At 63.1% G+C, this 57,252-nt stretch carries 47 protein-coding genes, 1 pseudogene and 1 riboswitch (2 of these 49 only partly in view); of the genes and pseudogenes, 26 read left to right on the top strand and 22 right to left on the bottom strand.

Features of this window, described 5'->3' with window-relative positions; genetic code table 11:
- Together DEM27_RS17550 and DEM27_RS17545 are read left to right on the top strand one after the other, a co-directional pair.
- Positions 1 to 323: the 3' portion of a TetR family transcriptional regulator C-terminal domain-containing protein gene (locus DEM27_RS17550; RefSeq protein ID WP_109459530.1), read on the top strand. It extends 325 nt beyond the left edge of the window; only the last 323 of its 648 coding nucleotides appear in the window; the start codon falls outside the window, past its left edge; its stop codon occupies positions 321 to 323.
- 5 nt (positions 324 to 328) lie between these two features.
- Complete coding sequence (locus DEM27_RS17545) at positions 329 to 1,534, top strand: pyridoxal phosphate-dependent aminotransferase (RefSeq protein ID WP_109459529.1); 1,206 nt, start codon at positions 329 to 331, stop codon at positions 1,532 to 1,534.
- Between the two features lie 6 nt (positions 1,535 to 1,540).
- Here the strand turns inward: DEM27_RS17545 and DEM27_RS17540 are convergent, their stop codons facing one another.
- From DEM27_RS17540 to DEM27_RS17525, 4 genes are read right to left on the bottom strand one after another with little or no spacing between them, the layout of a single operon-like run.
- Complete coding sequence (locus tag DEM27_RS17540; protein WP_109459528.1) at positions 1,541 to 1,798, bottom strand: hypothetical protein; 258 nt, start codon at positions 1,796 to 1,798, stop codon at positions 1,541 to 1,543.
- Positions 1,798 to 3,018 carry an aminomethyl transferase family protein gene (locus DEM27_RS17535; protein ID WP_109459527.1) on the bottom strand — a complete coding sequence of 407 codons (1,221 nt, stop codon included), beginning with the start codon at positions 3,016 to 3,018 and terminating at the stop codon, positions 1,798 to 1,800. The genes DEM27_RS17540 and DEM27_RS17535 overlap by 1 nt, the downstream gene beginning before the upstream one ends.
- Entirely contained in the window at positions 3,015 to 4,586 is a 1,572-nt protein-coding gene (locus DEM27_RS17530) for a phytoene desaturase family protein (protein WP_109459526.1), read from the bottom strand. Before DEM27_RS17530 ends, DEM27_RS17535 begins: the two co-directional genes overlap by 4 nt.
- Positions 4,573 to 6,192 carry a phytoene desaturase family protein gene (locus tag DEM27_RS17525; protein ID WP_109459525.1) on the bottom strand — a complete coding sequence of 540 codons (1,620 nt, stop codon included), beginning with the start codon at positions 6,190 to 6,192 and terminating at the stop codon, positions 4,573 to 4,575. Before DEM27_RS17525 ends, DEM27_RS17530 begins: the two co-directional genes overlap by 14 nt.
- A gap of 164 nt (positions 6,193 to 6,356) precedes the next feature.
- Here DEM27_RS17525 and DEM27_RS17520 point away from each other — a divergent pair, with 164 nt between their 5' ends.
- The 3 genes from DEM27_RS17520 to DEM27_RS17510 are packed head-to-tail and all read left to right on the top strand — an operon-like array spanning position 6,357 to position 8,968.
- Positions 6,357 to 7,157, top strand: coding sequence for a class I SAM-dependent methyltransferase (locus DEM27_RS17520; RefSeq protein WP_109459524.1), 801 nt, complete (start codon positions 6,357 to 6,359; stop codon positions 7,155 to 7,157).
- 41 nt (positions 7,158 to 7,198) lie between these two features.
- On the top strand, positions 7,199 to 7,870 hold the full coding sequence (locus tag DEM27_RS17515; RefSeq protein ID WP_109459577.1) for a TetR family transcriptional regulator C-terminal domain-containing protein: 672 nt from the start codon (positions 7,199 to 7,201) through the stop codon (positions 7,868 to 7,870).
- A 15-nt stretch (positions 7,871 to 7,885) separates the two neighbouring features.
- Positions 7,886 to 8,968, top strand: a complete 1,083-nt coding sequence (locus DEM27_RS17510) for an extracellular solute-binding protein (RefSeq protein ID WP_109459523.1) — start codon at positions 7,886 to 7,888, stop codon at positions 8,966 to 8,968.
- Here DEM27_RS17510 and DEM27_RS17505 read toward each other — a convergent pair.
- From DEM27_RS17505 to DEM27_RS17495, 3 genes and pseudogenes are all read right to left on the bottom strand, one after another.
- Positions 8,969 to 9,967 (bottom strand): annotated as a pseudogene (locus DEM27_RS17505) (ABC transporter ATP-binding protein); the annotation flags it as partial.
- Between the two features lie 82 nt (positions 9,968 to 10,049).
- Positions 10,050 to 10,859, bottom strand: a complete 810-nt coding sequence (locus tag DEM27_RS17500) for an ABC transporter permease (RefSeq protein ID WP_109459522.1) — start codon at positions 10,857 to 10,859, stop codon at positions 10,050 to 10,052.
- Positions 10,856 to 11,761: an ABC transporter permease gene (locus tag DEM27_RS17495; RefSeq protein WP_109459575.1), complete on the bottom strand. Its 906-nt coding sequence runs from the start codon at positions 11,759 to 11,761 to the stop codon at positions 10,856 to 10,858. Before DEM27_RS17495 ends, DEM27_RS17500 begins: the two co-directional genes overlap by 4 nt.
- Positions 11,762 to 12,070: 309 nt before the next feature.
- On the opposite strand from DEM27_RS17495, the gene DEM27_RS17490 reads away from it, so the two are divergent.
- Positions 12,071 to 13,429 (top strand): aminotransferase, encoded by a 1,359-nt coding sequence (locus tag DEM27_RS17490; protein ID WP_109459574.1) that lies wholly within the window; start codon positions 12,071 to 12,073, stop codon positions 13,427 to 13,429.
- On the opposite strand, the gene DEM27_RS17485 is transcribed toward DEM27_RS17490, so the two are convergent.
- Positions 13,430 to 14,848 (bottom strand): aminotransferase-like domain-containing protein, encoded by a 1,419-nt coding sequence (locus DEM27_RS17485; RefSeq protein WP_245445899.1) that lies wholly within the window; start codon positions 14,846 to 14,848, stop codon positions 13,430 to 13,432.
- A gap of 151 nt (positions 14,849 to 14,999) precedes the next feature.
- Between DEM27_RS17485 and DEM27_RS17480 the strand changes: the two genes are divergently transcribed.
- Complete coding sequence (locus tag DEM27_RS17480; RefSeq protein WP_109459572.1) at positions 15,000 to 15,416, top strand: DUF983 domain-containing protein; 417 nt, start codon at positions 15,000 to 15,002, stop codon at positions 15,414 to 15,416.
- Positions 15,417 to 15,419: 3 nt separating this feature from the next.
- On the opposite strand, the gene DEM27_RS17475 is transcribed toward DEM27_RS17480, so the two are convergent.
- Positions 15,420 to 16,619, bottom strand: coding sequence for an aromatic ring-hydroxylating oxygenase subunit alpha (locus tag DEM27_RS17475; RefSeq protein WP_109459571.1), 1,200 nt, complete (start codon positions 16,617 to 16,619; stop codon positions 15,420 to 15,422).
- 102 nt (positions 16,620 to 16,721) lie between these two features.
- On the opposite strand from DEM27_RS17475, the gene DEM27_RS17470 reads away from it, so the two are divergent.
- The 4 genes from DEM27_RS17470 (at position 16,722) to DEM27_RS17455 (ending at position 26,910) form a co-directional block, all read left to right on the top strand.
- The gene (locus tag DEM27_RS17470) at positions 16,722 to 16,922 is read left to right on the top strand and encodes a hypothetical protein (RefSeq protein ID WP_109459521.1); all 201 of its coding nucleotides are present in this window, start codon (positions 16,722 to 16,724) and stop codon (positions 16,920 to 16,922) included.
- Positions 16,923 to 17,043: 121 nt separating this feature from the next.
- The gene (locus DEM27_RS17465) at positions 17,044 to 17,208 is read left to right on the top strand and encodes a DUF1328 domain-containing protein (protein ID WP_109459520.1); all 165 of its coding nucleotides are present in this window, start codon (positions 17,044 to 17,046) and stop codon (positions 17,206 to 17,208) included.
- A 91-nt stretch (positions 17,209 to 17,299) separates the two neighbouring features.
- Positions 17,300 to 17,992, top strand: coding sequence for a helix-turn-helix domain-containing protein (locus tag DEM27_RS17460; RefSeq protein WP_165823467.1), 693 nt, complete (start codon positions 17,300 to 17,302; stop codon positions 17,990 to 17,992).
- Between the two features lie 410 nt (positions 17,993 to 18,402).
- On the top strand, positions 18,403 to 26,910 hold the full coding sequence (locus tag DEM27_RS17455; RefSeq protein ID WP_109459518.1) for a glycoside hydrolase family 94 protein: 8,508 nt from the start codon (positions 18,403 to 18,405) through the stop codon (positions 26,908 to 26,910).
- Between the two features lie 481 nt (positions 26,911 to 27,391).
- On the opposite strand, the gene DEM27_RS17450 is transcribed toward DEM27_RS17455, so the two are convergent.
- Positions 27,392 to 29,164, bottom strand: a complete 1,773-nt coding sequence (locus DEM27_RS17450) for a glucan ABC transporter ATP-binding protein/ permease (protein WP_109459517.1) — start codon at positions 29,162 to 29,164, stop codon at positions 27,392 to 27,394.
- A 315-nt stretch (positions 29,165 to 29,479) separates the two neighbouring features.
- Here DEM27_RS17450 and DEM27_RS17445 point away from each other — a divergent pair, with 315 nt between their 5' ends.
- Together DEM27_RS17445 and pyc are read left to right on the top strand one after the other, a co-directional pair.
- Positions 29,480 to 30,220, top strand: a complete 741-nt coding sequence (locus DEM27_RS17445) for a LuxR family transcriptional regulator (RefSeq protein ID WP_109459516.1) — start codon at positions 29,480 to 29,482, stop codon at positions 30,218 to 30,220.
- Between the two features lie 119 nt (positions 30,221 to 30,339).
- Positions 30,340 to 33,804: a pyruvate carboxylase gene (pyc, locus tag DEM27_RS17440; protein WP_109459515.1), complete on the top strand. Its 3,465-nt coding sequence runs from the start codon at positions 30,340 to 30,342 to the stop codon at positions 33,802 to 33,804.
- A gap of 45 nt (positions 33,805 to 33,849) precedes the next feature.
- Here pyc and DEM27_RS17435 read toward each other — a convergent pair whose 3' ends face one another.
- Positions 33,850 to 34,719, bottom strand: coding sequence for a DMT family transporter (locus tag DEM27_RS17435; protein WP_109459570.1), 870 nt, complete (start codon positions 34,717 to 34,719; stop codon positions 33,850 to 33,852).
- A 283-nt stretch (positions 34,720 to 35,002) separates the two neighbouring features.
- Here DEM27_RS17435 and DEM27_RS17430 point away from each other — a divergent pair, with 283 nt between their 5' ends.
- Positions 35,003 to 36,187, top strand: coding sequence for an MFS transporter (locus tag DEM27_RS17430; protein ID WP_109459514.1), 1,185 nt, complete (start codon positions 35,003 to 35,005; stop codon positions 36,185 to 36,187).
- A gap of 93 nt (positions 36,188 to 36,280) precedes the next feature.
- The gene (gene ispG, locus DEM27_RS17425) at positions 36,281 to 37,531 is read left to right on the top strand and encodes a flavodoxin-dependent (E)-4-hydroxy-3-methylbut-2-enyl-diphosphate synthase (RefSeq protein ID WP_109459513.1); all 1,251 of its coding nucleotides are present in this window, start codon (positions 36,281 to 36,283) and stop codon (positions 37,529 to 37,531) included.
- 42 nt (positions 37,532 to 37,573) lie between these two features.
- Here the strand turns inward: ispG and DEM27_RS17420 are convergent, their stop codons facing one another.
- Entirely contained in the window at positions 37,574 to 38,224 is a 651-nt protein-coding gene (locus DEM27_RS17420) for a hypothetical protein (protein ID WP_109459512.1), read from the bottom strand.
- Between the two features lie 95 nt (positions 38,225 to 38,319).
- On the bottom strand, positions 38,320 to 39,234 hold the full coding sequence (locus tag DEM27_RS17415) for a polyprenyl synthetase family protein (protein WP_109459511.1): 915 nt from the start codon (positions 39,232 to 39,234) through the stop codon (positions 38,320 to 38,322).
- Between the two features lie 120 nt (positions 39,235 to 39,354).
- Between DEM27_RS17415 and mtgA the strand changes: the two genes are divergently transcribed.
- The 4 genes from mtgA to DEM27_RS17395 all read left to right on the top strand — a co-directional run bounded on the left by mtgA (position 39,355) and on the right by DEM27_RS17395 (position 41,750).
- Entirely contained in the window at positions 39,355 to 40,122 is a 768-nt protein-coding gene (gene mtgA / locus DEM27_RS17410) for a monofunctional biosynthetic peptidoglycan transglycosylase (RefSeq protein WP_109459510.1), read from the top strand.
- Positions 40,123 to 40,198: 76 nt separating this feature from the next.
- On the top strand, positions 40,199 to 40,846 hold the full coding sequence (locus DEM27_RS17405) for a glutathione S-transferase family protein (RefSeq protein ID WP_109459509.1): 648 nt from the start codon (positions 40,199 to 40,201) through the stop codon (positions 40,844 to 40,846).
- Positions 40,847 to 41,014: 168 nt separating this feature from the next.
- Positions 41,015 to 41,200, top strand: coding sequence for a 50S ribosomal protein L32 (gene rpmF / locus DEM27_RS17400; protein ID WP_109459508.1), 186 nt, complete (start codon positions 41,015 to 41,017; stop codon positions 41,198 to 41,200).
- Positions 41,201 to 41,342: 142 nt separating this feature from the next.
- Positions 41,343 to 41,750, top strand: a complete 408-nt coding sequence (locus tag DEM27_RS17395; RefSeq protein ID WP_109459507.1) for a hypothetical protein — start codon at positions 41,343 to 41,345, stop codon at positions 41,748 to 41,750.
- 56 nt (positions 41,751 to 41,806) lie between these two features.
- Here the strand turns inward: DEM27_RS17395 and phaR are convergent, their stop codons facing one another.
- Together phaR and DEM27_RS33615 are read right to left on the bottom strand one after the other, a co-directional pair.
- Positions 41,807 to 42,379: a polyhydroxyalkanoate synthesis repressor PhaR gene (phaR, locus tag DEM27_RS17390; protein ID WP_109459506.1), complete on the bottom strand. Its 573-nt coding sequence runs from the start codon at positions 42,377 to 42,379 to the stop codon at positions 41,807 to 41,809.
- A 22-nt stretch (positions 42,380 to 42,401) separates the two neighbouring features.
- The gene (locus DEM27_RS33615; protein ID WP_128755523.1) at positions 42,402 to 42,620 is read right to left on the bottom strand and encodes a hypothetical protein; all 219 of its coding nucleotides are present in this window, start codon (positions 42,618 to 42,620) and stop codon (positions 42,402 to 42,404) included.
- Here DEM27_RS33615 and DEM27_RS17385 point away from each other — a divergent pair.
- Positions 42,619 to 43,800: an acetyl-CoA C-acetyltransferase gene (locus DEM27_RS17385; protein ID WP_109459505.1), complete on the top strand. Its 1,182-nt coding sequence runs from the start codon at positions 42,619 to 42,621 to the stop codon at positions 43,798 to 43,800. The genes DEM27_RS33615 and DEM27_RS17385 overlap by 2 nt on opposite strands.
- Before the next feature lie 91 nt (positions 43,801 to 43,891).
- Entirely contained in the window at positions 43,892 to 44,617 is a 726-nt protein-coding gene (phbB, locus tag DEM27_RS17380) for a beta-ketoacyl-ACP reductase (RefSeq protein ID WP_109459504.1), read from the top strand.
- Positions 44,618 to 44,685: 68 nt separating this feature from the next.
- On the opposite strand, the gene DEM27_RS17375 is transcribed toward phbB, so the two are convergent.
- Complete coding sequence (locus DEM27_RS17375; protein WP_109459503.1) at positions 44,686 to 44,937, bottom strand: YMGG-like glycine zipper-containing protein; 252 nt, start codon at positions 44,935 to 44,937, stop codon at positions 44,686 to 44,688.
- A gap of 20 nt (positions 44,938 to 44,957) precedes the next feature.
- Positions 44,958 to 45,113: a DUF3309 family protein gene (locus DEM27_RS17370; protein WP_109459502.1), complete on the bottom strand. Its 156-nt coding sequence runs from the start codon at positions 45,111 to 45,113 to the stop codon at positions 44,958 to 44,960.
- A 392-nt stretch (positions 45,114 to 45,505) separates the two neighbouring features.
- Between DEM27_RS17370 and DEM27_RS17365 the strand changes: the two genes are divergently transcribed.
- The 5 genes from DEM27_RS17365 to DEM27_RS17345 all read left to right on the top strand — a co-directional run bounded on the left by DEM27_RS17365 (position 45,506) and on the right by DEM27_RS17345 (position 51,651).
- Positions 45,506 to 48,637, top strand: a complete 3,132-nt coding sequence (locus DEM27_RS17365; RefSeq protein WP_205908913.1) for a helicase-related protein — start codon at positions 45,506 to 45,508, stop codon at positions 48,635 to 48,637.
- Between the two features lie 4 nt (positions 48,638 to 48,641).
- Complete coding sequence (locus tag DEM27_RS17360) at positions 48,642 to 49,046, top strand: RNA-binding S4 domain-containing protein (protein ID WP_109459500.1); 405 nt, start codon at positions 48,642 to 48,644, stop codon at positions 49,044 to 49,046.
- A 223-nt stretch (positions 49,047 to 49,269) separates the two neighbouring features.
- Positions 49,270 to 49,608 (top strand): ferredoxin FdxA, encoded by a 339-nt coding sequence (gene fdxA / locus DEM27_RS17355; RefSeq protein ID WP_109459499.1) that lies wholly within the window; start codon positions 49,270 to 49,272, stop codon positions 49,606 to 49,608.
- 396 nt (positions 49,609 to 50,004) lie between these two features.
- Positions 50,005 to 50,574 carry a CarD family transcriptional regulator gene (locus DEM27_RS17350; RefSeq protein ID WP_109459498.1) on the top strand — a complete coding sequence of 190 codons (570 nt, stop codon included), beginning with the start codon at positions 50,005 to 50,007 and terminating at the stop codon, positions 50,572 to 50,574.
- Between the two features lie 213 nt (positions 50,575 to 50,787).
- Positions 50,788 to 51,651, top strand: coding sequence for an RNA polymerase factor sigma-32 (locus DEM27_RS17345; protein ID WP_109459497.1), 864 nt, complete (start codon positions 50,788 to 50,790; stop codon positions 51,649 to 51,651).
- A 91-nt stretch (positions 51,652 to 51,742) separates the two neighbouring features.
- Here the strand turns inward: DEM27_RS17345 and DEM27_RS17340 are convergent, their stop codons facing one another.
- The 5 genes from DEM27_RS17340 to DEM27_RS17320 form a co-directional block, all read right to left on the bottom strand.
- Positions 51,743 to 53,260: a M48 family metalloprotease gene (locus tag DEM27_RS17340; protein ID WP_109459496.1), complete on the bottom strand. Its 1,518-nt coding sequence runs from the start codon at positions 53,258 to 53,260 to the stop codon at positions 51,743 to 51,745.
- Positions 53,261 to 53,547: 287 nt separating this feature from the next.
- Positions 53,548 to 54,282, bottom strand: coding sequence for a thiamine ABC transporter ATP-binding protein (locus tag DEM27_RS17335; RefSeq protein ID WP_109459495.1), 735 nt, complete (start codon positions 54,280 to 54,282; stop codon positions 53,548 to 53,550).
- Complete coding sequence (thiP, locus tag DEM27_RS17330) at positions 54,272 to 55,906, bottom strand: thiamine/thiamine pyrophosphate ABC transporter permease ThiP (protein WP_205908912.1); 1,635 nt, start codon at positions 55,904 to 55,906, stop codon at positions 54,272 to 54,274. The genes DEM27_RS17335 and thiP overlap by 11 nt, the downstream gene beginning before the upstream one ends.
- 2 nt (positions 55,907 to 55,908) lie before the next feature.
- On the bottom strand, positions 55,909 to 56,937 hold the full coding sequence (gene thiB / locus DEM27_RS17325) for a thiamine ABC transporter substrate binding subunit (RefSeq protein WP_109459494.1): 1,029 nt from the start codon (positions 56,935 to 56,937) through the stop codon (positions 55,909 to 55,911).
- 50 nt (positions 56,938 to 56,987) lie between these two features.
- Positions 56,988 to 57,106: riboswitch (TPP riboswitch) on the bottom strand.
- Positions 57,107 to 57,161: 55 nt separating this feature from the next.
- Positions 57,162 to 57,252: the 3' portion of an MDR family MFS transporter gene (locus tag DEM27_RS17320; RefSeq protein WP_109459493.1), read on the bottom strand. 1,412 nt of this gene lie beyond the right edge of the window; 91 of the gene's 1,503 nt are visible here — the last part of the coding sequence; its start codon lies beyond the right edge, outside the window; the stop codon is at positions 57,162 to 57,164.

Below are 57,252 nucleotides of genomic sequence, written 5' to 3'. Positions count from 1 at the left end.
TGTCGCTGTGGGCCGGTTTCATCGGCCATGTCAGGCTCGATCCGGTGTTCGGCGCGATCCATAAGGAAAACTACCTGGTTTTCCGCCAGGCGCTCGAAACGTTGCTCGCCGATTTCCTCAAGGAGATGGGGCGGGTGCCGAGTGCGGCGGAATGCCGGGCGCAATCGATCGCCATCAACGGCCTGATCGACGGGCTCTGGATCGAGGGCTCGCTGGCTGCCGACATGTTCGATGAGACCGAATTGGCGCAGGTGGCGCTGCGTTCGGTGGAAGCCATGCTCGGCCTGCCCACGGGCGGCCTCGAGGACACCAACAAAGGATAGACGTCATGCGTTACGCATCGATCACCAACCGGCTCGAACATCTGGGGTCCGGCAAATGGGCCGTGCATCTGGAGGCCCGGCGCATGGCCACGGCCGGCGCCGATATCATCGAACTGACCATCGGCGAGCCGGATATCGCACCCGATCCGGCGCTTCTCGACGAATGCAGCCGCGCCATGCATGCCGGCCGCACGCGCTATTCCAACGGCCGCGGCGAACCGGGCGTCGTTGCCGCGCTGGTGCAGAAATACGGCAAGCGGCGCGCCGGCGTCACCGAACGCAACATCCTGTGTTTCCCCGGCACGCAGACGGCACTGTTTGCCGTCATGCTCGGCCTCGTCGAGGCCGGCGACGGCGTGCTGGTCGGCGATCCGCTGTATGCCACCTATGAAGGCGTCATCGCCTCCACCGGCGCGCACATGATCCCCGTGCCGCTCCGGCCGGAGAAGAATTTCCACATGCAGCCGGAAGACCTGGAAAAGGCGATCACGCCGAATGCCCGGGTTCTGCTGCTCAACACGCCGCACAATCCGACCGGCGCCGTCCTGAGCCGCGAAGAAATCGCCGCCCTCGGCGATATCTGCCGCCGCCACGATCTCTGGCTCGTCTGCGATGAGGTCTATGAAGAGCTGGTGCTGGATAAGGCCTTCGCTTCACCTTTCGACATTCCGTCGCTTGCCGAACGTACCATCGTCGTTTCGTCCATCTCCAAGTCGCATGCAGCCCCCGGCTTCCGCAGCGGCTGGGCGGCCGGCCCGGAGGAATTCTGTGACCGGCTGCTGCCGGTGTCGGAAACCATGCTGTTCGGCGTACAGCCCTTCATCGCCGACATGACGGCGATGGCGATCTCTCAGCCGTTCGAAACCGCCTCGATCATGCGCGAAAACTACCGCCGCCGCGCCAATGTGGTGAAGACGGCGCTGTCGGGCTCGAACGTGCTGCGGCCGGTGATGCCGGAAGGCGGCATGTTCATCGTCATCGACATCACTGCCACCGGCCTCAGCGGTGACGCCTTCGCCTGGGAGCTTCTCAAGACGGAAAAAGTGGCTGTCATGCCCGGCAGTTCGTTCGGCGAGCAGGCGGAAGGGTTCGTGCGCGTGTCGCTGACGGTGGCCGACGAAAAACTCGCCACCGCGATGGAGCGCATGGCAAAGCTTGCAGGCGAACTCGCCGCCAATCGCAATCCGCAGCAACGCAGCCTGTCGGCCTGATCCGTTTCAGCGTGTCGGCTCGTCCGCGGAAAGCCGGGCGAGCCAGTCGGCGCCGACCTTCCAGCGGCGCAGCACGTCGAGCGGGTTCTCGTTATCGAGCCGGCAACAGATGCGGTAGATTTCGAGCGTTTCGGCGCTCATCTCGCCACGCTGGTAAAATTCCATGGCGGCGGCATACCGGGCGCGGCCGGACCAGGCTTGCCCGACGGGCGTCCTGACCTGCGCCCAGAGGTCCTCGTCGCCTTCCTCCCCTGGCCCTGCCATCAAAACAGGCCCGGCGGATTGGCGCTGCGGCGGGCAAGCGTCACGAAGGGCCGCGGTACGATGCGGGCACGTTTCATCAGCTTTTGATATTGCAGCTCGCGCAGGGCGTAGATTTCCACCCAGAGGCCGTCCTGGATGCGTTCGCCATAGGGGCGTTCAAGGCTGGCGATGGCGATATTGCGCTTGGCGAGCGGCGACCAGATGGCGGCTGTGACGATGCCCACCTCGCGGCGTTTGTTGTGATAGACCAGCGCATGCTCCGGCGGCACGTTGCCGTCGATTTCCATGCCGACGAGGATGTGCTTGAGCGTCTTCCCGGCGCGTGCCGCCATGATGGCGCGGCGGCCGTTGAAATTCGGCTTTTCCAGGTCGATCATCCAGTCGAGGCCGATTTCGTCCGGCAGGCGCAGGCGGTTGCCGCGCAAGGCCGTTTCCGCGGTCATGAAATCGGCGTTGGCGACGATGAAGCCGGCTTCGATGCGGGCGCGGTTGAGCGCGGTGTAGCCGATGGCGCGGATGCCCAAAAATTTTCCCGCTTCGAAAAGCCGGTCCCAGAGCGACAGGGCCAGCGCGCGGGGAACGAAGAGTTCGTAGCCGAGATCGCCGGTAAAGCCGGTGCGCGAGATGGTGACGGTGCAGCCCTCATGGGCAAAACCGCCGATCTGGAAGGGTTTCAGTGCCTCGACGCCGGCAAAGCCCGCCTCCTTCAGGATGGCGTAGGATGTCGGCCCCTGCAGCGCCAGCCCGGCGACCTCGCCGGTCTCTTCGCGGATATCGACCGCAAAACCCTCGGCGCTGTCGAGAAGCCAGGGCAGATGGCGTTCCTGGCAGCAGAGCCGGAACTCGCTCTCGCCGAGCCGGAACAGCGTGCCGTCGTCGAGCACATGGCCGTGATCGTCGCACCAGGCGGTGTAATGCACGCGGTTGATACCGAGTTTTGCGACGTTGCGCACCGTCAGCCGGTCGAGGAAGGCGACGGCGCCGGGGCCGGTGATGCGATATTTCGTCATCGGCGAGATATCGAAGACGGCGGCGGTGGAGCGGATGGCGAAATATTCCAACTCCTCGTCGTCGAGCGCATGCGGCGCTTTGTGGCCGGCCCAGCCGTACCAGTCGTTGGTCTTGTCGAGCGCGGCAAGCCGCTCGTGGAACGGCGATTCGAGCAGCAGCGTATGGAAATGCGGCTGCGCGGCCTTGCGGGTGGCGAGATCGAGGGTCATCGGCGGCTCCTTGCCTTCGACGCGGCGATGATGTGGCGGGCGGCATTCATGCCCGGCACGCCGGAGAGGCCGCCGCCCGGATGCGAGCCGGCGCTGCAGAGGTAAAGACCCTCCACCGGCGTTTCGTAGCCGGATAAGGCGAAGGTCGGCCGGTTGATGAGGAGTTGGTCGGCCTGAAGCTCTCCATGGTGCCAGTGTCCGCCCGGCAAACGGTAACGCGCCTCGATGTCCGGCGGCACCAGAAGTTCGGCGGCGACGATCGAGCTGCGGATATCTGGCGCGTAACGCTCGATGGTCGAAAGGATCGTTTCGAGGAAACGCGGCTTGCCGTTTTCCCAGCCTTCCTTCAGATCGTAGGGGGCATATTGCACCAGTGCCGAGAGCACGCAGGCGCCCGGTGGGGCCAGGCTGAGATCGCCCATGCTCGGCAGGGTGATTTCCATCACCGGATCGGCGGAGAATGCGCCATATTTCGCCGGGTTGAAGGCATTTTCCACGTGATCGACCGAAGGCGCGATCACCAGCCTGCCGCGCTGATCCTTCAGCGACACGCCGGTAAAGACCGGCACGCGATCGAGCGCCAGATGCAGCTTGGCGACATTGCCCTTGCTGCGGATATGCCGGAGGCTGCGGGAAAGGCCCGTATCGATCTCGCCTGCCGGCAGGAATGTCTGCAACGTCGTCACCGGATGGATGGCCGACACCACCTCCGTAGCGCGCAGTTCTTCACCATTCTTCAGGACGACGCCGATCGCACTGCCCTTTTCCGTCAAGATTTGCGCGACGGGTGACGAGAAGCGGAGACGGGCGCCGGCGGCGATGGCGGCCGTTTCGAGTGCCCGCGCCAGCGTGCCCATGCCGCCTTTCGGCAGGTATTGGCCGCCGGCCTGACCCAGAACCTCGCCGGTCAGGCGATAGAAGAGGCCGAGCAGCGATGTCGGCGAGCGCGGCCCGAGATGGATGCCGAGCGTCGCATCGAAGGCGATCAGACCTTTCAGGCGATCATCGGTGAGATATTCGTCGGCGATATCGGCGACGTTCATCAGCAGCATGCGGGCGAAATCGCGGGCCTCCTGCCGGCCGTGGCGCAGCAGGCTGAGGCCGGTGAGGCCGAGTTGCAAGGCGTCGCCCAAGCCGATGTCTCCCGGCCGCGGCGGCTTGCGTGTCAGGAAGGATTTCAGCACGCCCGCCTGCAGCAGCAGCTTTTTGCGCATGGCGGCGAAGGCTCCGGCTTCCGTTTCGCTCACCCCTTCCAGCGTCTCGCCATAACCGCCGTGCAGCACGGCGGGGCCGCGCTGCGCATCGAGCGCCAGTGTCGGCACCGCTTCGCCTTCGAACAATGTCCGGTCGAGCTTGAGGCTGGACATGACCTGCGGATGCAGCCGGTTGACCACATGCGCCAGACCGCTCGCCCGGAACCCCGGCGCGAATTCGACGGTGCGGGCGCCGCCGCCGGCGGTGTCCGCCGCTTCCAGCACCAGAACCTTGCGGCCGCTCTTTGCCAGGAAGCCGGCGGCAACGACACCGTTGTGCCCGGCGCCGATGATGATGGTGTCAAAGGACGTCATGGGCGGCACTCATATGCGAACGGGACCTGTCGAGGTCGCGGAGGATTTCGGCGGCGGCATTGCGGCCCGGCGCCCCCATGACGCCGCCGCCCGGATGGGTGGAGGAGCCGCAGATATAGAGACCCTGGATCGGGCTGCGATATTGCGCGTAACCCGGCACCGGCCGGTTGAACAGAAGCTGGTCGAAGGTCAGTTCGCCCTGGAAGATATTGCCTTCGGTGAGGCCGACTTCCTGCTCGATCTCGCGCGGCGTACGCACTTCCATATGGATAATGCGGTCGCGAAAGCCGGGCGAATAATCGGAGATCTGCTTGATGACGGTTTCGGCGAAGGCATCCCGGTCGGCATCCGTCCAGTCGCGGCCTTCCACCTTGGGCGGACAATATTGCACGAAACAGCTCATGAAATGTTTGCCTGCTGGCGCCATGGTCGGGTCGAGCGTCGTGGGGATCATCATGTCGAGGAAAGGATCGGCGGACCAGCGGCCGGCCTTCCAGTCGTCGTAGGCGCGTTCCATGCGCTCGATGGAATCGGTGAAATGCATGTCGCCGCGCATGCATTGCGACCCTTCCGGCAAGGCGGGAAATTCCGGCAGGCTGTCGAGCGCGATGTTCACCTTGCCGGAGGAGCCGCGCATCTTGAAATGCTTGACCCGGTGCAGGAAGGGTTCCGGCAGTTCCTTCGGCTCGACCAGCTTCAGGAAGGTGCGCTTGACGTCGGCATTGGAGACCACCATGCGGGCGCGCACCTCGTCGCCATTGGCGAGCGCGATGCCAACGGCACGGCCGCCCTCGACGATGACCTTGTCGACCTCCGACCCGGTGCGGATCACACCGCCCGCCGCCAGGAAGGACGAGGCAAGCGCCTTCGTCACCGCCCCCATGCCGCCGCGGGCATAACCCCAGGCGCCGACCGAGCCGTCGACCTCGCCCATGTAATGGTGCAGCAGCACGTAGGCCGTGCCCGGCGACATCGGCCCTAGCGCCGTTCCGATGATGCCGGACAGTGCCAGATAGGCCTTGATGACATCGGTCTCGAAATATTCGTCGAGGAAGTCGGCGATCGACATGGTCCAGAACCGCAGCGTCGCCGCCATCTCGGCCGGGCTGAATTCACCGAATTTCTTAGCCAGGTAAAGAAGCTCGCCGATATCGCGCGGCTTGCACGAGAAGGGATCGGGCGCGGTGCGCATCAACAGCGGCTGGATGAAGCGGCACTGGCGGGTAACGTCGCGGGCGTAACGCTCGTAGCTTTCCGCGTCGCGGGCCGAATAGCGGGCGAATTCCCGCCGGTGGGCGTCGTGGTCGCGGTAGGAGGCAAGATAATCGCCGTCGCGGGTGAAGACGGCGCCGCCTTCGTAAGAAATGATCTGCAGCCCGTGTTTCGGCAACTCCAGATCACGCATGATCTCCGGGCGGAAAAGGCTGCAGACATAAGAACAGTTGGAATAGAGGAAACCCGGCGTCAGCTCCCGGCTGGTGGCTGCGCCGCCGACCCAGGGATTCTTTTCGACGACCACGGTTTCCAGTCCCGCCCGCTGCAGGTACCCGGCTGTCACCAGACCGTTATGGCCTCCGCCGATGATGATGGCATCGTAGATCTTCATCCGTCACCCCAACGCTCTATCGTTAAAAATTTGCATGGAAAGCAGATGCTTGTCCAGAGATATTGAATGAGTATTCAGCAAGTCTCTTGCAATCGGCTGATTCTGCGATAGGATTTTCGCCGGATGAGCGAGAGGATGATGCGGCAAGGCTAGAAGAGGCGCGCATGGCAGGGGCCGAAAATCACGAGCCGGAATATGACGAAACCCATATCCGCTTTCTCGAGCTGGTCTGGGGCGAGGGCTATCTCTCTCCCGGTGGACCCGAGGAGGTCAGGCGCGTGCTCGAAGGCATCGACCTCGCCGGGAAAACGGTTCTCGACTTCGGTTGCGGCTCCGGCGGCATCAGCCTGTTTCTGGCCCGGCATTTCCAGCCGGCATCGGTGACCGGTTACGATGTCGAGATGCCGGTTATCCGCAAGGCGCGGGCGGAGGCTGCGGCAGCGGGGCTCGACGATCGTGTACGGTTCGTCCAGTCGCCGCCGGGTTCGCTGCCTTTTGCCGATGCTACCTTCGACCTCGTCTTTTCCAAGGATGCCATCGTCCATGTTCCCGACAAGGAATGGCTGTTCCGCGAGTTCTTCCGGGTGATGAAACCCGGCGGTATCTTTGCGGCCTCGGACTGGCTGATTTCCCACGACGGTCCGCCTTCGCCCGACATGGCCGACTATCTCGATGCCGAAGGCCTGAGTTTCGGCATGGCGCCGCCTCGGCGTTACCGGAGCGCGATGGAGGCAGCCGGTTTCGCCGATGTCGCTACCGTCAGCCGTAACGGCTGGTACAGGATAGAAGCGGCGCAGGAGCTTTATCGCCTGCAGCACGAGCTTTACGACAGCGCGGTCGAAGCGGTCGGAAAAGCCTTTGTCGACAAGAACATCCGCACCTGGGCGGCGATGCAGAAGGTTCTTGACAGCGGGGAGCATTGTCCCACTCATCTGCGGGCTCGAAAACCAGGGGCGGAGCAATGACGGTCGTTCTCCGCCGGAATGAAAAGGAAGTGGCGGTTCGCATGAGCGCATCCCAGCAGGCGGCGGAATTGGACAAGAAGGGCCGCAAGGCTTCGAAGGAAACACGGCAGCAGCAGCTCATCGAAGCGACGATCGATTCTCTTGCCAAACGCGGTTATGCCGAAACGACGCTCGCCGACGTGGCCGATGGCGCCGGCCTGTCGCGCGGCATCGTCAACTTCCATTTCGAGAGCAAGGAAAAGCTGCTCGTCGCGACGCTGCAATATATGGCGGAGGAATATTCGCAGCACTGGCACCAGGCGCTGGAGCGGGCCGGCGAGAGTGCGGCCGCCCGCCTCTGGTCGTTGGTCGCCGCCGATTTCGACCGCAAGATCTGCACCAAGCGCAAGCTCGCAGCCTGGTGCGCCTTCTGGGGCGAGGCGAAATCGCGGCCGACCTACCAGGTGCTGTGCGGCGCCAACGACAAGCACTACCAGGAGATTTTTATCGGCCTCTGCCGCGAGCTGAAGGAGGAGGGCCGCTACGGCTTCGATCCCGATGCCATGGCCCTTTGCCTCTGCGCCATGCTGGAAGGCCTGTGGCTGCGGCTGATGATGGGCGAGGGTCTGACCCGCGAAAAGGCGCTAGCCGCTTCGATCGATTTTATCGTTTCCGTCTTTCCTGCGCATTTCAACCACTCCGGACCGAGGGAGAATGGATCCGGAGGCCGATAAGAAGAGGAGAATGGCATGGCATTGCACGCAACGGCGGTTCGACAGGCAGGTGCCTGTCTGGCGCTCGCCCTTTCACTCTCTGTCTCGACTGTGGCGCTGGCCGCCGACAGCCTGACGGTCTTCGACTGGTCAGGATACGAAGATCCTGCCTTCCATCCGAAATATACCGAAAAATATGGCAGCGAACCGGATTTCAGCTTCTTCGGCGACGAGGAGGAGGCCTTCCAGAAGCTGCGTTCGGGTTTCAAGACCGATCTCGCCCATCCCTGTTCGCAAAGCGTGGTGAAATGGCGCGACGCCGGGCTGCTCGAACCGCTCGATACCGGCAAGTTGGCAAACTGGGACTCGATCCTGCCCGGCATCAAGGGCATGAAGGACCTGATGACCACGGCGGACGGCAAGGCGTGGTTCCTGCCCTTCGAATGGGGCAACACGGTCACCACCTATCGTGCCGACAAGATCAAGCCGGAGGAAATCCAGTCGCTAAAAGCCTTTGCCGATCCGAAATTCAAGGATCGCGTCTCGATCGGCAACAATGTCGACGATGCCTATGCGCTGGCGAGCCTCGCCATCGGCGTCAAGGACTGGACGACGTTGACCGACGAACAGTTCAAGCAGGCGTCCGATTTCTTGCGCGCGGTGCACAAGAACGTCCGTCTCTACTGGACCGACAACACCGAAATCAGCCAGGCGATGGCCAGCGGCGAGGTCGATCTCGCCTGGGCCTGGAACGAAACCGCGACGACCCTCAAGAAGGACGGCGTGCCGGCCGAGATGAAGAAGGATACGGACGAAGGGCTGTCCACCTGGGTCTGCGGTTACGTCCGGGTCAAGGGCGCGGAAGGCAGCGTCGACAAGGCTTATGACTTCCTCAATGCCGTCACCGATCCCGGCATCGCCGCCTATCTCGTCGATTCCTGGGGTTACGGGTCGGGCAATGCCAAGGGCATGGCGACAGTCGACCCGGCGGTGCTGGAGCGCACGGGATATGCCGACGTCGAAAAATTCACCGCCAACACGCTGTTCCAGTCGCCGGTGCCGTCGGAACTGAAGCAGAAGATGATCGCCGAATTCGAGAAGATCAAATCCGGCTACTGATCATTCAGCAAGCAGCACAAGGGCGTCCGGATCGTAAGCCAGCCGGACGCCCGCACCGATCGGCAGGTCGTCGGCGCCGTAATTGTTGGTCTCGATGATCGACAGCGGCGCCGAAAGCCCGTCGACGGCAATCGACAGATGGGTCGTCTCGCCGAAATAATGGCGGTTGCTCACCGTGCCACGGATTTCTTTCGCTGCGGTTTCGCCCTCCCACAGCAGGCGCAGGCGCTCCGGCCGCATGCCGAGCGTCACCTTGCCCTCGACTACGGTAAAACCCGGCGGTTTTTCGAGCACGACGTCGCCGAAGATGTCCGTCCGCGCCGCGACCTTGCCGTTGGTATCGCCGGTCACCGTAGCGCTCAGGAAATTCATGCCGCCGAGGAAATCGGCCACCTGGCGGTTGACCGGGCGCTGGTAGATCTCCTTCGGTGTCGCCACCTGCGCCAGCTTGCCGGCAAACATCACCGCGATGCGGTCCGACATGGCCAGCGCCTCGTATTGGTCGTGGGTGACGAGGATGAAGGTGATGCCGACGGCCTGCTGCAGGCTGCGCAGCTCCACCTGCATCTGTTCGCGCAGCTTCTTGTCGAGTGCCGACAGCGGTTCGTCGAGCAGCAGCACCTTGGGGCGCATGACCAGCGCCCGGGCAAGCGCGACGCGCTGGCGCTGGCCGCCGGAGAGTTCGTGGGCCTTGCGGCTGCCGAGCGTCGAAAGCCGCACCTGCTCCAGGGCTTCGCCGATGCGGCGTTTTTCTTCCGTCTTGTCGAGGCGCAGCCGTTTCAGGCCGTAGCCGACATTTTCCTCGACGTTGAGATGCGGGAAGATGGCGTAGTTCTGGAAGACCATGTTGGTGGGGCGGCGGTTCGGCGGCGTGCCGGTGACGTCCTGCCCGTCGATGCGGATCGATCCGTCGGTCGGCTCGACGAAGCCGGCGATCATCCGCAGAAGCGTGGTCTTGCCGCAGCCGGAGGGGCCGAGCAGCGAGAAGAATTCGCCGCCGCCGATCTCCAGCGACAGGCTGCTGACCGCCGGATAGGGGCCGTAATATTTCGAAATACCGTGGATGGAGATCATCGAACGGTCAGCCATGGGGGACCTCCTGCAGGATTTTCCGGTTCTCGGCGCGGCGGCGGAAGATTTCGGCAAGCGTCAGAAGAAACACGGAGGCAAGCAGCATCAGCGATCCGAGCGCCAGCACCGAGGGCAGCTTGGCGGCAAACCGCAACTGACCCCAGATATAGACCGGCAGCGTCTGCTGCGTGCCGGTGAGGAAGAAAGCGAGGATGAATTCATCGAGCGAGATGGTGAAGGCGACGAGCAGGCTGGAGAGGATAGCGGGCGCCACCACCGGCAAGGTTACCCGGCGAAAGGTGCCGAAGGCGGTTTCGCCGAGATCCTGCGAGGCTTCCTCCAGGCTGCGGTCGAACCCCTCGAAACCCGAGACAAGCACGGCCATGGAGTAGGGAATGCAGAACACCGTCTGGCCGAGGATGACGGTGAGCAGCGACAGTTCCGCCCCCATCGCCAGCACGATCATCAGGAGCGAGATGGCGACGATGATTTCCGGCAGGAAGAGCGGCGCCATGATCAGGCCCGAGGTCAGGCGCTTGCCGCGGAAATCGTAGCGGGTGATGGCGCGGGCGGCGCAGATACCGAACAGCGTCGCCAGAATGGACACCGAGACGCCGACGATCAGGCTGTTGCGCGCCGCATCCAGCATCACCGTATTGCCGGCCAACGTAACGTACCATTTCCAGGTGAAGCCGGCGAGCGGGAAGGTGGTGGAGGCGGCGTTGTTGAAGGAGAAGATCGGGATCAGCAGGATCGGCGCATACAGAAACAGCAGGTAGGCGGCGACGAAGACCGGCAGGAGGCGCAGGCGTCCGCTCATCGGATCCCCCTGACGATCAGTCGCAGCCCGAGCACGATGGCGCCGGCCAGCAGCGTGACGATCACCATTGTGGTGACGGAAAGTGCTGCACCCAGCGGCCAGTTGGCGGCCTTGCCGAAACTCGCCTGGATGGCGCTGGCGATCATCACCCCTTCCTTGCCGCCGACGAGCTGCGGCGTAACGTAATCGCCGACTGTCGGGATCATGACGATCAGGAAGGCGGAGATGACGCCGGGCATGGAGAGCGGCAGCACGATGCGGAAGAAACGCCGGATCGGCCCGTCGCCGAGGTCGGCGGCGGCCTCGATCAGCGAACGGTCGATCTTTTCCAGCGAGATGAAGATCGGCAGGATGGCGAAGGCCGCCCAGCTGTGCACCAGCGTGATGATGACGGCATTGGCGTTGTAGAGCAGCGAGGTCAGCGGCTGCTCGATGATGCCGAGTTTCATCAGCCCGGTGTTCATCACCCCCTGGTAGCCGAGGATCACCTTCCACGACATCACCCGCAGCAGGTAACTGGTCCAGCAGGGAATGGTGATGACGAACAGCCAGAAATTCTTGTTCAGCCCGCCATGGAAGGAGATGAACCAGGCGATCGGATAGGACAGGACGACGGTGATGACGGAAACGGTGAGCGAGATGTAGAGCGAGCGGGCCAGAAGGTCCTGGTAGATCGGCTCGCCGAGCGCCTGGCGGTAGTTTTTCAGCGTGAACGTCCGGTCGATCGTCAGATAGTCCTGCGTCCAGAAACTGTAGAGAAAAACGATCAGCACCGGCAGGAAAAGCAGCGCCAGCGCATACAGGAAAGTCGGAGAGATGAGGGCGAGGCCACGGGCCTCTTCGGATCGGCGCCATTGCCGGGCCGTCGCGGGCGGAAAGGAAGGCTCCGCCGCTGCTGTCATCGGCGCGGCTCTGCGGGTCTGGCCGCCGGACAGTCGGCGGAGGATGCGAAAAGACACATGACGGTTCCCCTGAGATCCATCGCTCTTTGCGGCGATTGGCTTCTTCAGGACGGAGAATGAGCGCGATCCGCCTTGAAATCAAGTGTTATTTCTGCCATCCTGATTGAACGGATATTCAGAATAATTCCGTTTTCATTTGTTTTTCATGTTGTTGTGAAGAACAATCCTTTAAGGAGAATTCCCATGTTGGCCGAGGACCGTTCCCTCAATCCGCTCGCTTCCGCAGGCAAGGTGCCGGATGCCGAGACGATGGCGAAGATCCCCAGCGCCCTGGTGCAGCCCTGGCCTTCGGCCGGTTCGATCGGCGCCGACAGGCGCGGTCTGCTGGCCTCCGGCGAGGGCATCTATGTGACGGACGGTCACGGCCGCAAGTTGATCGACGGCCCCGCCGGCATGTGGTGCGTCAATGTCGGCCACCGCAATGCCGAGCTTGCAAAGGTGATGCAGGAGCAGGCGCTGGAGCTCTCCTACAATTCGCCGTGGTACACCACCAGTTCCCCGGCCGACGCGTTGGCGGATGTGCTGGCTGACCGGGCGCCGGGCGATCTCAATCATGTGTTTTTCACCACGGGCGGCTCGTCTGCCGTCGAGACGGCGCTGCGCATCATGCAGTTTGCCAACAATGTCCGCGGCCGGCCGGAGAAGAAGCTGATGGTGTCGCGCCAGGGCGGCTATCACGGCTCCACCTATCTGTCCGCCTCGCTGAACGGCCGCCCCCGCGACCAGGACTGGATGGACAGCGCCACACATCTGGTGCGTAAATTGTCGTCGCCCGATCCTTTCCGGCGGCCGGAGGGCATGAGCATTGAGGCCTTCGAGGACGGTCTGGTGGCGGAGTTCGCCGCCCTGATCGAGAAGGAGAGGGCAGAGCGTATTGGCGCCTTCGTCGCCGAGCCGATCCAGGCGTCGGGCGGCGTCATCGTGCCGCCGCCGGGTTACCTGAAGCGCATGCGCGCCCTTTGCGCCGAAAACGACATCCTGTTCATCGCCGACGAGGTGGTGACGGCCTTCGGCCGGCTCGGCTCCGTCTTCGCCTCCAGGGATGTCTTCGGCATCGAGCCCGACATGATCACCTTCGCCAAGGGCGTGACCTCGGGTTATTTCCCGCTCGGCGGCGTCATGGTCTCGGCGCGGCTGTTCGAGGAATTGCGGCGCTCCAACCATCCCGATGCGATGTTCGCGCACGGGCTGACCTATTCCAGCCATCCGGTCGGCTGCGCCGTGGCGCTGAAGAACCTGGAACTGCTGGAAGGCGGCATCCTCGATCACGTCAACGCCCTGTCGGGGCATTTCCAGACAAGCCTGAAAAGCCTCGAAGACCTTGCCCTGGTCGGCGAGGTGCGCGGCCTCGGGCTAATGGCCTGCATCGAATGTGTTGCCGACCGGGTCAGCAACAATCCGCTGACGCTCGACCTTGAAGTCGGCAAGCGCATCGATGCCCATTGCCAGGACCTCGGCCTGCTGGTTCGTCCGCTGATCAACATGTGCGTGATGTCGCCGCCGCTGACCATCACGATCGAGCAGGTCGACACCATGGTCGATATCCTGCGCCGCGGCATTTCGCGGACGATGGACGACCTGGTGCGGGGAGGCCTCTGGAAGGGCTGATCAGACCAACACGCGACCCTGTTGCGGCGCCCGGCGCAGCAGGACAGCCGTCGTATCGAGCGCGCGCCGCAGGATCAGCCGGTCGGCCGGCGGCCCGAGCGAGATACGCACCGCCTCATAGGGGGGTGCCGAGAGCGCGAAGGCGGCGGCCGGAACCACGGACAGGCCGGAGCGTTCCGCCTGGTAGGCGAAATCCATGGCCTTCCAGCCTTCGGGAAGATGAAGCCAGAGATGGTGGCCTTCTTCGTGAAATCGGTAGGCCTGTCCCTGCAGCGCATCGGCGGCGATCACCTGCCGCGCGACGTTTTCGCCGCGGATCGTCGTGGTGATGCTTTCGAGTGTTCCGGTGTCGATCCAGTGGCTGACGACGGCGGCCATCAGCGGCGACGTCATCAGGTTGCTGGCGCGCAGCACGCCGGCGAGCCGGGCAGCGGCGGTCGCCTCTGGGGCAACGACGAAGGCGAGGCGAAGCGCCGGGCTGACGCATTTCGACACGGTGGCGATATGATAGGTCAATTCCGGCGCGAAAGTCGCGACCGGCGGCGGCGCGAGTTGCGGCAGCATGCCGTAGGGGTCGTCCTCGATAACAGGCACCTGGAAGCGCCGGGCGATGGCGGCGATCTCCTGTCGCCGCGATACGGGCAATGTGGCCGTCGTCGGATTGTCGATGGTCGGAACCAGATACAGCGCCGCCGGCGGTGACGCCGAACACAGGTCGGCAAAGGCATCCGGCAGGATGCCGTCTTCATCCATGGCGAGCGGGTAGAGCCGCAGGCCGCATCGTTGCGCCACGGATTGCAGGCCGGGATAGGTCAGCGCCGGGGCGGCGATGACGCTGCCGCGCTCCATCAGGCCGAGGCACAGGGCAAACAGGGCATTCTGGGAGCCGGCCGTGATGACGATCCGCTCCGGATCGAGCCACCCCAGCCGGGCACCAAGCCAGCGTGCCGCGTAAGACCGGTCGTTGGCGCTGCCGCCGCTCTCCTGGTAGGCCAGAAGGGCGCTGCCGCTTCGGGCGGGCGAAAGAACATGCGCCATCGCTTCCGGCAGGCGACGGGCAAAAGCGGCCGCCTCCGGTTGCGGCGGGATGTTCATGCTGAGATCCACGGGCCGGGCGCCGTGGTCCGGTGCCTTTTCGGTCGATTCCGCCTGCGGAGCAATGAAGGTGCCGCGGCCGACGGTGGCGATGATCAATCCGCGCCGGCGTGCCTCGTTAAAGGCCTTGGTCACCGTCGTCAGATCGACGTCGAGCGCCTGCGCCACGGCGCGTTGCGGCGGCAGCTTGGCGCCGACAGGCAGCAGGCCCGAACGGACATCGTCGGCCAAAGCTTCGACGATACCGAGATATTTCAACCTGATGCCGTCGACGAGGCGTGGGTGCCACCCGGGATTGCCTTGTTTTCCTGCCGATATTTCCATGTCAATTAAACCATACAATAAAGACAAATTGCCGCATATGCTTGTTTGTCGTCAATTTTTGCGATAAATACCCATACAAAGAGCGCAAGTCAATGGAAATTGTATGGATTTGTCGCAAGCTTGCCATACAATTATTCCGCAGGAGCCGATCATGAGCGTTGAGATCGATTATACCGCCGATGGTTACCACCCGACCGACAATCCGTTGAAGACGGGCATTGCCGGCCGATGCCCGCGCTGCCAGACGGGCCATCTGTTCAAGGGCTATCTGACGCTGGCGCCGCGTTGCGAGATTTGCGGTCTCGATTATGGTTTTGCCGATCCGGCCGATGGCCCGGCGTTCTTCGCCATGTCGATCGTCGCCGTGCCGGCGCTGGCCTTTGCGGTCTGGTTCCAGATGCGTTTCGAAACGCCGCTCTGGCTGCACCTGATTACCACGGTGCCGTTGACGCTCGGTGCGTCGCTGGCACTGCTGCGGCCACTCAAGGGATGGCTCGTTTGTTCGCAGTTCTTCTTCAAGGCCGAAGAAGGCCGGCTGGTACGAGCAAGAGAGAAAGCGGAGCGCTGAGGGTTATACCGTCCCCCGCATCGTCGCATTGAGCGCGGCAAGGTCGGCATCGGCCGGCGGATTCTCCAGGGTCATTACCGGCAGGAGCCGGCGCAGGTGGTCATGGTGCGTCCGCACGCCATATTCCAGATCCGACAGGTAAAAGCCTGAAAAGGCTTTCGACAGCATCGATTCATTCGACCAGATGGTCAGTTGCACGTCTTCGGCCTGTGTGTCGCGGTCGATGCGCATGGCGAGGTAGCGGGCAAGCCGCTGTTGCCGGCTCTCGTTCGGATACCGGTAGACGGCGCCGCGCAGCAGCGTCTTTCCAACGGCGAGCGGGAATTCCTGGTAGAACTGCACCGATTCCGGCGTGACCGCGATCACTGCGTTCGGGAAGAGACCGAAATAGATCCAGGCAGTTTTCAATCCGTCAGGCAGATGGTCCGGTTGCGGCGCGATGCGCACATAGTTGCGCACGCTCCAGCGCCGGCCGGCATGCGGATTGTAGGTGGCGAAGGACCGGCAGAGGCCGTTGACGAAAGGTTCGTCGAAATAGGTCGATCCGTAGAGATCCTGCAGGGCCGGATGCGCCATGGCGACATGGTAGCCCTCATTGTCGACGTCGCGCACCGATTTCCAGTTGACCGGCGATTCCTGCGACCACAGGCCGTTGGTGGGAACGACGGACTCCGTGCGAAAGTGGGAAAGCTCGTCCGCGAAGGGCTGCATCACCTCGGCCACCGAAGGCTGCGGCCCGGGGCGGAAACGGATGAAGACGAAACCGAACCAGATCTCGCATTCGAGCGCCGCAAGGCCGAAATCCACCTTGTCGAGCGGCGGAAAGGAGTTCGGGCGCGCCGCGCCGCGCAGGGTGCCGTCGAGATTGTAGACCCAGCCGTGGAAGGGACAGACCAGCGCATTGCGGCAGCGGCCCTTCGGCTCCGTCACCAGCCGCGACCCGCGGTGGCGGCATATATTGTGGAAGGCGCGCACCGTTCCCTGCTGGTCGCGCAGCACCAGCGCCCGTTCCCCGAGAATATCAATGCTGATGTAGCTGCCGGGCTCAGGGATGTCGCTGACATGGCAGGCGATCTGCCAATGGTCGAGAAACACGTGCTGCCGTTCGAGTGCCAGCAAGGCCTCGCTGTGATAACACCAACCCGGCAGGCCGCGTCGATCCCAGTCGTTCGGAATGCTGATATCACGGACGGCGGTGTTCATCGCAAGCTCCATTTGCTGAACGTTCATTCAATACAATCACAAAATACGATGAAATGGAATAGCTTGCGCTAGCACTGGTTCCGTAGAGGGTGCTCAGGCACCATGCCGGTCGGTGATTGCGGCCAGACCGTCTCCGTTGAAACGGCGACCGATTGCTGCCGTTGTGGAACCGAAGTTCGCGTCGCGCATTCTTCCCGGCAGGAAACACACATCGGAGAAATACAGATGAAAGGCATTCTCTTGTGGCTGGTCGGCATTCCGATCCCGATCATCATCCTCTTGTATTTCTTCAATTATCTCTGAGGCTTGTCCTTCAAGGACGATAAGGCGGGCGGCGCTCTTTGCGCCAATTTCCGGGGTTGCCGGCGGCCACCCGGGGAACGATCGGAAAATCCGCCTCCTGCTTGTACGAAAGGAGTTTCATATGCTGTATTATGCTCTTGTATTCCTGGTCGTGGCGCTGGTCGCCGGCCTCCTCGGCTTCGGTGGCATCGCCGGTATTTCGGCGTCGATCGCCCAGGTCCTGTTCTTCCTGTTCCTCGCCCTCTTCCTGGCGTCGCTGGTCATCAGGCTGGTGCGCGGGGCGTAAATTCGGCCGGCCGACTTTCCTGGGAGAAAAGAAAATATTACACTCAGGAAAGTAGCCGCAGCCATTGCTGCGGCATCCGGTCGGGATGGTCATGGCGAAGAACAACAGGTCCGGACCGCCGGCCGGCCAAGGGCTGGCTAGTGCAAAGGCTCTCACCCAGGACCCGCACGCGCTTCGCGACACCAGGGAAAACAATCTCGAAATCGCCATCGGCCACGAGGTCCGCGCCTTCCGCAAGAAGCTCGGCATCACCGGCGCAGACCTCGCCTCGGCCACCGGCATTTCTCTCGGCATGCTCTCCAAGATCGAGAACGGCAACACCTCGCTGTCGCTGACGACCCTGCAGTCGCTGGCGCGGGCGCTCGGCGTGCCGCTGACGGCGTTCTTCCGCCGTTTCGAGGCGGCGCGTGATGCCGTCTTCGTCAAGGCGGGCGAAGGCGTGGAAATCGAGCGCCGCGGCACGCGGGCCGGCCACCAGTACAATCTGCTCGGCCATATCGGCAACAGCGCCAGCGGCGTCCGGGTCGAGCCTTACCTGATTACCCTGACTGGCGCTTCCGACGTCTTTCCCGCTTTTCAGCACGACGGCATCGAGCTCATCTACATGCTGGAAGGCGAGGTGAAATATCGCCACGGCGACCGGCTTTATCACATGCTGCCGGGCGACAGCCTGTTCTTCGACGCCGATGCCCGGCACGGACCGGAAATGTTGGTCCGCCTGCCGATCCGTTTTCTCTCGATCATCTCCTACCCCGATCGCAAGACCGGCTTTTCGGACAATTGACGGCGGCAATGGAACTATTGGCGCCGTCAGGCGTTGTCTGCGGGTTGGGGCTTGGAATGCCCTGCTGCATGCAGCACCCAAACCATCGGCGACAGGAGAGGATTATCATGTTTGATAGACTGCATTCCGGCAGCTTGAACGGCATGTCTTGACTTTTGCCATAAGTGTCGAAATCTCTCCGATTGCTCCTGTCGCGATGCGAACCCGGTCTTCGCGGCAATGGAGGAATTTCCGTCAAGAATCCGCTTGGTCAGCTTACGTTCATTTCACCTCGCCTAATGGTCCGGCACGCTTGTCGTGTTTTACGCAAGTCCGGCTTTCAGCGCTGTGGTGCAATATTGTGCTCGGGCGATGAAGCAGGATAAGGCGAAGCCGAACTCAACGCTGTTTCGATCCAGAATCAGGACGCCATGTCATTTCAATCCTCGCCCGCTGCTTCCTCTCGCGATACCGAAGCCAAGCAGATCGACCACAACGATTCCATCCGTTCGACATATTTCACCAAGGAAGAGTTGGCCGCCTGCGGCGAGGCCTTGGCGCGCGAGGGCGCCGGCACGCTGCCGGCCTTCGCCCCTTTTGATTTCTTTGCCCGGCACAAGGAAAACGAACGCGAGATCCTGCGCGTCTACCGCACCACGGCAGCCGACGTCGCAGCCGGCGCGACCATCACGCCTGCGGCGGAATGGCTGCTCGACAACCACTACATCGTCGAGGAAGCGATCCAGGAAGTCCGCCGTGATTTCCCGCGCCGTTTCTATCGCCAGCTGCCGACCATGCAGGTCGCTGGCACCGAGATCCCTCGCGTCCTGGCGCTCGCCTGGCTTTACGTCGCCCACACCCACAGCACCGTATCGCATGAAAGCCTGACGGCGCTGGCCGATGGCTTCCAGGCGGTCAAGACGCTGGAAATCGGCGAACTCTGGGCGCTGCCGTCGATGGTGCGCTACGTGCTGGTGGAAAACCTCCGCCGCATTTCCATCCGCGTCGAGCGCTCGCGCCGCATGCGCGGCCGGGCGAACGACGTCGCCGACGAACTCATCCGCCTCAATGATCCGAACAGGAATGCCGAGCTGCTGAAAGGCATCGAGGATCTGGCCGACGATACCACGTTCGCGACGCAGTTCCTCTATCGCCTGCGCGACGGTTCGCAATCCTCCGGCGCTGCGATTTCCTGGCTCGAGGAGCGGCTGGAGCGGGCCGGCAGCGACGCCGAGACGGCGATGATGGCCGAACACAACCGGTTGTCCTCCGGCAACGTGACGATGGGCAACATCATCCGCAGCTTGCGCGAGATCGACGATACCGAATGGGCCGTCTGGGTCGAGGAGGTCAGCCATGTCGACCGGCTTTTGTTCGCCAAGACCGATTACGGCCAACTCGATCCCGGTTCGCGCAACAAGTATCGCAAGCAGATCGAGCGCCTGGCACGCTACTCCGACCGCGCCGAACTGGAGATCGCCCATATCGCCGTCGATCTGACGGAGCAGGCGCGCCTGTCCGGCGAGCCGCAGCCGCATGAGCCGAATGTCGGCGGCTTCCTCGTCGGCATGCACCGCAAGAAGCTGGAAAAGGTCATCGGCTATCGACCGACCTTTGTCCAGCGCGCCGTCCGGGTCGTCCGCAAGCTGGATTGGCTGGCGGTTGCCGCACCGGTGGTGCTGTTGACCATCCTGGCGCTGGTGATGGTCGGCTGCTTCATGGCGAGCGCCGGCATGGGCTGGGGCGAAATCGTCGTGCTGCTGGCGATGTTCTCGCTGCCGGCCTCGGAAGGCGCGACCGGCCTGTTCAATACGCTGGTGACGTTTTTCGTCACGCCGTCGCGACTCGTCGGTTATGAATTCAAGGAAGGCATTCCCGAGGATGCGCGCACCCTGGTCGTGGTGCCCTGCCTCATCTCCAACCGCGACAGCGTCGACGAACTGGTGCGCAATATCGAGGTGCATTACCTCGCCAATCCGCGCGGCGAAATCTATTTCGCGCTGGTCAGCGACTGGCCGGACAGCCAGAAGGAGGAAACCGAAGCCGACATCGCCGTCTTCGATTACGCCCGCAAGGAAATCGCCGCCCTCAGCGACAAATATGCCTATGACGGCAAGCGGCGTTTCTACCTGCTGCACCGCCGCCGCCTCTACAATCCCGGTGAAGGCGCCTGGATGGGGTGGGAGCGCAAGCGCGGCAAGCTGCACGAACTGAACCTGCTGCTGCGCGGCGATGCCGACACGACCTTCCTGCCCGGCGCCAACACCGTGCCGGCGAATGTGCAATACGTCATGACGCTCGATTCCGATACGCGCCTGATGCGCGATGCGGTGACCAAGCTGGTCGGCAAGCTCTATCATCCGATCAACCGGCCGGTCATCGATCCGGAAACCAGCCGCGTCGTCGGCGGTTACGGCCTGCTGCAGCCGCGCGTCACCCCGTCGCTGACGACGGGTGAGGACGCTTCCGTCTTCCAGCGCGTCTTCTCGATCAACCGCGGCGTCGACCCCTACGTCTTCACGGTGTCCGACGTCTATCAGGACCTGACGGGCGAAGGCACCTTCACCGGCAAGGGCCTCTACCACGTCGATGCTTTCGAAGCGGCGCTGAAGGGGCGGATCGAGGAGAACTCCGTCCTCAGCCACGATCTGCTCGAAGGGTCGATGGCGCGCTGTGCGCTGGTCACCGACGTCGAGCTGGTCGAGGATTTCCCGACGCGCTACGAGGTGGAAGTGTCGCGCCAGCATCGCTGGGCCCGCGGCGACTGGCAGCTTTTGCCCTATATCTTCAATCCGCTGCGTGGCGTCACGGCGCTCGGCCGCTGGAAAATGGTCGACAACCTGCGCCGGTCGCTCACCCCGATCGCCTGGTTCTTCGCCTCCGTGCTCGGCTGGTATTTTATGGATCCGCTCGGCGCGCTGATCTGGCAGATCCTGTTGATCTTCAGCCTGTTCGTGGCGCCGACGCTGTCGCTGATCTCCGGCATCGTGCCGCGCAGCAGCGACGTGGTGCCGAGCGCGCATCTCTATACTGTCTGGTCGGATATCCGTGCCGCCAATGCCCAGGTGGCGCTGCGTATCGTCTTCATCGCCGATTCCGCCTGCCTGATGGTCGATGCCATCGCCCGTTCGCTCTATCGCCTGTTCGTCAGCCACAAGCTGATGCTGGAATGGCGAACCGCCGCCAGCGTGCAGTCGAATGCGCAGGGCAGCATTCTCGCCTATTACCGCAACATGTGGCACGCGCCGGCGATTGCGCTTCTGGCGCTGATCTTCGCCGCCTTGCCGGGTGACAACGCCTTCCTTGTCGGCATTCCGTTTGCGCTGATGTGGATCCTGTCGCCGGTGGTTGCCTGGTATGTCAGCCAGTCGGCGGAAACCGAAGACCGGCTAGAGGTTCCCGCGGAGGTTTCCGAAGAGCTGCGCAAGGTCGCCCGCCGCACCTGGCGGTATTTCGAGACTTTTGTGACCGCCGAGCAGAACCACCTGCCGCCGGACAATTTCCAGGAGCGGCCGACCCCGGTTGTTGCCGCCCGCACCTCGCCCACCAATATCGGCGTCTATCTGCTCTCGGTCATTTCCGGCCGCCAGTTCGGCTGGATGTCGTTCGAGCAGACCATCGAGCGGCTGGAGCAGACCATCGCCACGGTCGAGCGCATGGAAAAATATCGCGGCCACCTGCTCAACTGGTATCACACCGATACGCTTGCGACGCTTGGGCCGCGTTACGTTTCGGCCGTCGACAGCGGCAACCTCGCCGGCCACCTGATCGCCGTCTCCTCGGCCTGCCGGAGTTGGGCGGAAGCGCCGTCGGCGCATCTGCAGGGCAATCTCGACGGTGTCGGCGATGTCGCCGGCATCCTGGGTGAAGTGCTGCGCGACCTTCCCGACGACCGCAAGACCGTGCGGCCGCTGCGCCGTCGGCTGGAAGAACGCATCAGCGGTTTCCAGAACGCGCTGGCCGCCGTCAAGCGCGAGCACGAATTCGCCTCGATCCGCATCATAAACCTGTCGGTGCTCGCCCGCGACATCCAGAAGCTCGCCGCCAACCTCGACCATGAGGTGCGTTCGCCACAGAGCAACGAGGTGACCGCCTGGGCCGCCTCGCTGGTGCAGGTCTGCGAGGCGCATGTCTCCGACAGCGTTTTCGACCTCTCCAACATCGAGCCGCTGCGCAACCGCCTCGCCAGCCTGCGCGACCGCGCCCGCGACATCGCCTTCTCGATGGATTTCGGTTTCCTCTTCCGCCAGGAGCGCCGTCTGCTGTCGATCGGCTACCGCGTCGAAAGCGGCGAGCTGGATGAGGCCTGCTACGACCTTTTGGCCTCGGAAGCGCGCCTCACCAGCCTGTTCGCCATCGCCAAGGGCGACCTGCCGACCGAGCATTGGTACAAGCTCGGCCGCCAGGTGGTGCAGGTCGGCCTGCGCGGCGCGCTGATCTCCTGGTCGGGCTCGATGTTCGAATACCTGATGCCGCCGCTCGTCATGCAGGAGCGCCATGGCGGCATCCTCAACCAGACCAACAACCTGATCGTCAAGGAGCAGATGAACCACGGCCGCCGCCTCGGCACGCCCTGGGGCATCTCGGAAGCGGCCTTCAACGCCCGCGACCACCAGTTGACCTACCAGTACACCAATTTCGGCGTACCGACACTCGGCCTGAAACGCGGCCTCGGCCAGAACGCCGTCATCGCGCCATACGCCTCGATCCTCGCCAGCCAGTACGAGCCGGAGGCAGCGCTTGAAAATCTCGAGCGTCTGCGCAAGCTCGGCGCCATGGGTATCTACGGCTATCACGATGCCGTCGACTTCACGCCGACGCGCGTGCCGGAAGGCCAGAAATGTGCGGTGGTCTACAATTATTATGCCCACCATCACGGCATGTCGATTGCCGCCGTCGCCAACGTCGCCTTCAACGGCTGGCTGCGCGAACTCTTCCATTCCGATCCGGTGGTGGAAGCGGCCGAACTGCTGCTGCAGGAAAAGGCGCCGCGCGACATCCAGGTGATGAGCGCCAAGCACGAACCCTCGACGCCCGGCGACGAAAAGGGCGACCTGCCGCGGCCGGAAGTGCGCACCATCGACGATCCCGCCGCCAAGGAGCGCGAACTCGTCTTCCTGTCGAACGGCCATTATTCGGTGATGCTGACGGCGACAGGGGCCGGTTATTCCCGTTGGAACGGCCAGTCCGTTTCCCGCTGGAAACCTGATCCGACCGAGGATCGCTGGGGCAGCTTCATCTTCCTGCGCGATACGGCGAGCGGCCAGTGGTGGTCGGCGACCGCCGAGCCGCGACGCATCGAAGGCGAGAAGACCAAGGCCGTCTTCGGCGACGACAAGGCGGAATTCCACAAGACGGTCGGCGATTTGACCAGCGAGGTCGAATGCATCGTCGCCACCGAGCACGATGCCGAAGGCCGGCGCCTGACGCTGCTGAACATGGGTTCGGAGGACCGCTTCATCGAAGTGACCTCCTATCTCGAACCGGTGCTTTCCCTCGACGATGCCGACAACGCCCATCCCCTGTTCTCGCGCATGTTCGTCAAGACCGAGATCGGCCGGCGCGGCGACGTCATCCGCGTCGAGCGCAACAAGCGCAGCCCCGGCGATCCGGATATCTGCGTCGCACACCTGATCGTCGACAATGCCGGCTCTTCGCGCCATACGGAGTTCGAGACCGACCGCCGCAAATTCCTTGGCCGCGGTCGCACGCTCTCGGAAGCTGCCGCTTTCGATCCGGGTGCGGCGCTGTCCGGTTCTGACGGTTTCACCCTCGACCCGATCCTGTCGCTGCGCCGCACGATCCGCGTGCCGGCCGGCAAGAAGGTATCGGTGATCTTCTGGACGATCGCGGCACCCAACCGCGAGGAAATCGACAAGGCCGTCGATCGCTACCGCCATCCGGACGCTTTCAGCCACGAGATGATCCATGCCTGGACGCGGGCGCAGGTGCAGATGCGCCATGTCGGCGTCACCTCGCAGCAGGCCGCCGCCTTCCAGACGCTCGGCCGCCATCTCGTCTATCCCGACATGCAACTGCGGGCGGATGCGGCGACGGTACAGAGCGGCCTCCGGTCGCAATCGGCGCTCTGGCCGCTGGCGATCTCGGGCGACTACCCGATCTTCGCCCTGCGCATCAACGACGACATGGACATGAACATCGCCCGCGAGGCGCTGAGCGCGCAGGAATATCTGCGCTCGCGCGGTGTCACCGCCGACCTGGTGATCGTCAACGAGCGGGCCTCCTCCTACGCGCAGGACATGCAGCACGCGCTCGACGCGGCCTGCGAAAACCTGCGCCGTCTCGGCCAGGGCGACGGGCTGCGCCAGCATATCTTCTCGGTCCGCCGTGACCTGATGGATGCCGAGACCTGGCAGGCATTGCTTGCCGCGGCGCGCGTGGTGTTCCACGCCCGCAACGGCAAGATCGTCGACCAGGTCAACCGCGCAACCTCGCTGTTTGCCGCGCCGAAGCCGGCAGAGCCGGCGCCCGTCGAGCCGTTGCGCCCGCTGGTACTCGGCACCTACGAGCCCGGCTTCTCGATGGAACCGGTGGAGGATCGCGGCGATCTCGACTTCTGGAACGGTTTTGGCGGTTTTGCCAGGGACGGCCGGGAATATGTCGTGCGCCTGCGCGGCGGCCAGTCGACGCCGCAGCCGTGGATCAACGTCGTTTCCAACGACCGTTTTGGTTTCCACGTCTCGGCCGAGGGCGCCAACTTCACCTGGAGCCGCAATTCGCGCGACTACCAGCTGACGCCCTGGACCAACGATCCGGTCGTCAACCGGCCGGGCGAAAGCGTCTACATCGTTGATGCCGACAGCAAGGCGGTGATGACGCCGTTCGCCGCGCTGTCGCGTGATGCCTCGGTTTCGTTCGAAACCCGCCACGGGCTCGGTTATTCGGTCTTCACCTCCAGCCAGAACGGTATCGAGCTGGACATGCTCCAGACGGTCGATCGTCAGAGGCCGATCAAGCTGTCGCGCCTGAAGATCCGCAACGGCAGCGGCGAGATCCGCCGCCTCAAGGTCTATGGTTACGTCGAATGGGTGCTGGGCAACAATCCGCAGCGCACCACGCCGTTCATCCTGCCGTCCTACGACGAGGAAACGGGCGCGCTGTTTGCCGGCAATCCCTACAGCATCGACTTTCATGCCCGCTCCGCCTTCTTCGCCGCCAGCGAAAAGCCGGCCGGCGTGACGTCGAGCCGCCGGGAATTCATCGGCAGCGACGGCACCGTTCTGTTGCCGAAGGCGGTTGCCGCAGGTTCTGCGCTTTCCGGTTCGGTCGAGCCGGACGGCGATCCCTGCGCTGCACTGGCTTTCGATGTGACGCTCGCGCCGGGCGCCGAGAAGGAGCTGGTCTTCTTCCTCGGTGACGGCGACGATGCGGATGCCGCGCGTGCGCTGGTCGGCGAGGCGCGCAGCCTGTCCGTCGAAACCGTTCTGGCGGCGGAAAAGGCCTATTGGGATGCCTTCACCGGCCATCTGCAGGTCAAGACGCCCGATCGGTCGCTCGATCACCTCGTCAACGGCTGGTTGCCCTATCAGGCGCTCTCCTGCCGGATCATGGCGCGTTCCGCCTTCTACCAGGCAAGCGGCGCCTATGGCTTCCGCGACCAGTTGCAGGATACGCTGGCCTTCGTGCTGCACGATCCGTCGCTGGCACGCCGGCAGATCCTCAATGCCGCCGGCCGGCAATTCCGCGAAGGCGACGTGCAGCACTGGTGGCTGCCGCAGACCGGTGCCGGCGTGCGCACGATGATCGCCGACGATGTCGTCTGGCTCGCCTATGCGATCAACCATTATTGCGAGGTGGTCGGCGACGTGTCGCTGCTCGACGAGCAACTGCCGTTCCTGGCCGGCGCGGCGCTGCAGCCGGGGCAGCATGATGCCTTCTACAAGCCCGACGTTACGGAAGAGACGGCGAGCGTTTACGAACACGCGGCGCTTGCCCTCGACCTCGCAATCGACCGCACCGGACCGCACAACCTGCCGCTGATCCTCGGCGGCGACTGGAACGACGGCATGAACCGTGTCGGCATCGACGGCCGCGGCGAAAGTATCTGGCTCGGCTGGTTCCTGGCCGGCACGCTGCAATCGTTCGTTCGTTACGCCGAAGCCCGGGGCGACAAGGCCCGCGCCGAGCGCTGGACGACGCATATCGCGACGCTGAAGGTGGCACTCGAGTCGGACGGCTGGGACGGCGATTATTATCGCCGCGGTTATTTCGACGACGGCACGCCGCTGGGTTCGAAGACGCAGGCGGAATGCCAGATCGATTCGATCGCGCAATCCTGGAGCGTGTTGTCGGGCCAGGGCCAGCCGGATCGCGCCACGGTGGCGATGAATGCGGTGATGGATCGCCTCGTCGATCCCGAGGCGGCGATCATCCGCCTCTTCACGCCGCCCTTCGACGAGACGGCGCAGGATCCCGGCTATATCAGGGCCTATCCGCCGGGCGTGCGCGAAAACGGCGGCCAGTATACCCATGCGGCCACCTGGGTGGTGATGGCCTTTGCCGAACTCGGCCGCGGCGACGACGCCTGGATGTGTTTTTCGCTGCTCAACCCGGTCAACCATGCGCTGGATCGCCAGGCATCCGAAACCTACCGCGTCGAACCCTACGTGGTTGCCGCCGATGTCTACGGCGCTGCCGACCGCACCGGCCGCGGCGGCTGGACCTGGTATACGGGCTCTGCCGGCTGGCTGTATCGCTCGGCGGTGGAGGGCATTCTCGGCATTCGCCGGGCAGGTGGCCGCATCCAGGTTCGCCCGGCGCTGCCCGGCGGCTGGGACGGGTTCTCGGCGAGGCTGGCGCTCTCCGGCAAGACCTACGAGATCGCCGTTACCCGGCGGGCGGAAGGTTACGACGTCACCGTCAACGGCGAACCGGTGCAGGATCCGCAAGCGGGCTTTGCCATCGCCAGCGGCGAATAGGCTTCCATCTTATCTATGAGGGCGCGGAGTTTCTCTGCGCCCTTGGCTTTTTTAACACAATTTCTCTTCTCTCGACGACGTCATGCTCGGCCTTGTGCAGAGCATATAAGCACGCCAGATATTCTCTTGATCGTCAATGACTTGAGAAGGTGTCGGCAGATCCTCGGCACAGGGCGGAGGATGGCGGAAGTGAGGGTTTCCGATGTTGCCAACAGGCCGGTGGCTTGGGTTTTCCGGGTTTCTCTGCGGTCAACGGTTGTCCGGCCCGGCATCGATTGACGGCTCCGGTATGTCCTATTGGTCGCATCAGCGTTTTTACATGTGGTTGTATGCAAAAAAGTCCTCGCGGCCCTGAAGAGACGGCCCATGATTTCAGACGGCGCCCTGCCAGCCTGCGCATGGATCATATGCCCTCCGCAAAACAAAACGGGCCGCCCTGCGGCCGCCCGTTTCAATGCGTCTATGTGTCGGTCCTTCCGCTTTACGCGGCTTCCGTCTCGGATGCGGCGTGGGCCTTGCGGACCTCGTCGTCGGTGAGGATGCCGCTGGCGCGGAGCAGGGCGGCGAAGCGGCCGTTGCTCTGGCTGAGTTCCTGGAAGCCGCCCATCTCGACGATCCGGCCCTCGTCGAGGAAGAGAACCAGGTCGGCCTCGCGCACTGTCGACAGGCGGTGGGCGATGATGAAGGTGGTGCGGTCGCGGCGCAGGTTGTCGATGGCGACCTTGACCCGTTCCTCGGTTTCGACGTCGAGCGCCGAGGTCGCCTCGTCGAGCACCAGGATCGGTGCGTCCTTGAGGATGGCGCGGGCGATGGCGATGCGCTGGCGTTCGCCGCCTGAGAGGCGATTGCCGCGTTCTCCGACATTGGTGTCGTAGCCGGTGATGCGGCTTTCGATGAAGTCGGCGGCAGCGGCGGCTTCGGCGGCCTGGGCCACGTCTTCCTGCGTCGCGTTTTCACGGCCGATGCGGATGTTGTCGCGGATCGAGCGGTTGAGCAGGCCGGCATCCTGGAACACGGTGGCGATCGAGCGGCGCAGCGACTTGCGGGTGACGGTGGAGATATCCGTGCCGTCGATGAGGATCTGGCCGTTCTGCGGCTCGTGCACGCGCTGCAGCAGGTTGATCAGCGTCGTCTTGCCGGCGCCGGTCGGGCCGACGATGGCAACGGTCTGGCCGGCCTTGGCGGTGAAGCTGACGTTGTGCACACCCTGGTTGGTATTGGCGAAGCCGAAGGACACGTCGCGGAATTCCACGGTGCCGCTCACGGCAGCGAGTTCGCCGGCATTGGCTGGTTCTTCGCGGTCACGCACCGAATCTTCCAGCTTGAAAAAGTCTTCCAGCTTGGCGCGGGCCTCGAAGATCTGTGTGGCGAAAGCGCGCATCTGGTCGAGGCGGCCGATCAGCAGGGTGGCGAAACCGATGAAGGCAACCACGTCGCCGACGCGCAACTCGCCGCGCTGCACCAGGATCGTGCCGATGACGAGGATGATCATCATCGAGATGGTCGAGGCCATGCGGTTGAGTGCGCTGGCGATCGCCCACCAGTCGAGGACGGGGAACTGGGCGGAGAGCAGCTTTTCGGTAAAACCCTTCAATGCCCGGGTTTCGGCTTCGATACGGTTGTAGCTGTGCAGCACGGAGACGTTGGAAATCGTGTCGCTGACATGCGAAAAAACCGTGTGGTAGTGGTTTTCGACCGCAGCCTGGCCTTCCTTCGTGCGGCTCATGACCAGTCGGCCGATGAACCAGTAGGCGATGCCGAGCACGATGAGGACGGCCGACAGGCGATAGTCCAGCGACAGGGCGGTCGGAACGAGCAGCACCAGCGCCACCGCCGTGGCAAGGTGAGTACGCATGAATTCCAGCCACAGGCCGAACAGGGTTTCGCTGGCGCGCAGCAGGGTGTGCAGGGCATTCGAGGTGCCGCGCTGGTGATGCCAGGACAAAGGCATGGAGATGATGCGGCCGAAAGCTTCCGTCAGCAGCGACGCACGCCGCCCGTGCGCCAGCCGGTCCGCCTCGCGGGCGACCAGAACGAAGGCGATGGTGTTGAAGACACCGAATGCCGCCCACATCATCAGTATCGGCGACACCGGCTCCTTGGAGGAGATGGCATCGATGATGCGGCCGAACAGGATCGGTTCGGCGATGGTGATGGCGGCCAGCACGATGTTGGCGATCACGATCAGCGACACGCGCAGCCGGTACGTTGCGAGATAGCGCAACGCTCTTGCATAGACCTGAAATAGAGACACGTCGTTTCCTCGTGGGCACGGTGTTCGAGTTTGGCCCAGAGGGTAACGAACCCTACCTGAACTCAGGATTAACAGTTGCCGCTCCCATTGTGCGCCGCATCAATTTTCTTCCGGGAGCTGCGGCGGGTTTGCTGGAGCGGTTTCAAAAAGAGGCGGAATATATCGTCTCAGGCGAAAATACTGCTAGATCTAGCAACTAGCGTTATACATAAAGTTAAGTGAATATAGTTTGCTATCTGATCAACCGCGCTCGGGAAGTATATGGAAACAAGATTCTGTAAGGACAATCCCGGGAGGCCGCTCCAAAAGCAGGGTGTGGCCATAAATTCCCTTCTCGAAGTGCTGGTGCTGATCGATGAATGCCGGACGGGCGAACAGCTTGTCCGGCAGGTCGAGGACATCTCGCGGAAATATGGCTTCGATTATTATGCCCTGGTGCTGAATTCCCGCTCCGGCGGCGACCCGGTGGAAAGAGTGCTTGCCGGCCGCTGGCCGGATCGATGGCTCGATATCTATGCGTCCAGGAAATATGGCCTGATCGATCCGGTGAAACGCTACCTGATGCAGGCGCAGCGGGCGTTTCGATGGCGTGATGCGCTTTTTGCCTATCGCAACGATCCGCACCGCAAGCGCATGGATCGGATGATGGTCGAGGCGGGCAATTTCGGCTTGGCCGATGGCTACGTCTTTCCGGTCCACGGGCGCCGCGGATTGATGGGACATGTTGTTGTCGGCGGCAAGGCGCTCGATCTTTCTCCCGCGGAGATCGCGCTTTTTGATGCGGTTGCGAAGAAGGCCGTGTGGCGCCTCCTGGAACTGCAGGGCCAGGCCTGCGAGCTGGAATGGGTGCCGACCCCCGAAGTGCATCTGACACGCCGGGAAATGGAAGTGCTGAATTTCCTAGCCGGCGGAATGACTTCCAATGAAATCAGTAGGATAATACAAATATCGAACCACACGGTCGATTGGTACATGAATGGTATTCAAGACAAGCTCGGTGCGCGCAACCGGCAGCATGCGGTCGCCATTGCCTTTCGCCAGGGTCTGATTTCCTGACGTCGCCACAATTTTGACATGAGGCCGGCAAGGAAAAATTGACTTCCCCACGCAAGCGATTATGGATTTATTTCGCGGGTGCAACATAGATCCCGCTTGCGCTGTTTGAGGAGACCGCCTTGTCCATATCCAAGATCCTTGTCGCCAACCGATCCGAAATCGCTATTCGCGTTTTCCGCGCCGCCAATGAACTGGGCATAAAAACGGTGGCGATCTGGGCGGAAGAGGACAAGCTGGCGCTGCATCGGTTCAAGGCGGACGAAAGTTACCAGGTCGGCCGCGGCCCGCATCTGTCGCGCGATCTCGGACCGATCGAAAGCTACCTGTCGATCGACGAAGTCATCCGCGTCGCCAAGCTTTCGGGCGCCGATGCCATCCACCCGGGTTACGGCCTGCTGTCGGAGAGCCCGGAATTCGTCGACGCCTGCGACAAGGCCGGCATCATCTTCATCGGCCCGAAGCCGGCGACGATGCGCCAGCTCGGCAACAAGGTTGCCGCCCGCAACCTGGCGATTTCCGTCGGGGTGCCGGTGGTGCCGGCAACAGAGCCGTTGCCCGACGACATGGAGGCGGTCAAGAAGATGGCCGCCGAAATCGGTTATCCGGTGATGCTCAAGGCATCCTGGGGCGGCGGCGGCCGTGGCATGCGGGCGATCCGCGCCGAAGCCGACCTTGCCCGCGAGGTGACGGAAGCCAAGCGCGAGGCCATGGCCGCCTTCGGCAAGGACGAAGTCTATCTCGAAAAGCTCGTCGAGCGCGCCCGCCACGTCGAAAGCCAGGTCCTCGGCGACACGCATGGCAATGTCGTGCACCTGTTCGAGCGTGACTGCTCCATCCAGCGCCGCAACCAGAAGGTCGTCGAGCGTGCGCCGGCGCCTTACCTGACCGAAGCACAACGCCAGGAACTGGCAGCCTATTCGCTGAAGATCGCCAAGGCGACCAACTACATCGGCGCCGGCACGGTCGAGTACCTGATGGATGCCGATACCGGAAAATTCTACTTCATCGAGGTCAATCCGCGCATCCAGGTCGAGCATACCGTCACCGAAGTCGTCACCGGTATCGATATCGTCAAGGCACAGATCCATATCCTCGAAGGGTTCGCCATCGGTACGCCGGAATCGGGCGTGCCGCGCCAGGAGGACATCCGCCTCAACGGCCACGCGCTGCAGTGCCGCATCACCACGGAAGATCCCGAGCAGAACTTCATTCCCGACTACGGCCGTATCACCGCCTATCGTTCGGCCTCCGGTTTCGGCATCCGTCTCGATGGCGGCACATCCTATGCCGGGGCGATCATTACCCGTTATTACGACCCGCTGCTGGTCAAGGTCACGGCCTGGGCGCCGAACCCGCCGGAAGCCATCGCCCGCATGGACCGCGCGCTGCGCGAATTCCGTATCCGCGGCGTCGCCACCAACCTGACCTTCCTGGAAGCGATCATCGGTCATCCGAAATTCCGCGACAACAGCTATACGACGCGGTTCATCGACTCGACGCCGGAGCTGTTCCAGCAGGTCAAGCGCCAGGATCGCGCCACCAAGCTTCTCACCTATCTTGCGGATGTCACGGTCAACGGTCATCCCGAAGCCAAGGACCGTCCACGTCCCTCCGAAGATGCGGCAAAGCCGATCGTGCCCTACACCAACGGCAACGGCGTGCCGGACGGGACGCGCCAGTTGCTCGACACGCTCGGCCCGAAGGGGTTCGGCGAGTGGATGCGCAATGAAAAGCGCGTGCTGATGACCGACACGACGATGCGTGACGGCCACCAGTCGCTGCTCGCCACCCGCATGCGCACCCATGACATCGCCCGTATCGCCGGCACCTATGCGCATGCTTTGCCGAATCTCCTGTCGCTGGAGTGCTGGGGCGGCGCCACCTTCGACGTGTCGATGCGCTTCCTGACGGAAGATCCGTGGGAGCGACTGGCGCTGGTGCGCGAGGCGGCACCGAACCTGCTGCTGCAGATGCTGCTGCGCGGCGCCAACGGCGTCGGCTACAAGAACTATCCCGACAACGTCGTCAAATATTTCGTCCGCCAGGCCGCCAGGGGCGGCATCGACCTGTTCCGTGTCTTCGACTGCCTGAACTGGGTGGAGAACATGCGGGTGTCGATGGATGCCGTCGCCGAGGAGAATAAGCTCTGCGAAGCGGCGATCTGCTACACCGGCGACATCCTCAATTCGGCCCGGCCGAAATACGATCTGAAATATTACACCAACCTCGCCGTCGAGCTTGAAAAGGCCGGCGCCCACATCATCGCGCTCAAGGACATGGCCGGCCTCCTGAAGCCGGCTGCGGCAAAGGTGCTGTTCAAGGCGCTGCGCGAGGCAACCGGCCTGCCGATCCATTTCCACACCCACGATACATCGGGCATTGCCGCCGCCACCGTGCTTGCGGCCGTCGATGCCGGTGTCGATGCGGTCGATGCGGCGATGGACGCGCTTTCCGGCAACACCTCGCAGCCCTGTCTCGGCTCGATCGTCGAGGCTCTGCGCGGTTCGGAGCGGGATCCGGGCCTCGATCCGGAGTGGATCCGCCGCATCTCCTTCTATTGGGAAGCGGTGCGCAACCAGTATGCCGCCTTCGAAAGCGACCTCAAGGGGCCGGCTTCGGAAGTCTACCTGCACGAAATGCCGGGCGGCCAGTTCACCAACCTCAAGGAACAGGCCCGTTCGCTCGGGCTGGAGACCCGCTGGCACCAGGTGGCGCAAGCCTATGCCGACGCCAACCAGATGTTCGGCGATATCGTCAAGGTGACGCCGTCCTCCAAGGTCGTCGGTGACATGGCGCTGATGATGGTGTCCCAGGATCTGACGGTTGCCGACGTCGTCAATCCGGACAAGGACGTCTCCTTCCCGGAATCGGTGGTGTCGATGCTCAAGGGCGATCTCGGTCAGCCGCCGTCCGGTTGGCCGGAAGCGCTGCAGAAGAAGGCGCTGAAGGGTGAGGAGCCCTACACCGCCGTGCCCGGCTCGCTGCTGCCGCCGGCCGATCTCGATGCCGAGCGCAAGGCGATCGAGACCAAGCTGGAGCGGCCGGTCAGCGATTTCGAATTCGCCTCCTACCTGATGTATCCCAAGGTCTTCACCGATTTTGCGCTGGCTTCGGATACCTACGGCCCGGTCTCCGTGCTGCCGACGCCCGCCTATTTCTACGGGTTGAAGGACGGGGAGGAGCTGTTTGCCGATATCGAGAAGGGCAAGACGCTGGTCATCGTCAACCAGGCGATTTCGCAGACCGACAGCCAGGGCATGGTGACGGTGTTCTTCGAACTCAACGGCCAGCCGCGGCGCATCAAGGTGCCGGATCGGGCGCATGGCGCCACGGGCGCTGCCGCGCGCCGTAAGGCGGACGTGGGCAATGCCGCCCATGTCGGCGCGCCGATGCCGGGCGTCATCAGCCGTGTCTTCGTCAATCCGGGCCAGACGGTCGGCGCCGGCGACGTGCTGGTGTCGATCGAGGCGATGAAGATGGAAACGGCGATCCACGCGGAAAAGGAAGGCACGATCGCCGAAATTCTCGTCCGCGCCGGCGACCAGATCGACGCCAAGGACCTGCTGGTCGTCTACGGCGCCTGATCGCTGACGTTCTTTATGATCCCGGGCGGCTTTTGCCGGCCGGGATCATGCTTCGGCGCGCTGCCGCAGGCGCTCGCTGACAATGATGATCAAGCCGGCGAAGACGATCAGCGTCGCGCCGACCACCACGCCCGGCCTCGGAATATCGCTCCAGATCAGGTAGCCGAGGAAAAACGCCCAGACGAGCGATGTATATTCGAACGGCGCGAGCACCGAGACCGGCGCCCGCCGCATCCCCTCGAAAAAGGCGAATTGCGCCAGCCCGCCGATGATGCCTGTGGCGGCAAGCAGGATCGTTTCCTGGAGATCGGGCGTCTTCCAGTGCCAGAAGAGCATGATCCCGGTCATGACGAGGAAAAACAGGTTGGACATCGTCATCTGCACGATGCTCTTTTCCGCCATCGCCGTCTTGCGCAGGAGGATGGTGGCGCTCGCCCAGAGCACGGCGGCCTGCAGCGTCAGGTAGACCGGCAGCGACAGGGTCAGTCCCGTCGGGTTGCTGGCGATCACCACGCCGGTGAAACCGACGGCGACGGCCAGCCAGCGCGGCCAGAACACCGTTTCCTTGAGGAAAATCATCGCCAGCACGGTCGCAACGACAGGAGCCGCGAAATAAAGCGTCGTCAGTTCGGCCAGCTGCAGGTGGCGGGCCGCCGTATAATATGACAGCCAGGCGGTGAGAAGCAGGATGCTGCGGATCGCCATCGGCTTGATGATCGGCGAATGGACGATGTTGTCGACCAGTTCCAGGCGCCCGACGAAAAAACAGCCGAGCAGGATGGTGACCGTGCGGAAGAACAGGATCTGCCAGACCGACATGGTTTCGACCAGCAGCTTGATGGTGACGTCGTGGCCGGTAAACAGGAAATAGGCGAGGCTGGTCAGCAGAATGCCGAGACCGATCGAACTTTTCACGGATGCACCATACGGTAGGCACCCCGGAAATCGGGATGCCGGAAGGGGAATGAAGTCGAAAATCGGCGGCACCTTGGTCAATGGCGGTGTCGCTGTCAATTGTCAGAACCTGCCCTTGCAGGTGAGATTTGACAGTTGTCCTGAGCGATTCTACTGGCGATAAACCGGCCCGAATCAGACTGGCTTAACAGCGGGAAACAAAACGTGACGGTGGCATTTCGGTTGGATCTTGCAAATTTAATCGATTTAAATAAAGTCCGGCAACGTTATAGGAAGTGAGATCATGGATAATTTGACGACGTCGTCCACGACCGAACGGGCTGGCGGCTTTTTTCCGAAAAGCCGTATCGCCGTTTCCCTGCTGTTCCTGATCAATGGATTCATGGTCGGATCCTGGGCGCCGAAGATTCCTGAATTCGCCAAGCGGTTGGAACTGAGCGAGGGCCAGCTTGGGTTGATGATCCTGATGTTCGGCATCGGCTCGCTGGTGATGATGCCGATCGGTGGGGCGCAGATCGCCCGCCACGGCTCGGCTTCGGTGGTCAAGGTGCTGGCGATCATGCTGGTGCCGGCGCTGCTGTTTGTAACGCTGGCCGGCAATGCCTGGTTCGGCGTCTTCGCCATGGTTTATTTTGGCGGCTTTGCCGGCGCCATGGACGTCGCCATGAATGCGAACGCCGTCGAGGTCGAAAAATCGATGCGCCGCTCGATTATGTCGTCCTGCCACGCCTTCTGGAGTCTCGGCGGCCTGCTCGGTGCGGGAGCCGGCGGTTTTCTCATTTCCCACTTCGGCACGATGACGCATGCGGTCATCCTGACGATTGCGGCAGCGACCATGCTGGCTGGCGCCTGGCCTATGATCTTTGTCGACGCGCCGCATCCGAGCGAAGGAAAGCGCAAGGCCAGGCTGCCGATGACGCCGCTGCCCTGGCTGATCGGCATCGTCGCGCTGTTTTCCATGGTGCCGGAAGGCGCGATCCTCGATTGGGGCGCGCTCTATCTGCGCCAGGAACTCGGCGCCTCCGTGACCCTGTCCGGTTTTGCCTTCGCGGCCTTCTCGCTGACTATGGCGGTGATGCGTTTTGCCGGCGACCTCGTCCGCGACCGCTTCGGTGCGGTGCTGACGCTGCGCATCAGCACGACCATGGCGATCGTCGGTATGCTGATCTCCGGATTGGCCCCGGATGCCATGCTGGTCATCGTCGGTTTCGCCATCGCCGGCATCGGCATTTCCAACATGGTGCCGATCGCCTTTTCGGCGGCCGGCAACATGCCGGGGTTGGCGCCGGGCGTCGGCATTTCGGTCGCGACCTTCCTCGGTTACTCCGGCATGCTGTTTGCGCCGTCGCTGATCGGCTTTATTGCCGAACATACCGGCTTTGCGATCATCTTCGCCACACTTCCGGTGCTTTTTATCGTCGTATTGGTGTTGTCGCATCTCGCCCGCCATGCCGACAACATCCAATGAGGCAGATCCGCAAAAAGTGATGCTCATTGGCGGTTGACAAGGACCATGGCATCATCCACCTGAAAGATTACGAATTCTGCGGGTTTTTTCTCGATGTTGTCTGCCAGTGATTATGATCCGAAACCGCGCCGGGCCTCGGTCGCCGTCGATGTCGGCGGCGTGATCGTCGGCGGCGGCGCCCCCGTCGTCGTCCAGTCGATGACCAATACCGATACGGCCGATATCGACGCCACCGTGGCGCAGGTCGCCGCGCTGTTCCGGGCCGGCTCGGAGATCGTCCGCATCACCGTCGACCGCGACGAAAGTGCCGCCGCCGTGCCGCGGATCCGCGACCGGCTGCTGCGGCTCGGCATGGATGTGCCGCTGGTCGGCGATTTCCACTATATCGGCCACAAGCTGCTCGCCGATCATCCGGGCTGCGCCGAGGCTTTGGCGAAATACCGCATCAATCCCGGCAATGTCGGTTTCAAGGACAAGAAGGACAGGCAGTTCGCCGATATCGTCGAGATGGCGATCCGCTACGACAAGCCGGTGCGCATCGGCGTCAACTGGGGTTCGCTCGACCAGGACCTGCTGACCAGCCTGATGGACCAGAACCAGGCGGAAGGTTTTCCGCTGTCGGCCCGGCAGGTGACGCGCGAGGCGATCGTCCAGTCGGCGATTCTGTCGGCGCACATGGCCGAGGAGATCGGACTGGCGCGCAACCGCATCATCCTCTCCGCCAAGGTCAGCCAGGTGCAGGACCTGATCGCCGTCTATTCGATGATCTCGGAACGCTCCGACCACGCGCTGCATCTTGGCCTCACCGAAGCCGGCATGGGCTCGAAGGGCATCGTCGCCTCGTCCGCCGCCATGGGTTACGTGCTGCAGCAGGGCATCGGCGACACGATCCGCGTGTCGCTGACGCCGGAGCCGAACGGTGACCGCAGCCGCGAGGTGCAGGTGGCGCAGGAACTGCTGCAGGTCATGGGCTTCCGCCAGTTCATCCCCGTCGTTGCCGCCTGTCCGGGCTGCGGCCGCACCACCTCGACGGTCTTCCAGGAACTGGCGCAGAACATCCAGAACGACATCCGCAAGAACATGCCGGTGTGGCGGGAAAAATATCCGGGTGTCGAAGCCCTCAACGTCGCGGTCATGGGCTGCATCGTCAACGGGCCGGGCGAAAGCAAACACGCCGATATCGGCATTTCGCTTCCCGGCACCGGCGAAACCCGGGCAGCCCCGGTCTTCATCGATGGCAAGAAGGCGCTGACGCTGCGCGGTCCGAACATCGCCGCCGATTTCGAGGCGCTGGTCATCGAATACATCGAAAAGCGCTTCGGCCAGAAGACGGCGGCCGAATAAGAGCGCCGTGAGGCGCCCTTCAGGAGTATTCTTAGCCGGCTTTCAATTCAGATACTTCAGCTCGATATATTCTAGCGTGCCGGCCACCATGTCCATCTCGTATTGCTGGCCGTAAAACTTCCAGCCTTTCTTGCGGTCGTTGACGCCGATCACCGTCATCAGCAGGCCGGCATGGCGTTCGGGGGCGGCCGGCTTGCCGCGCACCTTGGTGCGATAGGCGTCGCGGCCGATGGTTTTTCTGAAGCCGCTGGTGTTGGTATTCATCTTTGCCGTGTCGATATGGCCGTCATCGGTCTGGAAATTGACGTGCGCCACCCGTGCAGAACCGTTCTTGAATGTCGACATGGCGAAGGTGCAGCCGCTCATCGGCGCGGTGAACATGAAAGGCACGTCGCTCGGCAGGCTGGCGGTGCGGATCTGGTTGGCCTCGTAGGGCAGCCATATGGCCGGCACCGTCTGGTTGCCGCTCTGGTTCTTCCAGCTCACCTTGAGGGCGGCGATGTCGTAGCCGCTTTTCCAGAAGTGCTTCGACTTGCGCTTGACGTTGTCGTAACGATTGTCGGTATCGATGGTGAAGTTGCCGAGGACCGGCGTCTGCGACCCGCACACGCCGGTCGGCGAGGTGTCCATGACCAGCAGGTTGCTTTTGAGGAAATCGCGCGGATTGAGGAAGAACGGAGAAAGATCGACCATGGGAGCCTCGCTGGAAGATAAGCTGGGCTGATTTTTCAGCCGGCGGCCGGGCTTGTCAATCGGCTTTGCGATCGGGCATCGATCGGATGCAGGCGTCAGTGACGGCGATTGGCGATGAAGCGGGCGGTTTCCAGCAGGATCTCGGCGCGATCGCCGTAGACACCGAGGATATTGGCCGCTTCGGCGATCAGCGCCGTGAGCTTTGCTTCCGTCCAGGCCTGTCCGTGCAGGGCCGGCAGCGTGCCCTTGCCACGGGCGGCGTCCTTGCCGGTTGCCTTGCCCATGGTTTCCGGGTCGGCGGTCAGATCGAGGAGATCGTCGGCAAGCTGGAAGGCGAGGCCGATCTTTTCGCCGAACAGCCGCAGCCGCGCCCGGTCGTCCGCCGTCGCCCCGGCGACGATCGCGCCGGCCTCGCAGGCGAAACGGATCAGCGCGCCGGTCTTCATCGCCTGCAGCGTCACGATGCCCTGCTCGTCCGGCGCCTGCTGTTCGGCCGCCAGGTCGAACATCTGGCCGCCGGCCATGCCGCCGATGCCGGCGGCGCGGGCCAGGCAGAGGACGAGCTCGGTTTTCTGTCGGTCGGAAAGATCCGTTTCGGGGGCGGCGACGATATCGAAGGCGAGCGTCAGCAGGCTGTCGCCGGCGAGGATCGCCGTCGCTTCGTCGAAGGCGATGTGCACGGTCGGCTTGCCGCGCCTGACATCGTCGTCATCCATAGCCGGCAGGTCGTCGTGGACGAGCGAATAACAGTGGACGCATTCCAGCGCAGCGCCGATGCGCAGGGCCGCCTGCGGGTTTCCGGAAAAGAGTGCGGCGCTTTCGATCACCAGGAAGGGGCGCAGGCGCTTGCCGCCGTTCAGCACGCCATGGCGCATCGCCGCCATCAGGCGCGGCGGGCGCTGGATCTCGTCGGCCAGCGGGCCGTCGGAGAGCAGCTCCTCCAGAAGCGCCACGAGCTTGGCGGCATTGTCTTCCAATCGTGTTTCGAACGCTGTCGGCTGTGTCATCATCGCGGTTGTTTGCCACGCAGGCCCCGGGCTGGCAACGGGAATCGTCGAAACGGAACGGGAAGAAGCCTGCCGCATACTGGCCACGGCGCCGGCCAGAGGTTATGAGAACGGGAAGGCATCATGCGGGACGAGGTGAACTTGGATATCACGCCGGAGACACGCGCAGAGGAGACGGCCATGCCCGCCAGCCGCTGGACCCGGATTCGAGCAGGATTTCGCACCCATTGGCGCGGCCTCGTCAAGCTGGCGGTCGCCATCATGCTGCTGCCCTATGCCCTGATGCTCCTCTATCTCCTGCCTTTCATCCATCCGGTCTCGACACTGATGCTCGGCGAACTCGTCATGCTGCGCGGTTACGACCGGCGCTGGGTGGATTTCGAGGATATTTCGCCCAATCTCGTGCAGGCGGTGATGATGTCCGAGGACGGCCAGTTCTGTTTCCACGGCGGCGTCGACTGGGGCGAAATGCGTGGCGTCGTCAAGGATGCGCTCGCCGGCGAAGCGACCCGTGGGGCCAGCACCATCCCGATGCAGACGGCGAAGAACCTGTTCCTCTGGAACAGCCGCTCCTTCGTGCGCAAGGCGCTGGAAGTGCCGCTGGCGATCTCGGCGGATTTCATCTGGTCGAAGCGGCGGCTGATGGAGATCTATCTCAACATCGCCGAATGGGGACCGGGCATCTACGGCATCGAGGCGGCATCGCAATATCATTTCAAGATCCCGGCATCGAAACTGTCGAAGAAGCAGGCGGCGCTGCTGGCCGTTTCGCTGCCGAACCCGATCACCCGCGTCGCCAGCAAACCCGGCCGCGGCATGCGCCGGCTGGCCGCCGTCATCGAGCGCCGGGCACGCGGTTCCGGCGACTACATCAAATGTCTTTATGAGTGACATCACGCCATTTCGTTGGATCGGCATGCGGGCGCATGTCACGCTCGTCCTATTATGAACACCGGGGAAAGACGCCATGGCTGAACTGACGCTCTATATCGCCAACAAGAACTATTCCTCCTGGTCCTTCCGGCCGTGGATCGCCTTTACGGCGCGTGGCGTGCCGTTCCGCGAGGTGCTGGTGCCGTTCGATTTCCCGAACGGCAATCCGCGCATCAAGGAAATCTCGCCGAGCGGCAAGGTGCCGCTGCTCAGGCATGGCGACCTGTCCGTCTGGGAATCGCTGGCGATCGTCGAATATGCCGCCGAACTGTTTCCGGAGGCGGGCCTCTGGCCTGAGGACCCGGCGGCGCGCGCCGTGGCGCGGTCGGTATCGGCGGAAATGGTCGCCGGCTTCGGGGCGCTGCGCAACGCCTGCCCGATGAACATGAGGCGCAGGAAGGGCGCCATTCCGCTGCAGGAGGGCGTGGCGGCGGACGTTGCCCGCATCGAGGAAATCTGGCATGAGCGGCTCGCCCGCTCCGGCGGCCCCTTCCTGTTCGGCGATTTTTCGGCGGCCGACGCCATGTTCGCACCTGTCGTCAACCGTTTCGAGATCTACGATCTGGTGAGGCACGAAACCACGCTTGCCTACATGGCCGCCATGAAGGCGCATCCGGCCTGGAAGACCTGGGAAGAGGCGGCCCTTGCCGAACCCTGGATCGTTCCGGAGGACGAGGCGTGAGGCGATTGTCCTGGCATCGGCGGCGTCAAGGAAAAAATGCGTGGAGGGACTGGTCAAACCGGTACAGGCCATGTATAAGCCGCCCAATTTCCGAGATTGAAGCATGATTTTTCTCGGCCGGGCGTCTGGCTGGAAACTGTGCTTTGCCCGTCAAGTGGAGTAAATCAAATGGCTGTACCTAAGAGAAAAACAAGCCCGTCCAAGCGCGGTATGCGCCGCTCGGCTGACGGTCTGAAGGCACCGACCTACATCGAAGACAAGAACTCCGGTGAACTGCGTCGTCCGCACCACATCGACCTGAAGACCGGCATGTACCGCGGTCGCCAGGTTCTGACGCCGAAGGCAAGCGCATAATCGCCGCTTTCGACTTCAAGGCATCAGAGGCCGGCCCTGCGCCGGCCTTTTGCTTTTTCCGGATCGTAACACGCTTGCGGATTTCCAGGCGGAACAACTTCGGTTATGAACGGTTCACGTCCGAAGAGGAGAGCCGTTCGAGATGATTGCCGCCGTGCCCCTGATGATCGTTCCGCTGGTTCTGTACAACCTGGCCATGGCCGGACTCATGGGAAGCGGCGGGCTTGCCTCGCTCGATACCGTCGTGCTGTCGCTATCGATGCTGTCGGGCGCGCAATGGACCATGAGCCTCGGCGACCTCATGATCGTCGTCGGCCTGATCATGCTGTTCTTCGAGATTCTCAAGGCGACGCGCCACAACTCCGGTTCGCTGATCAACCACATGATGTCGCTAGTGGTGTTCGTGGCGTTCCTGATCGAATTCCTGCTGGTGAGCGGGGCCGCGACGCAGATCTTCTTCATCCTCATGACGATCGCCTTCGTCGATGTCATCGGCGGCTTTGCAGTGTCGATCCGCTCGGCCGGGCGGGATGTGTCCATCGGGCTGTAACGGCCGCCTGACGGGCGGCGGCTGATAGGGAGATTCCGGCAAAACGCTCCAGGGGATCAGAGGCTGTCGAGCTTGGTCTGCAGCGCGCGCAGCTGCTCCTTGAGTTCGTCGATATCCTTGGCTTCCGCCTTCTTGGTTTCCTTGGCCGGCGGCGTCATGAACGGCGAGAACATCTGCATCGCCTGATGGAACATGTCGGTGTTGCGGCGCACCTGCTCCTCGACCATCTGCAACGGCACCTGCAGGTTCTTGGTCAGCGGCGTCTCGCCGAAGGCGCGGGTCATCTGCTCGCGCATCTGCGACTGCTGCTCGGTGAAGGCCTGCATGGAATGTTCGAGGAAACTCGGCACGACCATCTGCATCTGGTCGCCGTAATAGGAAATCAGCTGGCGCAGGAAAGAGATCGGCAGAAGCGTGTTGCCGGTCTTGGATTCCTGCTCGAAAATGATCTGCGTCAGCACCGAATGCGTGATGTCTTCACCCGATTTCGCATCCTGAACGACAAAATCCTCGCCTCTTTTCACCATGACTGCCAGATCGTCCAGCGTCACGTAGGTGCTGGTCCCAGTGTTGTACAAACGCCTGTTGGCGTACTTCTTGATTACGATCTGGCCTTCGTTTTTCGCCATTTCCGTCTCCTGGCACCGTTTGTTATGATTGTAACGTTGCTTCTCCCGGCGCGAATGTAAGCGCAAAAGAAGGCCGGTGACAATCTCTTTGTGCGATGCGGGAAATGGTTTTAAAACCGACCAAATCCGTTTTGGCGATCGCAGCGAAAAATGCTTCGGCCACGTCTGACGGTTTGACTTGGCGACGAAGCTTTGCCAGTTTCAGCAACAACCAGTGATGCACAAGCGAGGAGATTTCCATGAGCACACCATCCGTCGTGATTGCCAGTGCGGGACGCACGGCCGTCGGATCCTTCAACGGCGCGTTTGCCGCCGTTCCCGCCCATGAGCTCGGCGCCGCCGCGATCAAGGGTGTCCTGGAGCGCGCCGGCGTCGATGCCAAGGACGTGGACGAGGTGATCCTCGGCCAGATCCTGACCGCCGGCGAAGGCCAGAACCCGGCGCGCCAGGCTGCCATGAAAGCCGGCGTGCCGCAGGAGGCGACCGCCTGGGGCATGAACCAGCTGTGTGGTTCCGGCCTGCGCGCCGTGGCGCTGGGCATGCAGCAGATCGCTGCCGGCGATGCCTCGATCATCGTGGCGGGTGGCCAGGAATCCATGTCGATGGCGCCGCATTGCGCCCATCTGCGCGCCGGCACGAAAATGGGCGACATGAAGATGGTCGACACCATGATCAAGGACGGCCTGACCGACGCCTTCTACGGCTATCACATGGGCATCACCGCCGAAAACGTTGCCCGTCAGTTCCAGCTGACGCGCCAGGACCAGGACGAATTCGCCGTCGCCTCGCAGAACAAGGCGGAAGCAGCCCAGAAGGCCGGCCGCTTCAAGGACGAAATCATCCCCTTCACCATCCAGACCCGCAAGGGCGACATCATCGTCGACCAGGACGAATATATCCGCGCCGGCGCCACGCTCGAATCGCTGGCGAAGCTGCGCCCGGCCTTCGACAAGGAAGGCACCGTGACGGCCGGCAACGCCTCCGGCATCAATGACGGCGCGGCGGCGACCGTGCTGATGAGCGAGGCGGAAGCCGTGCGCCGCGGCATCCAGCCGCTGGTACGCATCGCGTCTTGGGCCACGGCCGGCGTCGATCCGCAGGTCATGGGCACCGGCCCGATCCCGGCATCGCGCAAGGCGCTGGAAAAGGCCGGCTGGTCGATCAACGATCTCGACCTGGTGGAAGCCAACGAAGCCTTTGCGGCACAAGCCTGCGCCGTCAACAAGGGCCTCGGCTGGGATCCGGCGATCGTCAACGTCAATGGTGGCGCCATCGCCATCGGTCACCCGGTCGGCGCATCCGGCGCCCGCGTCCTCAATACGCTGGTGTTCGAAATGAAGCGCCGCGGCGTCAAGAAGGGTCTTGCAACGCTGTGCATCGGCGGCGGCATGGGTGTCGCCATGTGCGTCGAGGCGCTCTGATCCTGTCATTTACCGGATGCGGACGGGCGTTGCATGAGCCTCGCCCGCATCCCAATCCGCATGCCACAACGATAAGAGGGGGAAACACGAAATGAGCAGAGTAGCTTTGGTTTCAGGTGGGACGCGCGGCATCGGCGCGGCGATTTGCATCGCCTTGAAGGCAGCCGGTTATCGTGTTGCCGCCAATTACGCCGGCAACGAGGAGAAGGCCAAGGCTTTCCATGAAGAAACCGGCATCGCCATCTTCAAATGGGACGTGTCCGATTACGCGGACTGTGCCGAGGGCATCGCCAAGGTGGAAAGCGAGCTCGGTCCGATCGAGGTCCTCGTCAACAATGCCGGCATCACGCGGGACACCATGTTCCACAAGATGACGCCGGACATGTGGAATGCGGTCATCGACACCAATCTGACCGGCCTGTTCAACATGACGCATAACGTCTGGACCGGCATGCGCGACCGCAGTTTCGGGCGCGTGATCAATATTTCCTCGATCAACGGCCAGAAAGGCCAGATGGGCCAGGTCAACTATTCCGCCGCCAAGGCCGGCGATCTCGGCTTCACCAAGGCGCTGGCGCAGGAAGGGGCGGCCAAGAACATCACTGTCAACGCCATCTGCCCGGGTTACATCGGCACCGAAATGGTGCGCGCCGTACCGGAAAAGGTGCTCAACGAACGCATCATCCCGCAGATCCCGGTCGGCCGCCTCGGTGAACCGGAAGAGATCGCCCGGTGCGTCGTTTTCCTGGCGTCGGATGAGTCCGGTTTCATCACCGGTTCGACACTGACGGCCAATGGCGGCCAGTTCGTCGTCTGATCGCAGGCCCTGCCGCGACAAACAGAAACGGCGCCTCCGGGGCGCCGTTTCGCATTTCTGAGGTGTTGTCAGCAGCGCGCTTCGTAGCGGCGGCCGTAGCGGTCGCGATAGATGCAATAGCCCGGGCGCTTCGACTTGCTCAGCAGGTAGCCAGCGGCACCGCCGACCACGGCGCCGGCCACCGCGCCTCCGGCGTCACCGGTGATCACGCCGCCGATGACGGCGCCGGACGCTGCGCCGACCGCCGTGCCACGTTCCGTGGCCGAGCAGGATGCGAGAAGGGGAAGAATAAGGGCGCCGACAATAATTGATTTTTTCATGGAACCTCTCCCGGTTTTACTCAGATCCGGCCCATCAGGAGCAGGATGATGATAATGACGACGACAAGGCCAAGTCCGCCGGACGGGCCGTAACCCCAGCCTCGGCTATAGCCCCAGTTCGGCAATGCGCCGATAAGGAGGAGGATGAGAATGATAAGAAGAATTGTTCCGAGCATGATGCCTGTCTCCCATGTCTGCGCGATACCGATAGCGGCTTGTTAACGTGCGGCGTGCCGGAAGGTTCCAAACCCTTTCAACGGCACGTTCCGTGGGGCCTGCACGGGTCGTCGCCGGGAAAATGGGCTGTGAACAAAGGCGGGATCACCCGGAAGCACCGATTCGTCGCCGATTCGTTCACAGGCTGTTCCGCCTCAAGCTGTCGCAAAACATGACGATTGCTAGATAATTCGGGGCGGCGACGCATATTCTTCAGCCTCGCGGCATTCCCTTCTTGCCTTTGCCATGAAGGATCGCCATGTGTGAAACCATCCGGTCCGGGGGATGTTCGAATGACCGGGAACGCCAGCCTTTCGTCGATGCACGGGTAGAAACTTTGAATATGCAGCCCATGATCCTGAGCGGACGCGGCGTTGTCGCTGTGCTCGGGCCAACCAATACCGGCAAGACGCACTACGCCATCGAGCGCATGGTGGCGCATGGTTCCGGCGTCATCGGCTTGCCGCTCCGTCTCCTGGCGCGCGAAGTCTATACGCGCCTCGTCGAGAAAGTCGGGGCGCAGCATGTCGCCCTGGTGACCGGCGAGGAGAAGATCTCCCCGATCAATGCCCGCTTTTCCGTCTGCACCGTCGAGGCGATGCCGCGTGAAACCAAGGCGGCCTTCGTCGCCATCGACGAGGTGCAGCTCGCCGGCGATCTCGAGCGCGGCCAAATCTTCACCGACAGGATCCTCCATCTGCGCGGCCGCGAGGAAACGCTGCTCCTGGGGGCTGCGACGATGCGGCCGATCCTGGAGCAATTGCTGCCCGGCCTTACCGTGATCGAGCGGCCGCGCCTCTCCCAGCTGTTTTACGCCGGCCAGAAGAAGATCACCCGCCTGCCGCAGCGATCCGCCATCGTCGCCTTTTCGGCCGACGAGGTCTATGCGATCGCCGAACTCATCCGCCGCCAGCGGGGCGGGGCCGCCGTCGTGCTCGGCGCGCTGTCGCCGCGCACCCGCAACGCGCAGGTCGGCCTCTACCAGTCCGGCGACGTCGAATATCTCGTGGCGACCGACGCCATCGGCATGGGCCTCAACCTCGACGTCGATCACGTCGCCTTCGCCCAGGACCGGAAATTCGACGGCTATCAGTTCCGCAACCTCAATCCCGGCGAACTCGGCCAGATCGCCGGCCGCGCCGGCCGCCATCTCAAGGACGGCACCTTCGGGGTGACCGGCCGGGTCGATCCTTTCGACGAGGAACTGGTACGTCGGATCGAAAGCCATCATTTCGATCCGATCAAGGTCTTGCAGTGGCGGACGAAGGATTTCGACTATTCCAGCATCGCCGCGCTGCGCCAGAGCCTCGACGCCGTGCCGCGCATCGGTGGGCTGACGCGTGCTTTGCCGGCTATCGACCAGCAGGCGCTCGAATATCTTTCGCGTTATCCCGAGATCAATGATCTTGCCACGAATCCCGAAAGAGTAGAAAAGCTCTGGGAGGCCTGCGCGCTTCCCGATTATCGGCGTATCACGCCGGCGCAGCACGCGGACCTCATTTCAAGCCTGTTTTCGGACCTGGTCCGTTACGGTGCGGTAAACGAGAATTTTCTGGCGGAGCAGGTGCATCGTGCCGATCGCACGGACGGAGAGATCGACACGCTTTCGGCGCGAATCGCGCAGATAAGAACATGGACCTATGTGTCCAACCGGCCGGGATGGCTTGCCGATCCGACACACTGGCAAGAAAAGACGCGGGAAATCGAGGATCGATTGTCCGATGCGTTACATGAAAGGTTGACGAAACGCTTTGTTGATCGCAGGACATCTGTGCTCATGAAGCGCCTGAGAGAGAATGCGATGCTGGAAGCTGAAATCAGTGTGAATGGTGATGTCTTCGTCGAAGGTCATCACGTGGGACAACTGGCCGGATTTCGATTCACGACCGTGAGCGGAATGGAAGGTCCCGATGCGCGCGCCGTGCAGTCGGCGGCACAGAAGGCATTGGCGCTGGAGTTCGAGGCGCGTGCGGCACGGCTGCATGCGGCCGGCAACGGCGATCTTGCGCTGTCTTCCGACGGAACGGTGCGCTGGCTCGGCGATCCCGTGGCGCGGCTGTCGTCCAGCGATCACGTCATGCGTCCGCGCGTCATCCTGCTCGCCGACGAGCAGCTGACCGGCAATGCCCGCGAGCATGTCGTTGCCCGCGTCGAGCGTTTCGTGAACTACCATATCTCGACGGTGCTCAAGCCGCTCGACGATCTTTCGCGGGCGGAAGACCTGCAGGGCCTTGCCAAGGGCCTGGCATTCCAGCTCGTCGAAAATCTCGGCGTGCTGTTCCGCCGCGACGTCACCGACGATGTCAAGTCGCTGGATCAGGAAGCGCGTGCCTCGATCCGCCGCTACGGCGTGCGTTTCGGCGCCTACCACATCTTCATGCCTGCGCTTCTCAAGCCGGCTCCGGCCGAGCTGATCACGCTGCTCTGGGCGCTGAAGAATGACGGCCTGGACAAGCCGGGTTACGGCGACCTGATCCCGGTTCTCGCCGCCGGCCGCACCTCCGTGGTCACCGATCCGAGCTTCGAGCGCACCTTCTACAAGCTGGCCGGCTTCCGGTTCCTCGGCAAGCGTGCCGTGCGCATCGACATTCTCGAGCGTCTTGCCGATCTCATCCGGCCGCTGCTGCAGTGGAAACCGGGTTCGGGCAACCGTCCCGACGGCGCCTATGACGGTCGCCGCTTCACCACGACCACGGCAATGCTGTCCATTCTCGGTGCAACGCCCGACGACATGGAAGAAATCCTCAAGGGCCTCGGCTACCGTGCCGACCCGGTAAAAGCCGAAGACGCTGCCGCCTTCCTGGCCAGCCAGGCCGGCGCTGCGCCGGAGGTTGCCGCCGCCGTCTCCGCAGAGGAGGCGGAGAGCGCCAAGGCCGACCACGACGACGTCGACAGCGTGACGGAAGAGCCCGCCGCCGAGGCCGCGCCTGCCGCGGAGAGCAGCGAACCTGCCGCCGTCGAGGAAACGCCTGCCGTCGAGACGGCGCCCGCTGCCGAGGAGACGCCTGTCGTCGCCGCAGAGGCTGCCGCCGCTCCCGCAGACGATGTGGTTGCCGAAGTGAAGCCGGTGCTGTTGTGGCGTCCGGGTGGCCGCAACGACAACCAGCGTGGCAACCGCCCGCAGGGCGAGCGCCGTGGCGGCCAGTTCAATCGCCCGCGCGGCGGCGAGCGGGCAGCCGGCGAGGCACGTCCGGAAGGCGAAAAGCGCGAAGGCCGCGACAACCGAGACAACCGTCGTGGCGGCGACCGCCCCGATCGCTTCAAGGGCAAGGAAGGCGGCGGGCGTTCCGACCAGGCCGGCCCGCGTGGCGAGTGTCAGGATCGCGGCGACCGCAAGGGAGGCCGTCCCGACCGCAACAATGATCGTGGCGGGGCATCGCAGCCGTTGCGCTTCGAGTCCAAGCCGCCGCGCAAGGAAAAGCCGATCGATCCGGATTCGCCTTTCGCAAAGCTCGCTGCTCTCAAGGAGCAGATGAAAAAGTAAGCCCATGGTGGACGAAAAACAGCCAGGCAGTGGTTCGCGCCAGCGCATCGACAAATGGCTGTTTTTCGCCCGCATGGCCAAATCCCGTTCGCTGGCCCAGACGCAGGTCCAGTCCGGGCAGGTGCGGGTGAACGGCGAGAAGGTGACGCAGGCGAGCCAGCAGGTGAAGCCGGGCGATCTTGTCGAGCTGTCGCTGGAGCGGCGCGATGTGGTGCTGCTGGTAAAGTTGCCGGGAGAGCGGCGCGGACCTTACGAGGAGGCGCGGCTGCTCTACGAGGACCGTTCGCCACCGCCGGATGAGACAAAACGTCTCACCCCTTTCGAACAGGCCGTCCGGGCGCCCGGAGCGGGGCGGCCGACCAAGAAGGAACGGCGGTCGATCGACCGGTTTCTCAGCGAAGAGGAATAGCTGCGGATCTTTGCCGGACCGCGCGAAAACTCTGTGCGCCGATGCGTTGATTTCAGGATTGTTAATCCTTGATAAGCCGGGCCAAAGACGTTACGTCCACAGCAACGGAGACCGTTGGCCGGCGCGTTGCGCCGGTGGTTCGGACTTTCCTGTTCACGTGAAGGCTTCGAAGCGATCCCGGCGGTCGCCGGCAGCCTGAGCCACATCGTTTCTGGAGTTCATCATGACGTATGTCGTGACCGACAATTGCATCCGCTGCAAATACACCGACTGTGTCGAAGTCTGCCCCGTCGACTGTTTTTACGAGGGCGAGAATTTTCTCGTCATCCATCCCGACGAATGTATCGATTGCGGCGTCTGCGAACCGGAATGTCCCGCGGAAGCCATCAAGCCCGATACCGAGCCCGGTCTGGACAAGTGGCTGAAACTCAATGCGGAATATGCCGGCATCTGGCCGAACATCACCGTCAAGCGCGATGCCATGCCCGAAGCCAAGGAGATGGACGGCGTCGAAGGCAAGCTGGAGAAGTTCTTCTCCCCGAACCCCGGTTCAGGCGACTGACCCGGGCACGATTTCGCAAGGCCGCGGCAACGCCCAAAGCGAATCAAAACAGAATCAATTGAGGGGCTTGTGCGCGTGTCAGCGGTAACACAGGCAAAGCAAATTATTGATTTCCTCATATTTTTATGCTAGGGTCGCAACACTGATCCACATTGCGGCATTTCGTGTGCCCAAAACCATCACGAAAGCAACGAATAACCCCTAACGCGGTCTCTGCGACAACATACAGCGAGTTTGGCTGTCGGGTCTCATGATCGCGATGATGGGTTTCTTTTTGCGCGCGCGTTTGGACGGACCAGAAATGGAGTCACCCGACGGTGTCCCCGTCTCATCCGGGCCTGACTGACCCGGCCCCGGCGAACATGCCGGGTGCGTTATAGGGAGTTTTTAGAACGCATGACGACCCAGCAGAAAAAATCTTCAGCGCGCCACGGCTTCAAGACCGGTGAGGCGATCGTTTATCCCGCCCACGGGGTTGGCACGATCAGCGCCATCGAGGAGCAGGAAGTTGCGGGCATGAAGCTCGAACTTTTCGTGATCGATTTCGAAAAGGACAAGATGCGCCTCAAGGTGCCGGTCGCCAAGGCCGTCAGCATCGGCATGCGCAAGCTGTCCGAGACCGATTTCGTCGAACGTGCGTTGAAGGTCGTCCAGGGCAAGGCCCGCGTCAAGCGCACCATGTGGTCGCGCCGCGCCCAGGAATACGATGCCAAGATCAATTCCGGCGATCTGATCGCCATTGCGGAAGTGGTTCGCGATCTCTACCGGGCGGAAAACCAGCCCGAGCAGTCCTACTCCGAGCGCCAGTTGTATGAAGCTGCGCTCGACCGTATGGCCCGCGAGATCGCCGCCGTCAACAAGATGTCGGAAACCGAAGCGGTCCGTCTCGTCGAGACGCACCTCGCCAAGGGGCCGAAGCGCGGAAAGACGATCGAGGAAGACGATTCCCAGGACGAAGCGGCCTAAAATAGGCTTCCCTTCGGTTTTTTAAAGACCCGGCCTTCGAGCCGGGTTTTTTTATTGGAACTTTTTTGGCGCCCGCGACGTTTCATCATCGCGACTAGCCCTGTTGGCCATCGAAACGAGGCCCTGCGGCCAACCGTGCGGGTCGCTGGGCGGTCTACCGATGTGTCAGGCATCCTCACCGTTCACCTCTGGTGGCTTTCATGGAGAAATCGCATGAAGAGTATGTCTGCAGACCGGCGTATGATCAAAATCGCCATGGCGGCCCCCTATCTTGCCCGCGACGAGGAACACGACCTTGCCGTCCGCTGGAAGGAAAGCTCAGACCAGAATGCGCGCAACCAGATTGCCATGGCGCATATGCGGCTTGTCGTTTCCATGGCGGGGAAATTCCGCCATTTCGGCCTGTCCATGAGCGATCTGGTGCAGGAAGGTTATGTCGGGCTTCTGGAAGCCGCCGCCCGCTTCGAGCCGGAGCGCGATGTTCGTTTCTCGACCTATGCCTCCTGGTGGATCCGCGCCTCGATGCAGGATTATATCCTGCGCAACTGGTCGATCGTGCGCGGCGGCACCAGTTCTGCCCAGAAGGCGCTGTTCTTCAATCTTCGGCGCCTGCGCGCCAAGCTTGCCCGCGGCGACAGCCAGTTGACGGCCCAGGCCATCCACGAAGAAATCGCCGCCGCCCTCGGCGTCAGCCTCGCCGACGTCCAGACCATGGATGCCCGCCTCTCCGCCAACGACACCTCCCTTCAGATGCCGACGATTTCCGGCGATGCCGATAGCGGCGAGCGGCTCGACATGCTGGCCTGCGACGATCCGCTGCCGGATGAGCAGGTTTCGATCATGATCGATACGGAGCGGCGGCTGACCTGGCTCAATGCGGCGCTTGGCCATCTCAACGAGCGGGAAATGCGCATCATCCGGGCGCGACGGCTTGCCGACGACGGGGCGACGCTGGAAGAACTCGGCGCCGATCTCGGCATCTCCAAGGAGCGGGTGCGCCAGATCGAAAGCCGGGCGCTACAGAAGCTCAAGCAGGCGCTGGTAAGCGCCGATCCCGGCATGGCCGCTTACGCCTGAGGCGCAATCGAGACTGCCCGGCGGTTTTGCATGAAAACCACAGGGCATTCCTTACTTCGGTGAAGAAGCGGAATTGCTCCTGCTGGTCGGCTTATTCCGATATGATCTTGACCTTGTCGCCACGCGATAGCGAGGCGCCTGTCGGCAGCGCATTGATCATCTTGAACAGATCGAGCTTGCGGTCCGTGCCCATCATGCGCGCGGCAATCGAGGGAATGGTGTCGCCGTCCCGCACGGTAAGAACACGTACCCGCAACGGCTTCAGCGATGCGGTTTCCTGCGGCGTCATGCGCCGGAAGGTGGTGCGCAGGACGTTGGCGGTCGGTTCGAGCGACGGGCTGCCTTTCGGCACGGCCGTCAGGAAACGGAAGATCTGCTTGTCGATGCGAATGACCGTCACGTCGAAATCCCAGCGTTCGGCCTGGGCGCGTGCCGTGGCGGCCTCCAGGCCGTTGACGGTAGTGGTGCGGATCGTATCCGGCAGCAGGCCGGTGACCCAGCCGCTGGAGATATAGTTCGTCAGGCTGCGCTGCTGTTCGTCCGCCACGCCGTCGAAACGGATGGCGATATCGCCGGGGCCGGTCGCCAGCACGGCTTCCACCTTGTTGTCGATCTGGAAACCGGCAGGCACGTCGAAACGGATGCCGAGGCTGCCGTGCAGGAACGTCTGGCCGCGGACATAACCTTCCTGCGGGCTGTCGCCGTAGAGCAGGCCGTCGATGCCAGCGAGATAATAATCCCGGCCGCGGTCGCCGCTCTGGCCTTCCGGGCCGAAATTGCGGGCATGACGGCGGGCGAGGTCGATGCGTTGCGCCGAGTTCGGGTGGCTGGACAGGAAGTCCAGGCTCTGGTCGGCATCGGGATCCACCGACATGAAGCGGCTGTAGGCGGCCATGGAATCGAGGAAACGGGCGGCGGCATACGGATCGTAGCCGGCTTCGCCGAGCATGCGCACGCCGATCACGTCGGCCTGAAGTTCCTGGTTTCGCGAGAAGGCCGCAAGCCTGAGCTTGCCGCGTGCCAAAGCCTGCTTGCCGGCGAGATCGCTGGAGAGCACTTCCGCCACCACCCGGCTCGCAATGACTTCCGCCTCTTCGCGCTTCTGGCGCTCGATGCCGTGATTGGCGGTGACGTGCGCCATTTCATGCGACAGCACGGCGGCGACCTCGGAGGCGTCGTTGGCGAGCGCCAGCAGGCCACGGGTGACGTAGAGATAGCCGCCCGGCAGCGCGAAGGCGTTGATCGCCGGCGAATTCAGGATGGTGATGCGGTAGGATTGCGCCGGGTTTTCCGAAACGGCGGTCAACGCGCCGGTGATGCGGGCGACCAGCCTTTCGGTCTTCTCGTCATGATATTCGCCGCCGTAGCTGGCGACGATGCGCGGATGTTCGCGGGCGCCCATCTGGGCGCGCGGATCGTTCTTCTGCACCTCGTCGACGATCTGCGGATTGTTGGATGGCGCGACGGTCGGCTCATAGACCTGCTCCGTCAGAGATTGACAGCTCGAAAGCGCCACGGCCGCCGCAAGCAGGACGACGGCAACGCGCGGCCATGATGAATTCTGCTTGAAAGCATCGGTCTGTCTGGGAGCTGCTGCGCGCGTCGTCATTATCGTCAGGGTCGTTTCCACTCGTGTCTCGGCCGCGGGCAGGTCAACATTGAAGCTGGTGTCATCGGGGTAGAAAGCCCCGATTCACAACCTGTCCGTCCAGTCAAGCCAATGGTCTGCTCTAGCTGATTTCGACGGGGGTTGCATAGCGAGACGTGCTTTAATTATGGCGGCGTTGTATTTTAGCAAGCATCATTTCGCAGAGCATATAACGTGTCCCGTTCCTGCCATGTCATCTGGGGGCGACCAAATTGTGGCAAAGACTTCACCTTATGGTCAACAGAAGGTTAAGATCCGAGGAAATCAAGCACTTCCGGGATGTTGCGATGCGCCAGGAATGCGTCGACCGGTGCGCTGAGAGCAATCCTGCCCTGTGAAACGAACAGGGCATGATCGGCAAGGCGGCGGACTTCGGCGGGATCGTGGGTGACGAGCAGCACGGTGTTGCCGGTGTCGTCATGCAGCGCCTGCAGCAGCGCCGCCATGGACTGGCGCAGGCTGGGATCGAGGGCTGCGAAGGGTTCGTCGAGCAGCAGGACCGGGCGATTGCGGACAAGGGCGCGGGCGAAGGCTGCCCGCTGCCGCTCGCCGCCCGACAGGGACGGCGGCAGCCGTTTTTCGAAGCCGGCGAGCCCGACCCGGGCGAGTGCCGCCGAAATGCGGTCGCGATCGGCTGAAGACAGCGCGAAGCGCGGGCTGATGCCAAGGCCGATATTGGTAAACAGGTCGAGATGCGAAAACAGGTTGTTGTCCTGGAAGACCAGCGACACCGGCCGTTCGCTGGGGTGAAGGGCGGTGACGTCCTGACCGGCGAGTAGGACCCGCCCGCGATCCGGTGTCTCGAAACCGGCGAGAAGGTTCAATAGCGTGGTCTTGCCGGAACCGGACGGGCCGGTGACGGCGATGATTTTGCCGGCGGGCAAAGCCATGTCGAAATCGAAATCCTGCGTACCCAGCCGCAACCGCACGCCGTCGAGAGCGATGCCGGCGCCGTTTTCACCGGTTTTGACGTCACCGCTCATCGCGTTCCTCCGGAATTTTCAGGCCGGCCGTACCGGCGATGGTCAGGCCGAGGCAGATGAGGCCGAGCAGCAGGGCAAGGCCATCGGCATCGGTGGTGCGGTAGCTGCCGAGCCGGCTGTAGAGCAGCCAGGGCAAGGTCGTCAGCCCGTCGGCGCCGAACAGGGCGACGGCGCCGAGGTCGCCGAGCGACAGGGCCATGGCGAAGGAGAGCGCCATCAGCAGCGGTTTTTTCAGGCCCGGCCAGTCGATGAGCCGCAGTCTCGTCCATCCTGCCAGTCCCAGGCTCGCGGACAGGCGGGCGGTACGGATGCGGTGGGCGGCCATGGCGGGCGCGACGATGCGGATGACGAAGGGCAGGGACATCAGCGTGTTGATACCGAGCACGAGGACGGGTGCGAGCATGCTCGTATCGCCGCCCGGAAGCAGCAGCAGGAACCAGCCGGTCGCCAGCACGACGGGCGGCACCAGCAGCACCAGCGAAGAGGTGCCGCCGAGCGTGGCCGAAAACAGCCGGGCGATGCGGGCGGGGTTCCTTTTGGCCGCGATCGCCTCGCGCGCCTGCGTGATCGCCATGGCGAGAGAGACCGACAGCAGGCCGGCACCGAGAGCGATCGACAGGCTGGTGAGGGCTGCGCGCCAAAAAATCGTTTCGCCAAGCAGCTTGGGCAGGTCGGCCCTGGCGCCGGCAAGGGCGACGGCGGCAAGCGGCAAGCCGAGGAACAGCACCGCGAGCGAGAGCACGGTGACGTCCCACAGGCGTGCGGCGATCTTCCGGCCATCCAGCCGGCGCACGGGTTTTCCGGCGGCAATGCCGCGGTCTTCCGGGGCGGGAAACAGGGTGAGGAAACCGAGGATGCCGGCGGTGACGACGATCTGCATCAGCGCTAGCGAGACGGCGCGCTGCGGTGCGAAATCGAAACGCAGCGACTGGTAGATCGCCACTTCCAGCGTCGTGGCCGCCGGTCCGCCGCCGAGGATCAGCACCAGCGTGAAACTGGTGGCGCAGAGCATGAAGATCAATCCGGCAATGCCGGGCACCAGCCGGCGAAGGGCCGGCCATTCGATGAAACGAAAGACGGAAAGGCCCGGCATGCCGAGATTGCCGGAAACCAGCCAGTATTCCGCCGGGATGCGCTCCAGTCCGATCAGCATCAGCCGGCAGGCAAGCGGCAGGTTGAAGAACACATGGGCAAGCAGGATGCCTGCAAGTCCATAGATGTGGATCGGCTCCTGCAGGCCAAGCCAGGCGAGCGTGTCGTTGACGATGCCGCGCCGCCCCCAGATCGCCAGCAGGCCGAGCGCGCCGATCAGTACCGGCAATCCCATCGGCACCGCCATCAGCCGGATGATCCAGATGCGGCCGAAAAACCGCCGCTGCCTCGCCAGTGCCAAGGCGACGGGCATGGCGAGAGCCACGGAGAGAAGCGTGGACAACAAGGCTTGCAGCAGCGTGAAGCGCAGAATGCGCAACGTGTAGGGATCGGCAAGCGCGCTCATCGAGGATGAAGAGGCGCCGGCGAATGTCAGCAGCGCAAAAACCGCCAGGCCGACGAACAGCAGAATGCCGGCGAGGCTGAAAACCCCGCCGGCAAGAGCCCTGCGTCGTTCGGCCGGCGTCATCACGATCAGTTGGCGCTCATGGCGGCGAGCCACTCGTCGATCCAAGCCGCGCGGTTCCTGGCCACCTCTTCAGGCGACATCAGGAAGGTCTTCTGCGGAACGACCAGCTTGCCGAAGGCATCCGGCAGCGGCTGCGACGTGGCCGAGACCGGCATCATCCAGTTGTTGGTCGGGATGGTGTCCTGGAAGCCGGGACCGATCATGAAGGAAAGGAAATCCCTGGCGAGTTGCTTGTCCTTGGCGTTTTTCAAGAGACCGGCAACCTCGATCTGGATGTAGTGGCCTTCGGAAAAGGCGGCCGCCTGGTAACGGTCGGTGCTTTCCGCGACCATGTGGTAGGCCGGCGAGGTGGTGTAGGAGAGCACCATCGGCGCCTCGCCCTTGGTGAACAGGCCGTAGGCCTCCGACCAGCCGGGCGTGACGGTGAGGACGCGGTTCTTGAGCTTGGCCCAGGCGTCCGGCGCCTTGTCGCCATAGACCGACCTGACCCAGAGCAGCAGGCCGAGGCCGGGGGTCGAGGTGCGCGGATCCTCGATGACGATCTTTTGCGACGGATCGCCCTCGACCAGTTCCTTCAGGCTCGCCGGCGGCGCCTTCAGCACCTGCGTGTCGTAGACGACGGCGAAGTGGCCGTAATCGTAGGGAATGAAAACCGGATCCTTGAAGTCGCCGGGCACCTTGACGGCGGTCGTATCGATGCCATGGTCTTCGAAAAGGCCGGTGTCCTTGGCCTCGCTGACGAGGTTGGTGTCGAGGCCGAGCACCAGGTCGGCCTTGCTGCCTTCGCCCTCGAGCTTCAGCCGCGACAAAAGTGCCACGCCATCGGCGACGCCGACGAAATCGACGGTGCATGCGCAGGTCTTCTCGAAGGCTTCCTTGACCTTGGGGCCAGGACCCCATTCGGCGATGAAGCTCTCATAAGTGTAGATCGTCAACGTCTTGTCGGCGGCATTGGCTGCGCTGGAAAAAGCAAGCAACGCCCCGACGGCGAGTGCGGCTAGGGAAAACAGTGTCGAAGTCTTCTGGATCGGCATGACGCCCTCCTCTTCCAGGTTGATATTGGATGGGAAAAGTGGCGTCGCTTGAAGATCGCGCGTCTAATCCCTCCGCCGGTGTTAACCGGATCAGGTTCCGCGGGTTAGCGTTTGCACGCCTCTCAGCCAGATCTCCGTTGCCGGACATAAGGCACCCCGTTAGAGCGACAAGAGATGTAGCGGCGGAAAGGCCGCTTGGCAAGCATTCGATATGCCGAAAGCGGTCATGCCTCGCCGGCGCGTGGCAGGCGGACCGGCTTTAGCGACAGGGCGGCGATGAGGCCGATGGTGGCGATGCCGGCGGCGGTGAGGAAC

The sequence above is a fragment of the Rhizobium album genome (assembly GCF_003122325.1).
GTDB classification, from domain to species: domain Bacteria; phylum Pseudomonadota; class Alphaproteobacteria; order Rhizobiales; family Rhizobiaceae; genus Metarhizobium; species Metarhizobium album.
Note: the sequence above shows the minus strand (reverse complement) of the source record. Positions and strands in the feature narration are given on the sequence as shown.

Excerpts from the sequence above, each read along its gene's own strand:
- DEM27_RS17545 (WP_109459529.1), top strand. The coding sequence starts at position 329 with ATGCGTTACGCATCGATCACCAACCGGCTCGAACATCTGGGGTCCGGC.
- DEM27_RS17540 (WP_109459528.1), bottom strand. The coding sequence starts at position 1,798 with ATGGCAGGGCCAGGGGAGGAAGGCGACGAGGACCTCTGGGCGCAGGTC.
- DEM27_RS17535 (WP_109459527.1), bottom strand. The coding sequence starts at position 3,018 with ATGACCCTCGATCTCGCCACCCGCAAGGCCGCGCAGCCGCATTTCCAT.
- DEM27_RS17530 (WP_109459526.1), bottom strand. The coding sequence starts at position 4,586 with ATGACGTCCTTTGACACCATCATCATCGGCGCCGGGCACAACGGTGTC.
- DEM27_RS17525 (WP_109459525.1), bottom strand. The coding sequence starts at position 6,192 with ATGAAGATCTACGATGCCATCATCATCGGCGGAGGCCATAACGGTCTG.
- DEM27_RS17520 (WP_109459524.1), top strand. The coding sequence starts at position 6,357 with ATGGCAGGGGCCGAAAATCACGAGCCGGAATATGACGAAACCCATATC.
- DEM27_RS17515 (WP_109459577.1), top strand. The coding sequence starts at position 7,199 with ATGAGCGCATCCCAGCAGGCGGCGGAATTGGACAAGAAGGGCCGCAAG.
- DEM27_RS17510 (WP_109459523.1), top strand. The coding sequence starts at position 7,886 with ATGGCATTGCACGCAACGGCGGTTCGACAGGCAGGTGCCTGTCTGGCG.
- DEM27_RS17500 (WP_109459522.1), bottom strand. The coding sequence starts at position 10,859 with ATGAGCGGACGCCTGCGCCTCCTGCCGGTCTTCGTCGCCGCCTACCTG.
- DEM27_RS17495 (WP_109459575.1), bottom strand. The coding sequence starts at position 11,761 with ATGACAGCAGCGGCGGAGCCTTCCTTTCCGCCCGCGACGGCCCGGCAA.
- DEM27_RS17490 (WP_109459574.1), top strand. The coding sequence starts at position 12,071 with ATGGCGAAGATCCCCAGCGCCCTGGTGCAGCCCTGGCCTTCGGCCGGT.
- DEM27_RS17485 (WP_245445899.1), bottom strand. The coding sequence starts at position 14,848 with ATGGAAATATCGGCAGGAAAACAAGGCAATCCCGGGTGGCACCCACGC.
- DEM27_RS17480 (WP_109459572.1), top strand. The coding sequence starts at position 15,000 with ATGAGCGTTGAGATCGATTATACCGCCGATGGTTACCACCCGACCGAC.
- DEM27_RS17475 (WP_109459571.1), bottom strand. The coding sequence starts at position 16,619 with ATGAACACCGCCGTCCGTGATATCAGCATTCCGAACGACTGGGATCGA.
- DEM27_RS17470 (WP_109459521.1), top strand. The coding sequence starts at position 16,722 with ATGCCGGTCGGTGATTGCGGCCAGACCGTCTCCGTTGAAACGGCGACC.
- DEM27_RS17465 (WP_109459520.1), top strand. The coding sequence starts at position 17,044 with ATGCTGTATTATGCTCTTGTATTCCTGGTCGTGGCGCTGGTCGCCGGC.
- DEM27_RS17460 (WP_165823467.1), top strand. The coding sequence starts at position 17,300 with ATGGCGAAGAACAACAGGTCCGGACCGCCGGCCGGCCAAGGGCTGGCT.
- DEM27_RS17455 (WP_109459518.1), top strand. The coding sequence starts at position 18,403 with ATGTCATTTCAATCCTCGCCCGCTGCTTCCTCTCGCGATACCGAAGCC.
- DEM27_RS17430 (WP_109459514.1), top strand. The coding sequence starts at position 35,003 with ATGGATAATTTGACGACGTCGTCCACGACCGAACGGGCTGGCGGCTTT.
- ispG (WP_109459513.1), top strand. The coding sequence starts at position 36,281 with ATGTTGTCTGCCAGTGATTATGATCCGAAACCGCGCCGGGCCTCGGTC.
- DEM27_RS17420 (WP_109459512.1), bottom strand. The coding sequence starts at position 38,224 with ATGGTCGATCTTTCTCCGTTCTTCCTCAATCCGCGCGATTTCCTCAAA.
- DEM27_RS17415 (WP_109459511.1), bottom strand. The coding sequence starts at position 39,234 with ATGATGACACAGCCGACAGCGTTCGAAACACGATTGGAAGACAATGCC.
- mtgA (WP_109459510.1), top strand. The coding sequence starts at position 39,355 with ATGCGGGACGAGGTGAACTTGGATATCACGCCGGAGACACGCGCAGAG.
- DEM27_RS17405 (WP_109459509.1), top strand. The coding sequence starts at position 40,199 with ATGGCTGAACTGACGCTCTATATCGCCAACAAGAACTATTCCTCCTGG.
- rpmF (WP_109459508.1), top strand. The coding sequence starts at position 41,015 with ATGGCTGTACCTAAGAGAAAAACAAGCCCGTCCAAGCGCGGTATGCGC.
- DEM27_RS17395 (WP_109459507.1), top strand. The coding sequence starts at position 41,343 with ATGATTGCCGCCGTGCCCCTGATGATCGTTCCGCTGGTTCTGTACAAC.
- phaR (WP_109459506.1), bottom strand. The coding sequence starts at position 42,379 with ATGGCGAAAAACGAAGGCCAGATCGTAATCAAGAAGTACGCCAACAGG.
- DEM27_RS17385 (WP_109459505.1), top strand. The coding sequence starts at position 42,619 with ATGAGCACACCATCCGTCGTGATTGCCAGTGCGGGACGCACGGCCGTC.
- DEM27_RS33615 (WP_128755523.1), bottom strand. The coding sequence starts at position 42,620 with ATGGAAATCTCCTCGCTTGTGCATCACTGGTTGTTGCTGAAACTGGCA.
- phbB (WP_109459504.1), top strand. The coding sequence starts at position 43,892 with ATGAGCAGAGTAGCTTTGGTTTCAGGTGGGACGCGCGGCATCGGCGCG.
- DEM27_RS17375 (WP_109459503.1), bottom strand. The coding sequence starts at position 44,937 with ATGAAAAAATCAATTATTGTCGGCGCCCTTATTCTTCCCCTTCTCGCA.
- DEM27_RS17370 (WP_109459502.1), bottom strand. The coding sequence starts at position 45,113 with ATGCTCGGAACAATTCTTCTTATCATTCTCATCCTCCTCCTTATCGGC.
- DEM27_RS17365 (WP_205908913.1), top strand. The coding sequence starts at position 45,506 with ATGATCCTGAGCGGACGCGGCGTTGTCGCTGTGCTCGGGCCAACCAAT.
- DEM27_RS17360 (WP_109459500.1), top strand. The coding sequence starts at position 48,642 with ATGGTGGACGAAAAACAGCCAGGCAGTGGTTCGCGCCAGCGCATCGAC.
- fdxA (WP_109459499.1), top strand. The coding sequence starts at position 49,270 with ATGACGTATGTCGTGACCGACAATTGCATCCGCTGCAAATACACCGAC.
- DEM27_RS17350 (WP_109459498.1), top strand. The coding sequence starts at position 50,005 with ATGACGACCCAGCAGAAAAAATCTTCAGCGCGCCACGGCTTCAAGACC.
- DEM27_RS17345 (WP_109459497.1), top strand. The coding sequence starts at position 50,788 with ATGAAGAGTATGTCTGCAGACCGGCGTATGATCAAAATCGCCATGGCG.
- DEM27_RS17340 (WP_109459496.1), bottom strand. The coding sequence starts at position 53,260 with ATGACGACGCGCGCAGCAGCTCCCAGACAGACCGATGCTTTCAAGCAG.
- DEM27_RS17335 (WP_109459495.1), bottom strand. The coding sequence starts at position 54,282 with ATGAGCGGTGACGTCAAAACCGGTGAAAACGGCGCCGGCATCGCTCTC.
- thiB (WP_109459494.1), bottom strand. The coding sequence starts at position 56,937 with ATGCCGATCCAGAAGACTTCGACACTGTTTTCCCTAGCCGCACTCGCC.